We start from the raw sequence: 56111 nt of genomic DNA, 5'->3' as shown, positions 1-56111 counted from the left end.
TTTTGGATGTCGTCCTGGTATTTCAGGATGGCACCCAACGTATCGCCGATTACTTCGGGACTGAGGTTGATAACGTCCAGCGCCAGCAGGCACTTGGCCCAATCGATAGTCTCGGCCACCCCCGGTTTCTTGAACAAATCTTCAGTGCGCAAGCGCTGAACAAAGGCGACCACCTCACGGCTCAGCGCTTCTGCCGCTTCCGGCGCTCGGGCGTGCAGGATTTCGATTTCGCGCGCAAAGTCAGGGTAATCAACCCAATGATATAGGCAGCGGCGTTTCAGCGCGTCATGTACTTCGCGCGTGCGGTTCGAGGTAACGATCACAATGGGCGGTTCTGGAGCTTTGACAGTACCAAGCTCGGGGATCGTGACCTGAAAGTCACTGAGCGCCTCCAGCAAGAAAGCCTCAAAGGGTTCGTCGGTCCGGTCCAATTCGTCAATTAGCAGAACAGGTGCCCCAGTAGCATCCGGGCGCATGGCCTGCAGCAAGGGGCGCTCGATCAGATAATCATCCGAGAACAGCTCGGTCTGCAACGCGCCTCGGTCCGCCCCTCCCGACGCTTCTGCGGTTCGGATCGCCACCATCTGGGCGGGGAAATTCCACTCATACACAGCGGAAGAGGCATCAAGGCCCTCGTAGCACTGCAACCTGATCAGGCGCCGCCCCAATCCTGCGGCCAGCGCCTTGGCGATCTCAGTCTTGCCGACGCCCGCCTCGCCTTCCAGAAATAGAGGTCGACCAAGTTTCAGCGAAAGAAACACAACCGTCGCCAAAGCCCGGCCACAGACATAACCCTCAGAGCCCAAAAGCTCTTGCACGGCATCGATGGAGTTTGGCTGTGTCATGAGTTCCCCTTTTTCCTGCGCCCCAACAGGTCATGACCACAACCAGAGGTCAAGACCACCATCCGTCAGTGACTTACGGCGATCTGTCTCATCGGCAAGGGCAAGAGGGTCTTTCACCACCCAAGCGGCTATGTTAGCCGGGGGCCATGACCCAATCCCTGACGATCCGCCGCCCCGATGACTGGCATTTGCATCTGCGCGATGGCGCGATGCTGCAAGCCGTCTTGCCTGAAACCGCGCGCCATTTTGCCCGTGCCATCATCATGCCGAATCTGGTTCCGCCCGTTGTCAAAGGTGACGACGCAGCAGCTTATCGGGACCGCATCCTTGCTGCTCTGCCTGAGGATATGACGTTTGAGCCGCTGATGACGCTCTACCTGACCGAAGACACGGACCCGGCGGATGTGGCCGCCGCACATGCAAGCGGATTGGTCAAGGCGGTCAAGCTTTACCCGGCTGGGGCAACAACCAACTCGTCTTCTGGCGTTCGCGATTTCGACAAGGTACGACCGGTGCTGGAGAAGATGGCCGAGATCGGTCTGCCGCTATGTGTGCACGGCGAAGTCACGGATGCCGAGATCGATATATTCGACCGCGAGGCGGTGTTCATCGACCGCGTTCTCGATCCGATTCGCAAAGCAACACCCGGACTGCGCGTGGTGATGGAGCACATCACGACGTCAAACGGCGTGGATTACGTCAAGGCGAATGAGAAAGATCTGGGTGCGACGATTACAACGCATCACCTGATCATCAACCGCAACCACATACTGGTGGGCGGTATCAAGCCGCATTATTACTGCTTGCCGGTCGCCAAACGCGAAGAGCATCGGCTGGCACTGCTGACCGCCGCGACATCGGGTGATGCGCGTTTCTTCTTGGGCACAGACAGCGCGCCGCACACGGATGCAAACAAGGAAATGGCCTGTGGCTGCGCCGGCTGTTTCACTGCAACCAATACGATGTCACTGTTGGCCGAAATGTTCGAGCGCGCAGATGCGTTGGACAAGCTGGAGGCGTTCGCCTCACTCAGCGGCCCGGCTTTCTATCGCCTGCCAGTAAACGAAGAGACCATCACGCTGACCAAAGGCGATGAGGTCGTCTATCCGGCCAAAATCGAAAGCGGCGACGGCCCCGTGACCGTATTCGATCCGGGCTTTCCACTGCATTGGCGCGTCGCTTAATCAGTTAGCCTTTCAGCCAAATCCGCTGCGCGCCCACCGGTGCGTAGCATTGACCAGATGGCGTCTGCCTCATCCCCTCCGATCAGCTTCGCCGCTTTCTCCCTGACGCGATCTTCGCGATCCGATAGAGACATCGGAGCCAGCAGATCATGGCTGGCCTCGCGGCGCGCGCCGTCCCGGCGTAACAGGGACAGATGGGCTTGTGTCTCGGATAGACTCTCATCCGCCTCGACCGCGATCCGGTCCCTTAAGGATTGCAGTCTTGGATCAGCACAAATCTTGTCGGAATAGCTCCCTGGCAGAGCTGTATCGTAGCCCATCGCCTGCATCGCGATCACCGTACGATAGGAAAACTTCGCACCCAAACCACTGGTCGGCTGCAGTTGATTGCACACGCTCATCCAGCGGGGGTGGGTTTTGATCTTGATCTCGGCCACTTCAGGTTCTGCAATATCGAGATCTCGCGCGGCCTCAAGCGCCGCGTGCAGGCCGTGGCAGCAGGCGTGGAACTTGTGGCTGACGCTTTCGAACAGCCACTCGTCCCCCAAACCATCAAGCGAGGCAGCTATGTCGCCTGCCCCCAAATGGGTCGCCCCAAATCCAAACGGGCCTTCCAAAGCGTCGGCTCCAGGTTGAAACCCGTTGCGGATCAACTGCGCGGCCTCGACCCCATTCGAAGCCGCAAGCCCAGCGTTATAGGGTTTGCCCATGGTTCCGAACTGCGATTTTTGCCCTGAAGCGCGGGTTGCGGTCAGACCCAGCAGATCCCGCATCTGTTTGACATCAAACGCCAGAATCCGACCTGCGGCAACTGCTGCCCCAAACGCACCCGCCGTGGCGGTTTGGTGGAAACCAGCCTGATAGTGACCACGGCCCAGCCAGAGGCCGACGCGAATCGAAAGCTCCATCCCGACAAGTGCCGCTTCGAGCAGATCGACCAACGGACGATCCTCCCATGCCGTAAGCGCCAGAGCGGCTGGGAACACGGCAACCGAAGGATGACCGATATGAGCGAAATGCGTGTCGTCATAATCAAGCGCATGAGAAATGGTACCATTCACCAGCGCCGCTGCGCGTAGCGGCGCATCACCGCCTCCGAACAAACGCGACTGTGCGGCACCGCTCTCGGAAAGAACCATCTGACGTATGATGCGGGAAACCGGCTCATCTGCGCCTGCCCGCCCCACAGCAAGCCAGTCCAACGCGGATAGAGATATCACGATACGAGCCTGCGCCGTGGTCGACACAGAACCAGCAGCAAACTCGGCAAGGGCAGTTGTCAAATCGGTCATGTGGCGCAGTCTAGCGCGCGCCGCTCGGGCGTAAAGCCTCAGCCGTACAGGACGGCAGCACGTTGTTCGAATGCTCGGACGATACGGTGCATGGCTTCGTTGAAAACCACGCCAATGATTCCTTGCAGAACCGCGTTCTTGAATTCGAAATCAACGTGGAACGAGACGTTGCAGCCATCAACTGTATCCTCGAACTCCCAATCCGAGCGCATGTATTTGAACGGTCCGTCCAGATACTCGGTATCGATCCGTTTCAGCTCATCAAACAGCGTGACGCGGCTGCCGAAGCGTTCGCGGAACACCTTGAATGAAATAACCAAATCCGCTTCCATCACCTTGCCATCGCCCGCGGCATAGGTCCGACGGATGCGGGCCGCAGCGCACCAAGGCAAAAATTCAGGGTATTTCGCCACATCCGCGACCAGATCATACATCTGCTGAGCGGTGTAAGGCAGCGGGCGGGTCTCGGAATGGGTTGGCATGATATCCGGGATTAACTGGTGACAATGGCGCGTGATTTCGTATGTTGCGCGCCAAAGATCAAGGGGGCAGCGATGAGCCAGCGCGCATATGTGATAGATGAGATGATCTCGGCCAAGGCAATTGCTGCCCGGATCGAAGAGCTTTGCCGCGAAATAACGGCTGAATTCGGCGGCACCGACAAGCTGGTCGTTGTCGGCCTGCTGCGCGGCAGCTTCGTCTTTATCGCTGATCTGGTGCGCGAGCTGGACCTGCCCATCGAGGTCGATTTTCTGGAGGCATCGTCCTACGGTGACTCGATGGAAAGCAGTCGAGAAGTTCGTATTCTTAAGGACTTACGCGGCGCTATTGAAGGGCGTGATGTTTTGGTGGTCGAGGATATCGTGGATACCGGCCATACCCTGAACCACGTCTCCAAGCTGCTCCGTACCCGCAAGCCACACCGGTTGAAATCCATCGCCCTTCTGGACAAACCCAGCCGGCGCGAGGTTGATTTCCGCTCGGACTGGATCGGGTTTGAAATCCCTGATGAATTTGTCGTGGGTTATGGCATCGACTATGCGCAGCGCAATCGCAACCTGCCGTTTATCGGCAAGGTTCGATTTGTCGAAGATCAGGACTGATGAGTCTGCGCCATTTTGTTCGCATGTCGAAATGGGGGCGAAACCCGCCCTCGGAACGGCGCGTGAAACTGGTGTTTGGCGCGATCCTTATCTGCCTGATGATTGCCGGAATTGAATATATGGGTTGGTGGCCCGAATGGGCAGAAAGCCAGCCCAGAAAACTCAGGCCTTGAGCGTTTGTTCGATAGCAGCCAGAAAAATATCTGTCCCGATCGGGATCAAAGCATCCGGGAAATCATAGTCGGGGTTGTGTAGCTGCGGATGATCCCGCCCCGCGCCTAGCCAGAACATGGCGCTTTTGGCGCCTTTTCCGAACTGCCCAAAATCTTCCGAAAACCTTTGTGGGGTCGCAACCAGCTTGCAAGGAATGTCGCGGCTTTGGCAGGCCTCTGACAGGATCTGCACGGCTTCACCCGTATTTGTGCAAGCCTCAAACACATCGTCATAGGTGATTTCAACACCTAATCCCTGTGCCTGAGCACGTGTAGCCACCAGCTGTTCTGCGTCGCGGATCAGGCTTGCCATCCGGCTGTCCGAGACCGTGCGCAGGGTCACCCACAGTTCGGCCTGACCGGGTGCGATACCAAAAGTGGCCTCACCCAGCCTAGCATGGGTTACCGTTGTCTGCGCATATTCTGCATCCAGCGCCCCACCCTGCCCCAGAATGGCCAAAGCAGGCATAAGCTCTGCCAACGCACCGGCTGGCGACACTCCATACTGAGGAGCCGCCGCGTGAGAGGTTTTGCCCGTCAAAACAATTCGCATCCCACGCGAGGCGCAATTCGCCGGACCCGAGCAAAGCTCAACCCCGCCCAATTCCAAACCCGGCAAATTGTGCAAAGAAAACACATAGTCCGGAGCGATATCCGCAAACTTGGGATCAGCACGATAGGCAATCGCACCTTGACCGGTTTCTTCGGCGGGTTGAAAAATCAGAACCACCCGTCCCTTGGTCGGACGCTTGTCCCCCAATACAAAGGCAACACCAAGCACCATCGCCATATGGCCATCATGCCCGCAAAGATGCCCCTTTCCGGGATGTTGCGACGCGTATCGTGCACTTGAGATTTCCTGAATCGGCAAACCGTCCAACTCACATCGGATTCCGATGGTTGGTCCGGGCTGTCCGCTATCATAAACCGCCGCGACACCGTGGCCACCGATACCTGTCAGAACCGCATCGGGATCACACGCCTGAAGCAAGTTCGAGATACTCGTCGCGGTTCCACGTTCCTCGCCCGATATCTCAGGCACTTGATGCAGTTCATGGCGCTTTTCGGTAAGCCAGGATTGAAGTTCGGGTTTCACCTCTGGTTCAACTTCTTTTGTCGAGCTTCGCGCAAACGGGCGAAATCATCGCCCGCATGGTAAGACGACCGGGTCAAAGGAGTTGCCGAGACCATAAGGAAACCTTTGCCGAATGCAGCTTTTTCATAGGCCGCAAACTCTTCGGGTGTAACAAAGCGGTCAATGCCATGATGCTTGGGTGTTGGCTGCAGATACTGGCCGATAGTCAGAAAATCGATATCCGCCGCGCGCATGTCATCCATGACCTGACGAACTTGCTGCTCGTCCTCGCCCAGTCCGACCATTATGCCGGATTTGGTGAAAATGGACGGGTCCATCTCTTTGACCCGCTGCAGCAAGCGCAATGAGTGGAAATATCGCGCACCGGGACGCACCTGAGGATAAAGGCCCGGCACCGTTTCAAGATTGTGATTGAACACATCTGGCTTGGCCTCGACAACAATCTCAAGCACCGAGGGATCGCATTTCAGGAAATCCGGCGTCAGAATCTCGATCGTAGTCTTGGGCGAGCGGTGTCGCACCGCACGGATGGTCTGTGCAAAGTGATCGGCGCCTCCATCGAGCAGGTCATCCCGGTCCACGGATGTGATGACCACATGGTTCAAGCCCAGCTTCTGCACCGCATGCGCCACGCGACCCGGTTCAAATGCATCCAGAGTATCCGGCTTACCGGTCGCGATGTTGCAGAATGTACAACCGCGCGTGCAAATCTCGCCCATGATCATCATGGTCGCGTGACCCTGGCTCCAGCACTCACCTACATTCGGGCATCCGGCTTCTTCGCAGACGGTGACCAGATTATTGTCACGCATGATCTTGTGCGTCTCGGCATAGCCCTTGCCACCCGGCGCTTTGACACGAATCCAATTCGGTTTGCGCGGAGCCGCATTGTCAGGTCGATGTGCCTTTTCGGGGTGTCTTTGCTCGGGTATTTTCAGATCACGCACGGCTGGCTTTCCTGACTTTGGGTCAATTTTCTTTGTTCATAACATAGACCGACTCATTTGGTTACACCAGCGGCGCATAGCCGCTATGCGGCACGTCTACGCGCGTGCAGCGAAAGTGACCATGCACATCATTTTACTACTTACTTATAATGCTTTATCGCCATCAAAGATATTATGCTATTGCAGCATATATATCATTGAAGCCGAGTTAGAATCATTTTAACTCTCGCGGCAAACATATGTGAATCACAGGAGTTTGATGATGAAAACCGGTGCAAAACTACCTGACGTAACCTTCCACACCCGTGTCCGCGATGAGGCCGTCGAAGGCCCCAACCCGTTCCGTTGGGAAGACAAGACAACTGCGGATTATTTTGCAGGCAAGCGCGTTATCCTGTTCTCGCTGCCCGGCGCATTCACCCCGACATGCTCGACCTATCAATTGCCTGGTTTCGAAAAAGGCCACGGCGATTTTGCGGCCAAGGGCATCGATGCAATCTACTGCATGTCCGTCAACGACAGCTTTGTCATGAACAAATGGGCCGCCGATCAGGGTCTGGAAAACGTCAAGGTCATTCCTGATGGGTCCGGTGAGTTCACGCGTAAAATGGGTATGCTGGTCGACAAGGACAATCTGGGCTTTGGCATGCGCTCGTGGCGTTACGCAGCCATCGTCAACGATGGCGTTGTGGAGGCATGGTTCGAAGAGCCCGGCCTGATGGATAACTGCCCCGAAGACCCTTACGGAGTGTCGTCCCCGGAAAACCTAATGAAGCATCTGGACGAAGCCCGCGAACCGGCGCTGGCATAATCCTGTCATGCACTACTTTGAATGGCCCGCCATTTCGGCGGGCCTTTTTCGTTAGGTTCGAGTTTTAGCTACCACGTCTTCACCGACCTGCCGAATTACTTGCGCCAATCGATCGAACCACTCCTCCGCTCCGGTCGAGCTGCGACGCACCAGGCCAATGGTCCTCGCCGGTTGCGGCGCACCAAATCGCAACAATCGCAGACCAGGGACTGCATCCGTCTCGGCCTGCGCCGCAAGTTCAGGCATCAACGTCAGGCCAAACCCTTCGGCGACCAAACGCGACAACGTGGCAAGTGAGGACGCACCCATATTAATTTGGCCGCTGGTACGATCCTGACCGCAAACTTCTAGCGCCTGATCTGTCAGGCAGTGCCCGTCTTCCAACAGCATCAACTGCGCTGTCTTCAAGTCCACAGGCCGCAACTCTTCCGGGCTGATGGTCAATCGATTCAAGCGAGTCTGACTTCCTGCCAGCAAGAACCGATCTTCGAATAGTGGCTCTTCGTGGAAAGTTCCATTTCCCAAGGGCAGCGCCAGTACGGCGGCATCTATTTCACCCAAGCCCAACATGGATAGCAATCGCTCGGTCCGGGCCTCACGAATCTGAACCCGCAACGAGACATCCGCAGCCCGCAACCCGGCTAACACCCCCGGCAACAAATAAGGTGCAACCGTAGGAATGATCCCGATCGACAGGGACCTATGGCCACCCGAATGGTCGCGTGCAAACCGGTCCAACCGTTCGGCCGCGTTCAGGACATGTTGGACATAGTCCAAAACGTCTCGACCAAGTGGTGTCAACAGGATGTCGCGGGCCTGCCGTTCGAACAACGGCCCACCGATCGAGTCTTCCAGTGCCTTGATTTGAACCGAAAGCGCAGGCTGCGACACATGGCAGACCTGCGCGGCACGGCCAAAGTTACGCTGTTCGGCGACGGCCTGGAAATATTGCAGCTGGCGGAAGGTGAAATTCATAACCCCTGACTATCATTTGGGGTCATTTCCGCAAGGCCGGTATATGGCTGCATGAATCGTTCAGCCGATCATCCGATCCCGCTCGGTCTGGTCCTCGTAGTGGCGCTTCAGCCTTTGCAACGCGATCCGCAGCACGATCTTGCCTGATCGCGCAGACCAGCCCATCCGCTTTTCAGCCAGCTCAAGCCCTTCTAGATAACAACAACAGCGCAGCGCGACGTCGCTCAAACCCGGCCCAAGGTCAGACAGCGCGCGGGCCACACGATCCCTGGCACCAGAAGGTCCTCGCCCCACCTGGCTGTCCGAGGCAAAGTCACCGCGTCCACCGCCTGTCAGAAAGCGATCCCAATTTTGTGTGACCTGAGGTCCGATCTGGGCCAGTTCGAAATCCTCACGCAAGCGCTCGCCCGCGCTCACCAGAGTTTCATCCAGAAACGGCTTGCCATCCCGGTCGCGGCGGCGCGCCAAAGCGATCAGCGGGCTTTCCACAGTGCTGTAACGGACGCGAGGCTGTGATGGCGCCCTTGCACCCGCAGTTGCGGGTTTGAATGCGGCCTGCGCTTCCGCCATGCCAAATTCATTCTGCGTACGCGCCCGGTTTTCGGCCTCGGCAATCAAATGACTTAGTGCAGCCCTGCCCGAGGTTGAAATCCGGTAGCGCGAGATCCGACCCGGACTATCGCATGAAATCCAATCATTCAGCGCCAGAGCCTGCGCGATCCGGCAATCTACAACCGCTGTTTTAGTAGTTCCGCCTTCGCCGTTGTCCCGAACCACAACAGCTTTGTCCATATCCTCGGCCACGGCAAGCACTGCACCGGATTCACACATGCGCCTCAGTACACGCAGCGACTCGCGCTCGAATTCGTCGTCTTGGGCTTCGGGCCGTTCTGCCTCAGACGTCACGATTGCAAATGAGGAACCTGTGCGCTCCATTGGCGCAAAGTGTGACTGGGCCAGAGAATGCAGAGCTGCATCCACCAAAGGATCGTCCCTGCGCATCTCAACCCTGCGGATCTGACGCAGAATGGTCGAGGCATGGCACCCTGCGGACCGTGCGATATCCCGAATAGATCGCCCTGACTCCGTATGGTCCAGATATCGTTGCGCCCCTTCGGGAACCCATGCCGGAACAGTGAATGCCACGCTGTTTTCCATATTTCTTCGCCCTCGTCGACAAAACAAACTGACAGTTTTAGCCGTCGGATTCTTAGTTAACCAAATCTAACTAGAGTTGCTTTCGTTACTCGTTCGTTAATCACAGACGGCACAGAGCAGAATTGATTCAAAAAGATAAACAGTGGTGAAACCATAGTTCGGGGTGATCCCGCACAAGGCAACACCCGCTTAGGTTGTGTCACATTTCAGACAGCGAAATTGAAAAAGAAGGAAAGCTGCCGTGCAGGACCTGATGACCATGATCACCACACTCCGCCGCCCGCGACTACTGGCCCGTGCCGCCAAGATCGGGGCGCAGGACTATAATCGCGACCGCCACCTGCAACGGCTTCTTGGGTATGGATCAACGCCGGCCACTGGAGCAGCGTTGATCCGGTTGCTGGAATTGGAGCGTGAGATAAACGCGCAGCGCATCGAAGAAGATGCGGCCTATTCACTGGTTCGCCATCTTGATCTGCTGATTGCATTGAATGGCGAAGCGCAACTGTATCAGGCCAGTCGCGCAACGCAGTATCAGTAATCAGGTGAACGCGTCCGGCATCGATGCTTTCTTTTCGGCAACATATGCGTCGAGCGCCGCCTTTACATCAGGGTCAAGCTGCGGCTGCTGGTAGTTCGCCAACAGATGCTCAACCCGTGCCGAAGCCAGCGTACGTGTATCGCGGGCGCCTTCTTCTTCCCAGGTCTCAAACGGCTTGTAATCCAAGAGATCGGTTTTCCAGAACGCTTCCTTGAAGTTGGCTTGCGTATGGGCACAACCCAAATAGTGACCTCCGGGACCGACTTCGCGGATGGCGTCCATCGCCTGTGCATTCTCATCATAGGCCACACCTTTGGCCAATCCGTGCAAGACGCCCAACTGATCTGCATCCATGACGAATTTCTCGAAATCCGCCACCAAGCCGCCTTCGAGCCAACCGCAGGAATGCAGCATGAAATTCACACCCGACATAAGACCCATGTTCAACGAGTTCGCGGTCTCATACGCAGCTTGCGCATCCGGCAATTTTGAACCACAGAACGAACCCGCAGAGCGATATGGTAGACCCAGTCGGCGCGCCAACTGACCCGCGCCATAAGTGACGTGCGAAGCCTCTGGGGTGCCAAAGGTCGGCGCTCCTGAATTCATGTCGATCGACGATACGAACGCCCCAAAGATCGCAGGAGCACCCGGACGGATGATCTGGCTATATGCTACACCTGCCATGACCTCGGCCAGAACCTGCGTCAGCGTACCCGCGACCGAAACCGGTGCCATAGCACCACCCACGATGAACGGCGAAATAATGCAGGCCTGATTGTTTGCGGCATAAACTTCCAGAGAACCCATCATCACGTCGTCAAAGGTCATCGGCGAGTTGATGTTGGTCAAAGATGTCATCACGGTGTTGTTCTGCACGAACTCTTTGCCGAACAGGATCTCGCACATCTCGATCGAATCCTGCGCCCGGCTGGGATCAGTGACCGAACCCATGAACGGTTTGTCGGACAGAGTCATATGCGCCATCAGCATGTCCAAATGGCGCTTGTTTACCGGAATATCTGTCGGTTCGCAGACCGTACCGCCCGAATGGTGCAGCCACTTGGACATGTAGGCCAGCTTCACGAACTTGTTGAAATCGTCCATTGTCGCGTAACGACGTCCGCCTTGCGCATCGCGTACAAACGGAGGACCATAGACCGGAGCCAGAACCATATTGCGGCCGCCGATGACTACCGATTTCTCGGGATTGCGGGCGTGCTGGGTAAATTCGCTAGGGGCGGTCTTGATCAGCTCACGTGCCAGGCCGCGCGGCAGGCGGACGCGCTCACCATCCACATCTGCACCCGCGTCTTTCCAGCGCTCAAGCGCTGCCGGATTGTCTACGAAATTGACGCCAATCTCAGCCAATACGGTTTCCGCATTGGTTTCGATAATCTCCAGCGCCTCTTCGTTGAGGACCTCGAAATTGGGGATATTGCGTTCGATATATTTCGCGGTTTCGATCTTGACCGCCGTACGCTCGGCACGACGGGCGGCACCACCGCCACCCCGTGCCCTGCGCCGGGTGTTTGCCTCTGCCATTGAGTAAATCCCGTGATTGGTTGGTTTGGTAGATGTGTTACATGAACGGCAAACTTCGCCACAGGTAGTTTACGGCGCTCTAGAGGTAAAAGCGACATGAACCGCGGGCCGCTGCGACATATGTCTGTCGGTTACTACTTTGCCTTTTTCTGCATAACGACAGTGTTTCCTGACACCTCGACCTCAACCCACCCCAGATGAGTGTACATTTCGCGGGTTGCACGCATCAGCCGATGTGTCCGCAAGCGCAGGACTGAAAGCCCGGCCTCAACGGCCTTAGCTTCAGCAACTGCAAGCAGTTGCCGCGCAATACCCTTGCCCTGAGCCTCTGGCGAAACGGCGAGATTGAATATCATCATAGCCTCGGCCTGTTGATCAAATATGATGACACCAAAAAGTGTACCGTCCACTTCAGCAATGACGACCTGATGCTCTGCGATCTCTTCCTCGATACCAGACGTAACATCCGGCAGATCGGCAATGTCTCTCATCGCATCGGCATAAGCGCTTGCGATACAAACTTGTATCGACTTGGCGTCGCTTCGTTCGGCAGTTCTGAGTTTTATGGTGGTCATGTATCAGCCTCCTCGCTGAATTGACGTCATTACGCTTGCACAAGCAAGGCTTGCGACCTAATAGCCAATCATGACCCAAGACAGCCATGACCGCCTTTTGATCATCGACTTCGGCAGCCAGGTGACGCAGCTTATTGCCCGCCGCTTGCGCGAACTGAACGTCTATTGCGAAATCCACCCCTACCAGAACGTCACGATGGATTTCGTGCGAGAGATGGCGCCCAAGGCCGTCATTTTTTCGGGCGGCCCTGACAGTGTTACGCGCGAGGGTTCACCCCGCGCCCCGCAAGAGATTTTTGACTACGGCGTGCCGATCCTGGGCATCTGCTATGGTCAGCAGGTGATGATGCATCAACTGGGCGGCAAGGTTGAAAGCGGGCACGGCACCGCAGAATTTGGCCGCGCATTTGTTACTCAGAATAATCGGCTTGATATCCTCGATGGCTGGTTCGCCGAAGGTGACGAGCAGGTCTGGATGAGCCACGGCGATCATGTAAGCGAAATCGCTCCGGGTTTTGAGGTGTTCGGCATTTCACCCAACGCGCCGTATGCCATCACGGCCGACGCCTCGCGTCATTTCTATGCGGTGCAATTTCACCCCGAGGTTCATCACACACCCAAGGGTGCAAAGCTCTATGAGAATTTTGTCAAACTGGCAGGGTTCAAGGGCGATTGGACCATGGGGGCTTATCGGGACGAGATGATCCGCAAGATCCGCGAACAGGTCGGGGACAAAAAAGTCATTTGTGGCTTGTCTGGCGGTGTCGACAGCTCGGTTGCGGCGATCCTGATACATGAGGCGATTGGCGATCAGCTGACCTGCGTGTTTGTCGACCATGGGCTGCTACGCAAGAACGAAGCTGCCGAAGTCGTCGGCATGTTCCGCGACAATTACAACATCCAGTTGATCCACGCGGACGAAAGTGAACTGTTCCTGGGTGAACTTGATGGTCAATCCGATCCTGAGACCAAGCGCAAGATTATCGGCAAGCTGTTCATCGACGTGTTCCAGAAACACGCCGACACAATCGACGGCGCCGAGTTCTTGGCACAGGGCACCCTGTATCCAGATGTGATTGAATCCGTGTCGTTTTCGGGCGGTCCATCTGTGACCATCAAATCGCATCACAATGTGGGTGGCCTGCCTGAAAAGATGGGTTTGAAGCTGGTCGAGCCTCTGCGTGAACTCTTCAAGGACGAGGTCCGCGCGTTGGGCCGAGAGTTGGGCCTGCCCGACAGCTTCATCGGTCGCCACCCCTTCCCCGGCCCCGGCCTTGCCATTCGCTGCCCGGGTGAGATAACTCGCGAAAAGCTTGAGATCCTACGCGAAGCCGATGCCATATATATCGACCAGATTCGCAAACATGGTCTGTATGATGAGATTTGGCAGGCCTTTGTCGCCATTCTTCCGGTGCGCACGGTCGGTGTAATGGGGGATGGACGAACATACGATTATGCCTGCGCCCTCCGCGCGGTCACATCCGTCGATGGCATGACAGCGGACTACTATCCGTTCAGCCACGAATTCCTCGGTGAAACCGCCACGCGTATCATCAACGAAGTCAAGGGCATCAACCGATGCACTTACGACATCACCTCGAAACCTCCCGGAACGATTGAATGGGAATGATTATTCCCCCTCGGCAGTGCTGAAATGCACCGCATTTGACGGGAGAAGGACAATTCGATGAGCAACTACTCGGTACATGAAACGGCAATCGTCGATGAAGGCGCGCAGATCGGAGATGGCTGCCGAATCTGGCATTGGGTGCACATCTGCGGAGGCGCCAAGCTGGGCCGAAATGTTTCACTCGGGCAGAATGTCTTCGTTGGGAACAAGGTTATAATTGGCGACGATTGCAAAATTCAGAACAACGTTTCGATCTATGACAACATCACGCTGGAAGATGGCGTATTCTGTGGGCCGAGCATGGTGTTCACGAATGTGTACAACCCGCGTTCATTGATCGAACGAAAGGCCGAATACCGCAATACTCTGGTAAAGAAAGGGGCCACGCTGGGCGCCAATTGCACGATCGTTTGCGGTGCTACAATCGGGGAATACGCTTTTATCGGCGCAGGTGCCGTTGTTAATGCTGACGTGAAGCCATACGCACTGATGGTGGGCGTCGCTGCCAAACAGATTGGCTGGATGAGCGAGTATGGCGAGCAGTTGGATTTACCTCTCACTGGGCGTGGTGAGGTTACCTGCCCTCATACCGGTGCTCGATACGTGTTGAACGGCGATTCGGTCAGCAAAGCTCTGCCAACCACCTGAGTATCAGAGCCAGCACGCCGAACGGCTAAGAACCCCTTTTATTTGCGGGTTCGCGTCAGAATACTGGCATCATCTAAGCCCCTCACCCAAAGCGATCATAGACGGCCAGACTTACATTTAGCCTTGCTTCATCGGGTAAAACGCAATCTATTCAGCCCGTTGCACCACAGCACATGTAAGAGATCTCATGAACAGCAATAAAATGCAGATCGGTAAGGCGGCGCTGTGGATGACAGGGGCGATCGCCTCATTCACATCGATGGCCATTGCCGGCCGCGAGCTGAGCGTGACGCACGACACCTTTGAGATCATGTTCTATCGCAGCCTAGTTGGTATCTGCGTGGTGGCAATCGTCCTCTCGGCTTCACGCAAATGGCATCAGGTAACCACCAAACGTCTTGGTTTGCATGGTATTCGGAACGTGTTGCATTTCACCGGGCAGAACCTGTGGTTCTATGCAGTAACGGTGATCCCGTTGGCCCAGGTCTTTGCACTCGAATTCACTCAACCCATCTGGGTGATCCTGCTATCCCCACTGCTGCTGCACGAGAGGTTGACCGCTTTGCGTCTGACCGCAGCCCTGATCGGATTTGCCGGGATTCTCATTGTGGCCCGTCCAGGGGCCGCCACACTTAGTCCCGGCGTTATTGCTGCGGCCGCATCTGCGATTTTCTTCGCGTTAACAGCAATATCGACCAAGTCCTTAACGCGCACAGCCAGCATCGGATGCATTATGTTCTGGCTTACTTTGATGCAGGCCGGTTTGGGTCTGGTTGCATCAGGTCTGGATGGGCAAATAACACTTCCAACCTTAACGACTGCGCCGCTTCTTTTGCTTGTCGGCTTGGCAGGCCTATTGGCCCACTACTGTATTACCAATGCCCTGGCCATCGCGCCTGCGACCGTGGTCGTGCCGTTTGATTTTGCACGCCTTCCGACCATCGCGATCCTCGGGATGGTCATTTATCACGAGCCGCTGGATCACTGGACGCTTCTGGGGGCCGTGGTGATCTTTGCCGGGATTTTCCTGAACGTTTGGTCCGAGAACCGTAACAATTCAGCAACACCCGCATAGAGCTATTTTGCTGAATAACGCTCCGTCACCGGTTGACCCAATTTTAAAGTTTAAGACAGTAAAAAGCGGTAACGAGGCCGAATACGCCCAATGAGGATGCGTATAACAGGCAATTTGGACAGTGTAGGGAGGAATATATGAAACGAGTGTTGTTGCACACATGCGCGTTGTGCATTGGGGCAACCGCGGCGCAGGCCGGCGGCCTAGACCGAAGTGGGCAAGGTGTTAACATCCTGTTCGAAGAGGGATCTGTCGTGCAGTTTCGGCTTGGGTATACAAAGCCGGACGTAAGCGGATCGATGGAGGATCAAATCCCGACCAGCCCGACGTTTGGGGAAACGATTGACTCGGGCAATGTCTCGAACAGCTTTTTCACTCCGCATCTGGCATACAAGACTTCTTTGACCGAAAAGCTCGACTTCGCGCTGGTTTATGACGAGCCGTTTGGCGCGGATATCGACTATTCTTCGGATTATCCCTTGTCGCAGAATGTCTTGGCTCTGGCAGGTCTTCCCGGAGCAACAACTGACGTGCTTCGCGCAAAAGCAGATACCGATGCGATCACGGCTTTGCTTCGCTACAAATTGGATGGTGGCTTCAGTGTTATCGGTGGTCTCCGCGCCCAGCGTCTGAAAGCAAGTGTTTCAGTTCCGATCGCTGGTGCAAGCACAACACCATTCGCGTCCGGCGGATACCGCGTTGAAACCGATGCCGAGATCGATTTCGGTTACGTTGTCGGTGTTGCTTGGGAACGGCCAGATATCGCCGCACGGGTCGCTCTGACCTATAACTCGAAAATCACACATGATCTGTCGCAGACCGAAGCGAACGATGCCATCACTGGAATTGTTCCACCCGGAATACCCGTCGTGGGTCGCGTCAGCGCCGATTCATCGACCGAGGTTGTGACGCCTCAATCGGTCAATCTCGATTTCCAGACAGGTGTCGCGCCAAAAACCCTGTTGTTTGGTTCGATCCGTTGGGTTGACTGGCCGCAAACCGTGTACGCACCGCCGGTCTATACTGGTCTGACAGGTATTAACCTAGTCGACTACGAAGAGGCGACATGGACCTACTCACTGGGTCTCGGCTATCAGTTCAGCGAAGAATTCTCTGGCGCGGTAACGCTGGGTTACGAGAGCTCTCAGGGGAACTCGGTCTCGAACCTAGGCCCGACGGATGGGTTCTGGAGTATCGGCCTGGGCGGCACTTACTCTCTTGAAAAGGCCAAGATTTCCGGTGGTGTACGCTATACGGATATTGGGGATGCCACTGCCAACGGTACTGGCCCCGATAACCGTGCCACGTTCACTGGCAACAGCGCATGGAGCGTTGGTATTCAGGTGACTTACGCGCTGAACTAAAGCAGATGCAAATGTGCATATTAAGCCCCGCCAATTCGGTGGGGCTTTTTCGCATGTTCCGGGTCGATATGCTGATTGAGAGATGCCAGAACAAGCCATGACTTCTCAGAAAACACTCACAGCTCGCACTTGGTCCGAATTGATACTGCTTGGTGTCATTTGGGGAATGTCATTCCTTGCGATCCGAATTGCACTTGATACGATTCCCGTCATAACATCAGTTTTCCACAGGGTTTTTTGGGCAGCGCTGGCGTTGTGGATCGTCATCATCTTTCAACGCCAACCGGTCCCGAGCGATCCCAAGGTCTGGGGTATTTTTCTGATCATGGGGCTGTTGAACAATGTCCTGCCATTCTCGCTTATGGCCTGGGGGCAGCTCTATGTCGAAACTGGGCTGACATCGATTCTGAACGCTGCCACCGCGATCTTCGGCGTCCTTCTGGCGGCCTTGTTTTTTCGCGACGAGAGGCTGACCAAAACCCGCCTCCTTGGCGTAGGGCTTGGGTTTCTGGGCGTTTCAATCACAATTGGCCTCAGACAGTTTAGCAACCTAAACCCAAGCAACCTGGGTCAGGTTGCGATCCTGGCTGGGACGCTTTCTTATGCGTTTGCAGCCATCTGGGCTCGCATCCACATGAGCACACTTCCACCTCAGATCGCCGCGGCAGGTATGTTGACCGGATCTGCGATCCTGATGACGCCTGTTATGTTATTGGTCGATGGAGTTCCGACCTTCACCCTGCCCCTGCAAACCTGGCTGGCAATCGCCTATTACGCCCTGCTCGCTACGGCCGGGGCGTATCTGCTGTATTATCGCGTACTGCAACAAGCAGGCAGCGGCAATGTTCTGCTCGTAACGCTCATCATTCCGCCAATCGCAATACTAATGGGTGCTTTGGTACGCGATGAAGCTTTGCCACCACGTGCTTTTATCGGTTTTACGGTACTGGCGATCGGCTTGCTCATCCTCAGCCGATCTCGCCGACGCGATTGACGCCGCCAGCGGCCCGTTTTAGCTAGGGCAAAACAAGGGACGGCGGATTATGATCTACAACTCGGCAACGGACTGGCGTCAGGCTGCGCGAAAGAAGGTGTTGTTCTTCGGTATGTCCGGGTTGGGAAAATCCTATGTCTCAAACACGCTGCGAGATGCCGGAGACTGGTTCCACTATTCAATCGATTACCGCATCGGCACCCGCTATATGGGCGAACATATCGCGGACAATGCCAAGGCTGAGGCGATGAAAGTACCCTTTCTCCGCGAGCTTTTGCTGTCGGATTCAATATATATCGGATCGAACATCACGTTTCAAAACCTGACCCCGGTGTCGACTTATCTGGGCAAGCCGGGCAATCCCGATCTGGGCGGCCTTGAAATCTCGGAATATCAGCTGCGGCAAGACCAGTTTCGGCAGGCCGAAATCCATGCCCTGTTGGATACCAAGTATTTCATAGACCGGGCCAATCGTCTTTATAACTATCCACACTTTATCTGCGATACCGGCGGGTCAATCTGCGAATGGGTAGAGCCTGACAATCCAAATGACCACATTCTGACTGAATTGTCGCGCCAGACCCTGATGATCTGGATCAAGGGCGATGAAGCCCACACTGAAGAACTGATCAAACGCTTCGACAAGGCACCAAAGCCTATGTCCTATAAGGCCGAGTTCCTGCAGAGGGTTTGGGACGAATACCTCGCCCTCAACAAGTGTTCCGGCACCGAGGTTGATCCGGATGCATTCATCCGCTGGACCTATGCGCAAGCGCTGGCGCACCGGCAGCCACGCTATGAAGCGATGGCCCGAAATTGGGGCGTTACAATAGCAGCCGATGACATCGCCAAAGTGCGGAATAGTGGCGATTTCGATGAGTTGATCGAACACACCCTTGAGACCCGCCCCAACCCCGCCTAAGTTCCAAACTTCCTTCGCAGTTTCAACAGCGTGACCAAATGCCGATCAAAATCCCCTCTGACCTGCCCGCCTTTGAAGTCCTGACAAATGAGGGCGTCATGGTCATGGCTGATGATCAGGCCGCACGGCAGGATATTCGCCCCCTTCGGATTGGGCTTTTGAACCTGATGCCAAAGAAGATACAGACCGAAAACCAGTTCGCACGCCTGATCGGAGCGACCCCACTGCAGATCGAGCTATCGCTGATCCGCATGACGGAACATCAGACCAGGAATACCGCCGCCGAGCATATGGCCGAGTTCTACCATCCTTTTCAGGAGGTGAAGAACCAGAAGTTCGACGGCCTGATCATAACCGGTGCACCAATCGAACATCTGGATTTCGCTGACGTCACCTATTGGGATGAAATCCGCGAAGTGTTCGAGTGGACCCAGACCAATGTGCATTCCACATTCGGCGTATGCTGGGGTGGTATGGCGATGATCAACCATTTCCACGACGTTGAAAAACACATGCTGGACGCGAAGGCCTTTGGCTGCTTCCGGCACCGGAACCTAGCACCAGCGTCTCCATTTTTGCGTGGTTTTTCTGATGATTGCGTGATACCCGTCAGCCGCTGGACCGAGATGCGGCAATACGAGATCGATGCGGTTCCTGATCTGATCACTTTGCTTGGCAGTGATGATGTCGGCCCCTGCCTGATCGAAGATCCCGTGCATCGGGCGCTCTATATCTTCAATCACTTTGAGTATGACAGCGATACGCTCAAACAGGAATATGACCGGGACATCGCAAATAACACGCCGATTAATGTGCCTATCAACTACTATCCCGACGATGATCCAAGCCAGAACCCTCAGAACAGGTGGCGCAGTCACGCGCATCTGCTTTATGGTAACTGGATCAATGAAATTTACCAGACAACCCCGTTTGATATGAGTAAAATTGGCCAGTAAGCTTTTGATATCACTCAGCGTTGCGCTTGTGGGTCTCGCTCTTGTGACCGCATGGCGCAGCGCGCAGCGTGAAAGCAGCGCCGAGGCTTCGTTTCCGCCAGAAGGCCAGATCGTCGAAGTCGATGGTGTTGCAGTTCATGCCGTCGTGATGGGAGAAGGGCCAGATGTGGTGTTGATCCACGGATCCAGTGGAAATACTCGCGACATGACTTTTGCGCTGGCCCCAATTCTGGCCGAGACCTATCGCGTCATCGTCTTTGACCGCCCGGGTCTTGGATACTCAGATAGCTTTAACTCCGACGGCGAAACCATTGTCGAACAAGCGGTAATCCTACAACGGGCCGCATCGAAACTAGGCGCAGAAAAACCGATCGTCGCCGGGCAAAGCTATGGCGGTTCGGTTTCGCTTGCCTGGGCTGTCACCCGGCCCGACAACATCGCAGCTTTGGTCCTGATCGCTCCGGCGGCGATCCCGTGGGAAACACCTCTGGACGCGTTCAACACTATTGGTGCGACGACAGCGGGCAACGCCCTTGCCTTGCCTTTGGTCAGCGCATTTGTTCCTGACTGGTTTGTTACGAAGGCATTGGACCAGGTGTTTGCACCGCAAAAAGCCCCCGAAGGATATGCCGAGCATTTCGGGCCGGGCTTGACCATGCGCCAGTCTTCGATGCACGCAAATGCCAAACAGCGTGCAAATCTGTTGGATGAAATCACCGAGCTTCAACCCCGCTATGGCGAGATCTCCGTGCCAACCGAAATTGTCCACGGTACGGCGGATACGACTGTCGGGCTGGGCTGGCACTCCGAGCGCCTGATCGAACAGATTCCCGACGCTGAGCTGATCGAGTTGGACGGTATCGGACACATGCCGCAGGTCGTGGCAGCCCCAGAGGTTGCCGCCGCAATCGACCGCGCAGCCGAGCGCGCGGGTTTGCGTTAAGTCCATCCGTAATTCATAGTAAGATATGGATTTTATGGCGAGGCCGTGCATGACCCAATCAGACCCGGACACTATCGAGAACTATTTTCACAACCACGCCCCAAAACCCATACGCTCGGCTATTGAAGAGGCCAAGAAGGGTGAAATTCTGAACCCGACCTACCCCTACTCCAAAAAGCTTAAAGGCAAGGAATACGATCAGCAGATGGAAGGTCTGCAGATTGAGCTGGTCAAGATGCAGCGATGGGTCAAGGAGAATGACCAGCGCATCGCTATCCTGTTCGAGGGCCGTGACGCCGCTGGCAAAGGCGGAACCATCAAACGGTTCCGCGAGAATTTGAACCCGAGGGGCGCGCGGAACGTGGCGCTCAGCAAACCCTCGGACGCAGAACGCAGCCAATGGTATTTCCAACGCTATATCTCTCATCTCCCATCGGCCGGTGAAATCGTGTTTTTTGATCGCAGTTGGTATAATCGGGGCGTTGTCGAAAATGTCTTTGGCTTCTGCACGACGGAAGAGCGTGAACGTTTTTTCAGGCAGGTCCTGCCCTTGGAAACCGGGTTTAGCAACGATGGCATACATATCTTCAAGTTCTGGCTGAATGTCGGGCGCACCGAGCAGCTTAACCGCTTTCTTGCCCGCGAAACCGACCCGTTGAAGCAATGGAAACTCAGCCCGATCGACATCGCAGGCCTGCACAAATGGGATGAATACAGTCAGTCGATTACCGAAACCCTTACACGAAGCCATTCCGAAAACTGCCCTTGGACGATCATTCGATCAGATGACAAGAAACGCGCCCGGCTGGCAGCCATTCGCACCGTGCTAAGCCAACTCGACTACGAAGGCAAAAACCTGGAAGTGGTGGGCATGCCGGATGAAAAGATCAGTGGTGGTCCGGAAATCTGGGATGCATAAGTTAATTGCAACACTCTGCTCAGCCTACGCTGGATTAGGCCCTGGCCGCTGCATATATACAATAAAACGCGCCTGAGGCCGGGATGACGAAACGCGGATATCACCACGGAAACCTAAAGCAAGCCTTGATGGAGGCCGCCTTGTCCCTGATCGAACAGAAGGGACCGACCGGTTTTACATTGTCAGAGGCCGCAAAGACCGCTGGGGTCACTCCCGCAGCCGTCTATCGGCATTTCGAAGGGCGTGAGGACCTGATCGCTGAGGCTGCGCGTCAGGGGTTTGAGATGTTCGCCGACCTGATGCAATTTGCCTATGACAAAGGGCAACCCTCGGCACTTGCGGCGTTTGAGGCCACGGGCCGCGCCTATCTGGCCTTTGCCCGCAAGCACCCCGGCTATTATATTGCGATGTTCGAAAGCGGAATTTCAATCAATCGTACACCGGAACTGGCGCTGGCCGCGAACCGGGCCAAAAACGTGCTTGAAAAGGCCGCCAGCGATCTGTCGCAGCATATTCCGCCGGAGAAGCGTCCGCCCGCTTCGATGTTCAGCGCCCATATCTGGGCCATGAGCCATGGTGTTGTCGAACTTTTCGCACGCAATACCGGCGCAAGTTCCCCCTTCCCGCCTGAAGACCTTCTGGAGAGCGGAATTGGAATCTATCTGCGCGGTCTAGGTCTGGTCGCACAGGACGAATAAGACCCTGCCAGTCAATCACTTTCGCGGGCGGTCCCGCCGTCGATCAACGGGACTCCCGCTGCCCTCACGCCTGCAATAAGCGCATCAACCGGTTGCGACTCTTTGAATACGCGGCGTTTCAGGGCCTCCAGCGGAAAACCAGGCCAAGTTTTCTGGTAAACATTGGCGAGACGCCGTGCCTCGACTTGTTCGCCATTGTTCCAATGCGCGGCCATCAGATAGGCCGCTGATATCGGCCCAAATGGTCCTCCGCGCTCGATCGTGTCCTCGTAAGTTCGGATCGCCGCTGCATAGTCTCCGGTATGAAAATGCGCAGACCCTAGTACATTGCCAAAGACAAGCCCGCCGCTGCGTTCCGCGAGCTCTTCATACCATTCAGATTGCGCCAGGATACGCTCGAAATTCAGAGTATAGAGTGAAATAAGTGCATCGAACTCAGCGACATGCGGATCGGTGGGGGCCAGATCAACGGCTCTGCGAGACAGGGCCGATGCCCGATCGTAATTGCCCAGTGCAAATTCCAGCCAGGCCCGCGCCGAAAGCGCCCAGGCCTCATCAGGTGCGATATCCATCGCATGGGCGCTTTTTTCATTGGCAGACTTCAAATACTTTTCTGCATCCGGTTCAAAGAACAACAAAATCGCCAGCATGGTCTCGACCTGTGCCGCTCCGGCATAGCCGCAGAAAAAGAGTGGATCTCGTTCAATCGCCGTCTCAAAAATCAGCAAAGCCGGTTGCAGGCGCGATAGGTCAACGACGGGGAACATCACATCGCGGCCAGCACTGCAAAGGTTTATCGCCTCTACGCGCGCGGGAGATACGTCGTAAATCGCGCTTTGCCCTCGGCCCACAGCGCTGCGTGGCTCATTCTTTGAGTAATAGCCTGATACCCAGATGCCTAAGCCAATCAAAGCCAGAAAGAACGCGATGACCAACGCGCTTCGCCGAATGCCCTGTGGGTTCTGGGCTTGCGAACTCCCCAGCGTAAATTCGGGTGCATAGCTACCGACAGGCAGTGAAATCACCACGGGATCAGTTGCGCCATCACCTCCGTAGTAAGCTTTTAGCTTTCGCCTGACACGACCCGCATCAACGCGCACAACCCCTTCCCGTTTGGTCAAGTCGTCGGCGCTGTAACCATAAACATCCATGGCGATGGTCTTGGCGCGGATCTCATCCGTGCGGCCCGCAAGCGCTTCGGTCACGACATAGCTAAGAAAGGCCCGCATTCGGGCAGATCCTTTGAAGCCACCTGAGTTCAATACCCGCTCAAGAGCACTTCGCACTTCCTCATCCGAGAAAGAAAGCGCTGTGTCACGTTGTTTGTTATCCGCCTGGGCAGTCAAGAACTATCCTTTCATGACAATGGCTTGACCCCATGGTGCTACGGTAGCATGCGGCTTAATACGTTCAAGTCATATTCTAGGGAATGCATGCTTTATGAGCAATTTTCACGAAGGCAACGCGGATGGACGAAGAAGACTTCTTTGACGCACAATTCCCGGGAACCTCCGTTCTGCTGCGAAACATGCGCGCCCAAGACAGTGAGTTCGACCGGATTTGCCTCGATTATCAGGAGATGATGACCGAACTGGCTCAGTCTCCTCTTTCCGACACGGGCGTTCGCCCTCGGTACCTCGCGGATCTGGCGGAAACCGTTACTGATTTGCGAAGCTCTATCGAAGCAAAGCTATCAGACCTTCCAGATACTCCCGGGCATTTGGATAAAACGAAAGGCTTGAAATGACCCTGAAACACATTTTGCCCGCGCTAATCCTGACTGCAGCTTCGGCATATGCCCAACAGAACCCTATTATTCACGATGGTGAGTTCGAATTTCTGCGTGCCCAGTTCGGCGCGGTCTGGGATGCCCAGGACATTGAGATTGACGCGAAACTGGCCGAAATCCGCGACGCAAACGGGGGCAAACCACCCAATATCCTGTACATCCTGATCGACGACATCAGCTTTGGTCAGATGGGTGATCGCAAGATGAACTACGTCATGGGCATCGAAACGCCCAGCATCAACCAGTTCGCCACCGAAGGTTTGTCGCTGATGCGAATGTACACGGAACCCTCGTGCACGCCGACCCGCACGGCAATGCTGACGGGGCGACATCCGGTGCGTGCCGGTGTGACAGAAGTCAAAGTGGCTCTGGTAGGCGAAGGCCTTCCAGCCAGCGAGGTGACCCTGCCCGAGATCCTAAAAGAGGTTGGCTACAACACCGTGCATGTCGGCAAGTGGCACCAAGGTGATATCGAACAGGCCTACCCCCACAACCAAGGTTTCGATTGGGCCGCCTTCCCCCTGCATCAACAAGTTCAACTGAGCCTCATGACCCCCGAGGCGATGCGCGCGAATAACATGCTTGGATACGTGCCCGAGGGGCAGAACAATCAGTTTCTGCTGGATGAGCGTTTCAAACCCTACGGGCTGGTGACCGGTGTCGAGGCAGAAGCAGGCGGCACCGCTCGAGAGGTGGATATGTCACCGGGCGAGGTCTGGACCCAAGCCAAGTATGAAGCCATGAACGAGAGGTATCAGCGTCAGGCTCTTGAGCAATTGGAGCGTGCCGCAGCCGAGGAAGAACCGTTTTTCCTGCAATATTGGCCGCTCTACCCGCTGAATTTCGTTTATGCCGAGAACGCAATCTCTCGCAACGGCGGGTTTCATGCTGACAAACTGCAACTACTGGATGGCTGGATCGGTGACCTGCTGGTCAAGCTCGAAGAAACCGGAGAAGCCGACAACACGATTGTGGTTTTGATGGCCGACAATGGACTGATGTACCACTACGAAGGAACTTCGGGGCTCAATCAGCTGATCTATCGTGGCGGTAAGACCCAACATCTGGAAGGTGGCGTACGCACGGATGCATTCATTCGCTGGCCCGGAGTAATCGAGGCTGACAGCGCCGCCGGAGATATCTTTCATGTGTCTGATATCTATACCACAATGGCTCGGATCGCAGGCGCGACTGATCATATCCCGCGCGACCGCATCATCGATGGTGTCGATCAGACCGCCCTGCTGCTGAACGGTGAAGGCAACGGTCGCCGCGATTATGTATACGTCTATGAAGGCCCGGTTTTGCGCTCGGTGGTCAAGCAGGAATTCAAGATGCACCTGCCCGCGCCCGGCCAACCCGGAGCGGCGGCCCCGACCTTCAACATCTATCGTGATCCACGCGAACTGCACCCTTTGGTCGGTTACTCACTTTGGGCCGGAGCGTCGTTTCAGGACATGATCAAACGCCATCAGAAGATGATCGCGAAACATCCACATTCCGAAATCGGGCGCGGCATCCCCTACGAGGGCATCGACAACCTGCGTCCGGAATCTGAACTGGCTCGCGATGTGTTCACGAGCTGGCAGCAGTGAAGGCTACAGAAATTCCTGTTTAAATATGATAATGTTTTAATGTGAAATCAGCGGCAGGAGTGTTTGCGTTCCGCCCAGTACATGATCGGGGGATATCGAATGAAGATTTCAGGGGTATTGGTTTTATTCGCCAGCCTTGCCGCGCGCAGCACGTTCGCGCAAGAAAACCCAATCCAACACGATGCCGAATTCTATATCTTGCAAGCACAGCGCGCAGAGCAATGGGCCCAGGATGATATGGCTGTGGATGAAGCCCTGGCTGCATTTCGCGAAGGCAACAACGGTAAGCCACCGAACATCATCAGCGTTCTGATCGATGATCTGGGATTCGGCGACATGGGGATACCCGAGTTGAACGCCGTTCGGGGTTACTCGACGCCGAATATCAACGATTTCTCCGACGACGCGATGCGCATGGTTCGGATGTATACCGAACCCTCTTGCACCCCTACTCGCGTCGCCCAAATGACGGGGCGGCTGCCTGTACGCATGGGAATGGGTGATACCACCGTTGATATTGCCGGCTTTGGCCTGCCGGGGGGGGAAGTGACGTTGGCCGAAGTGCTGAAACAGGTTGGTTACGCAACCAGCCATGTTGGCAAGTGGCACATGGGGGATATCGCGGAAAGTTGGGCGATGAACCAAGGCTTTGACTATGCGCAGCACGCCATTCACCAGCAGGGTCAGCTGACGATCTTTAATGATGATGCAATCAAAGAGCAGGTCTCGGTCGCGATCAGAGATTATGATGACAAATACACGCTGGACGGTTGGTTCAGGCCGGACGCCTCAGCGATGATGACCGTCATCGAAGGCGAAACGGGCGGTCCAATTCGCGAAATTCGGATGGAGTCAGGTGAGCGCTGGAATGCGGCCAAATACGATGAGATGAACCAGGCCTTTCAGGACAAAACCTTGTCAGAGCTTGAACGTCTTGCCAGCGACGATACTCCCTTTTTCCTGCAATATTGGCCGATGATCCCTCTGGATAATACCCGCGCCGGACGTTCTGGTCCCGAAAGCGCGAATGGCGGTCTCTATGTCGACAAGATGCAACTTTTGGATCAATGGCTGGGTGATTTGTTCGCCAGCATGGCAGAGTTGGGGGTCAGCGAGAATACCATCGTCATCGTTATGGGGGACAACGGCCACTTTACCAAATACGCCCCGCAATCGGGCTATACTCCGATGATATATGCTGGTGGCAAAGGGGATACGACCGAGGGCGGTGTTCGGGTCGATGCCTTTATTCGCTGGCCGGGGATGATTCAGGCAGATGGTTTGCTGAACAGCATCATTCACGTTTCGGACCTTTATACAACGCTTTCACGTTTTGCGGGGGCCGAGCAATACATCCCGCGAGATCGTCTGGTGGATGGCGTCGATCAATCCGCAGCGCTATTGTTTGCGGACGAAGCCAAAGCGCGCAGAGATCACGTGATCATCTATTCGGTGAACAAACCCGAGGCGATCGTGAAGGACCAGCTTAAGCTCAAACTGCCGGGAGCCGGGGAAAGCGCCATTCTGGCAAAGTTCTTTGATCTCTACCGGGACACGCGCGAGGAATATTCAGTCTCGACCGAGGTTGGCGCCTGGGGCGGGCAGGAATTCGCACGCATCCTTGGCCGACACATGGCCCGCAAAGAGAAATTCCCCGACACGCCACCCGCGTATGGCGTGCCCTATGAAGGGATCGAGAACCTGCGCCCCGAAACCCAACAAGCGGTCGAGGCTTTCCTGATCAAAAGCCAATCCCCGAAGCAATAGCACGGTGTCGCCGTCGTCATTCACTCAAGTTTCTAGGATCATCACATGCTTGGATTACTCCTATTCGCACTGGGTTTAATCGGATCACTTGGGATCGGGTTCGTCTACTTCCGTGATTTGGGCGACGTGTCCCAGATGCTGTTGAAGGTAAAGCGCGAGAATATGGTGCGTTTCATCCGCAATGAATACCGCTTGATTGCCATCGGGTTGGGCGCATTTGCTCTCGCAACGCTCGCGCATTTCGCCCTGGGAGCCGGGCCGTTCTGGCTTTGGCTCATTGCCGCTTTACTTGTTCTACTTCTCTATGGCTTTCCCTATGTCTGGGTTCATCTAGGTCTGAGAAATCAGCTAAATGACGCGCAGTATTTTCCCATCGACGAGGCCTGCAAATATGTCGGGCCGACTGCCCCCGTGATGGTGATTGAAAATGAAGGCCATGCCCGCGCCCATCCTGATGCACAAATCATGCGCCCACATTTGGCGGGCGATGAAAAGGGGCTGGGCGGAGAAGACGTCGTGATGACCTATTGCGCCATGGCCAATCTCGGTCAGGGCTATGCGCCAAGCATCGAAGGCAAACGGCTAAACCTTGAGGTTCTCGCCCAGCACGGCAACAACCTGATCTTGCGTGATAATGACACCGGTGAGCCCATCCAGCACATATACGGCTTTCGCGAAGCGGATCGTGACACAAATGCAAACGGCCTCGCGTGCCCTTTGCGGCCCGAAGCGCAGATGACACCCTGGCCAACCTATCGGATGACTTTCCGTGGATTTCAAAAGGCTTTCCCGGAAGGCGAGGTTTTTTTGAACAAACCCTCCCCAAACCCCTTGCTGCGGCTGCTGGACATGATGACCGAGATCACGTTCGGCTGGGGCATTGGCCGCCAGCATCAGGAAGAGGCTCCGGTGATGGACAACATGGACCGTTCGGACAATCGGCTGCCGAATAAAACCTATGTCTGGGGGATCACAATCGGACAGGATGCCACCTGCTGGACCGACGATTTCGTTGTCGACAACGATTGGATCGTCAACGCGCGTGTCGGCGGGCGGGATATCGTCGTCAGCCTCGATCCGAAATTTGAAAGCTTGGGCGTTTGGTACAATGACAGCGGTCAACCCGTGACCCAATGTGACTTTTGGGGAATGTCTGATCAGGGCCAACTGCAACGGGTCGAAACCCTGCGCGCAGGCGTGTTCTGGCATGTCTGGTCCGAGTTTTTTCCCAGCACCGATATCAATCGTGTCGGTGACGGCGCAGGCAAATCCGAAGACGTGGCAGCATGAAAGAATGAACATTGCGCTTGGCTAGATTGGCATGAGGCGACAACGGAATTTCAATTCAAGATTCTTGGCGGGAGACGGAAAAATGGATGTGACAGTAAAGTGGACAGGATTGGCGCTTGGCCTCACAATGGCAGGTTCGATGGCACCAATGGCCTTGGCCCAACAGTCGGACTGGTCATATGAGGCCTCAATCTATCTTTTCATGCCGGAAACTGAGACCTCACTCAGCACACCGATGGGTACACTGGATGGCACCCTGAGTTTTTCCGATGCGTTGGACAATCTCGATTTTGCCTTCATGGCCGCGTTTGCCGCCACAAATGGCCGGTGGTCCCTGTTGGCCGACTATAACTATACCAATCTGTCTTTCAGCAGCGACACTCCCGGCCCTGCCAGCTCAGGCTTGGACACATCCTTCACCACGCAATTTCTCAGCGGCTATGTCGGCTATAGGATCTACGAGGATCAAACCGCAAATGTGGATATTGTCGGTGGATTCAGGTGGTTCAGCACGGAAACCGACTTTGAATTGCAACCAGGCGCGGCCCCCGGCCGTCGAACAACGGTTGATTCAAGCTGGACCGATCCCGTGATCGGGGCCCGCGCACGCGTCAAGTTCTCGGACAAATGGTCAGGAACTGGGTTTGTAGACTATGGCGGCTTCCGCAGTGGCAGCGAGACATGGCAGGTTCTGCTGACAGCCGACTATGCGATTAATGATCGTTGGCTGATCCGCGGTGGATACCGCTATATCTCATTCGACCACGACATCGACGGAAACGATTTCAAGTTCGACCAATCCGGTCCACTGATTGGCGCGACTTACCGCTTTTGAGCGGCTTTTAGTGACCGCCAAAGTAGGCCTCAAGCAATCGCTTATCATTCCGCAACTCATCTGCGGTGCCTGATGTCTGCATGCGTCCTGACTCGAGCACGTAAATCCGGCTCGCAAGCGAAAGCGCGAAATTGGCGTTTTGCTCGGTGATTACAACTGTCAGCCCGTATTCCTTGTTGAGCTTGCGCACCACCTCGGCGATTTCGTGACAGATTTTTGGGGCCAGACCAATCGTCGGTTCGTCGACGAGCAACAGCTCGGGGCTGGTCATCAGCGCGCGTCCGAACGAGACCATCTGACGTTCCCCGCCCGACTGGGTCGAGGTCTCCTGCCCTTCCCTCTCTTCGAGACGCGGGAACAGGCTGTGTACCATTGCCAGATTGCTCTGGATGTCTTCGCGGGCCGTGAAGGCACCGACCATTAGGTTGTCACGCACCGACATATAGGGAAACAGGTTGAAGCGTTCGGGCGCATAACCCACGCCATGTCGTACAATTTCGGAAGGCGTCCGACCGGCAAGGCTGTGCCCCCTGAGCCGGATATCGCCCTCGATTTTGACTAGCCCCATGATGCTGTCCAGCAAGGTCGATTTTCCAGCCCCATTTGGACCCACCACAGCGACAATCTCACCAGGTTGGACGGTGATCGAGATGTCGGTCAGCGCTTGCGCCTTGCCATAGAATGCCGACAGGTTTTCGATTTCCAGATACGACATTACGCGCCCCCCAGATACGAGGCCTGAACAGCCTTGTCGTTCATGACTTCGCTGAACGAGCCCTCGGCAATCATGGTGCCCCGTTCAATGGCGATCGCACGGTCGACCAATGGCTCAAGCGCAGGCAAATCATGGCTGACGATCAGAAAAGTCATCCCATCTTTGCGCATCGACTGAATGAGATCAGAGATTTGGGCGATCTCTCCTGTGGTGAGACCCGCAAACACTTCATCCAGCAGCATCACCTTGGGCGCGGTTGCCATTGTGCGCGCCATCTCAAGTTTACGCAGATCACCCATGGCCAGTTCTGTCGGCGCGCGATTCAAGTCCGCTTCTGTAAACCCGACGCTGAGCGCAAGCTCTCGCTCACGTTCTTTCTCTGGGGGTGAGACGATCATCTGCCAGATATTGTCGGGCATTAGGCCAACCCGGATGTTTTCGGCAACGCTCATATCACCAAACGGGCGTGGGATCTGATAGGTTCGGCTGACCCCGGCCCGAATGCGTTGCGGGGTCGACAGCGTCGAAATCTCCTGCCCGAACAGTTCGATCGTTCCGCCGTTTTGCCGCAACTCACCCATGATCTGGCTGAACACGGTCGTCTTGCCTGCCCCGTTGGGACCGATCAATCCAAGCGACTCGCCCTCTTTGAGAGAAAACGACAGATCATTCGTCGCGACTAATCCGCCGAAACGTTTTACCAGACCTGAAACCTGTAACGCCACGCTCATGTCGTCCGCCCCTTGCCCAGGCCTTTGAAACCACGCCGAACCAGCTCAACAATGCCTTTCGGCTGATACATATAGAGGAGCAGCGCTATGGCTCCGTAGACGAAATACCGTTCGGCGCCAGGAAGGACCGGTCGCAGATACTCCAACAGGAATGTCATGAAGAACGCGCCGATCATGGGGCCAATGATGGTCGATGTTCCCCCCAGAAGTGCCGCAACGATGATTGTGAACAGGAAGTTAATATCAAACAACGCACGCGGCGCAAGCGATCCCAGATAGTGAACGTAGAAGGCACCACCCAAGCCCGCGATCATCGCACTTGTCAGAAAGGCAAAAGCTTTGAGGCGCGTGGTGCTGAGGCCCGAACCGCGCACACTTTCCTCGTTCATTCCGATGGCAGACAAGGCCGTACCTAGTCGCGTCTTCATCAAAAGCCACATGCTGACGGCGATTGCCAACATCAGCGTCGTGGACAGGTAATAGCCGTTCGCCGCGCCGCGCGTCAGAGTTTGAATACCCGACATGCCGCGTGTTCCGCCGGTCAGATCCGGGCGAATGACCTGGACCAGTTGGTAGAGCAACTCCATGAACGCCAGCGTGACGAGCGCAAAATAACTTCCACGGATACGCAGCGCTGGTAGCAGCACCAATAGGCCCGCGATCATGGTGACAAGCACGGCGATCGGGATCGAGATTTCGACAGCGACGTCAAAGCGCTTGGTCAGGATTGCCGTGGTATAGGCCCCGATACCGATCAGGAACGGATGACCAAAGCTCACATACCCTGTTCGGCCAGACAGCACGTCCCAACTGATGGCAAAGATGGCCAAATAATTGGCAAATATCATCGTGCGCATCGTCCCGTTCGAGACGAATTGCGGAAGCAGGAACATTCCGACGATCAAGCCACCCCAGAGTGCAAAGTGAAACCAGCGTAGCCCCATCGTCACAGCTCCTCTCGGCCGAACAGGCCCTGCGGTCGCGTGACCAGCACCCCGATGATCAACAGCATCGTGAAAACACCGCGCAACTCAGGTGCAAGCGTCGCCACAACGATGACTTCGAGGAAGCCCACAATATGCGCCACCACCAAAGTGCCCAGGATCGATCCGATCCCGCCAACGATAACCACAGCCACCGAAATGATTAGCGGAGCCACCCACATGGAGGGCGATAGCTGAGTGTAGCTGGCAAAGAAGACGCCTCCGATTGCGCCCAATGCGCCAGAGATACCCCAGGTGATCAGATTGATGCGATCCGGATCGATCCCGGAAATTGCAGCGCCTTTAGCATCCATCGACACCGCCTGCATCGCCCGTCCGGTATGTGTCAGCCGCACAAAGGCATAGAGCCCAAGCAGAATTGCCCAGCTAATAAGGGTTGCGATCAGGATGTTATACGTGACCGAGGCCCCGGCCACATTGATCACCCCGGGAACAATCGGCAAAAGGATTTTGCTGCTGTCGCCAAAGACCAAAACGATCCCGGCCTGAATGACGACCGCAAGGATCAGCGTCGAAATCTCGACAGCCACGTGATCCCCTTTGAGCGTTTTGACAATCAAACGGTACTTCAGAACTCCCATCAGCACACCCAGCGCGGCGGCCACGGCAACCCCCATAAGCTTAGGCATTCCAAGTGACTGCGATATCCAGAAGTAAATGTAGCCGCCGACCATCAGATAGGCGCCATAGGCGAGATTCAGAACGCGGCCTATGCTGAAGATCAGCGTAAACCCCATTGCTATAAGCGCGTAGAGACCGCTGAGCAAAAGCCCCTGAATCAGTATCTGCAACATAAATGGATCCTTGGCTGCGGGTGCGCGCTGCCGCGCACCCGTTTCAAGCTAACGACGCGACCGGGTTACGGCTTGACCCAGCTGGGAAGCGTGAATTCGCCCGTCGCGTATTTCTCGGGGTACACAACTGCGGCAGTGCCGTCTTCATACCACTGAACAACGACCATCGACGGGGCCGCATCATCAAACGGCTCGGAAAGATCAAAGCGAATGTTGTGGGGATAGGTGCGGCCTGTCACAGGCTCGACCTCATCATCGCCCCAGAAGGCATAGCGCAGCCAAAGCTGACCATCCATCTCAAGAACCAGATCCTGCTTCTTCATTGCGTCGGCCCAGCCTTCGACATTGTCGAAGCCACCCGCCTCTTCCGCGGCAGCCATAGCCTGTTTCAGACCGTGGTAGGCGTTGAAACCATTGAAATGCGGCAGCAGTGGGCGGCTGTCATACTTGGCCTGATAGGTATCAACAAAGGCCTGACTGGCCGGATCCAGCTTGAATCCCACGGAAGGGATCGGTGACAGGGTCGAGATGCCGCCACCGGCTCCGCCGGTGTCTTCCCAATATTCCATACCTAATGCGGCTACGTTCACCCCTGTCATCGCCATGGGCACCTGCAGTTTGACATATTGCGACGAAACCACCTGCGAATTTACGGATGAGACCTGATAGATAAAGTCAGCCCCGGTATCCTGCGCCCGGCTGAAAATCGGCGCGAAATCAACGGTGGCTACGTCATAGGTGATGATGTCCTTGACCTCGATCCCCGCAACCGGCGCAAGCGCCTCGGTCACCAATCCGGTGATCGCTTCGCCAAATGCCGTATCCTCAGCCAGAATGACAACGGAGTCCCAACCCATCTTTTCCTTCAGAACATCCGCGCCGAAATTGATATAAAGCGTGGCAAGAGCCTCGTCTGAAGCGATGTTCATGAAATATGGCGCCATGCTTTCGGGATCTTCGACCACCATGTCGATGATGCCGATATATGACGTCCACGTGTCCAGCGTCGGAATTCGGTATTCCTGCATTCGCGGCAGCCAGCCCAGCGAAACATCATCGATAGAGCCTGAGATGATGAAATCCACTTCTTCGGTTTCCGCCAAGTATTCATAGGCCCGCACCCCTTCGGTCGGGTCCTGCCCAGTGTCGGCGGACACCAGCGTGATCTGTTCCCCCATAACGCCGCCATTCGCATTAAGCTCTTCAATCGCGATCTCTGCACCACGCAGCGTCGACAGACCGGTGTCTGAGGAAAGAGATCCAATAAAGCCCACCTTGATTTCAGCTGCGGCCGCCGAGGCCACAAGCGCGATACATGTTCCGCTGAGTAGCGCTGTCTTGATCATCACATTAGCTCCCTGTGTCTTATTGTGCCCTTCTTGTATTCTGTATACAGTACACAAGACGATAGTTCGATCAAATCCTTTCTTGGTGACTCATGTTCAGATTCCGCTGATTTCGCCGTTTTCGTCGTGAATTACCGCATCCACATCGATTTCCACCGTCAAACCGGGTTGCGTCAGCCCGGCTTGAACGGCTGTCAGAACAGGATCGATATGTTTGAATACCTCTCCGTGAACGCTCGCGAATTCACCCGCGCGCGACAGATCGGTCAGATAGGCGCGGACCCGGCCTACATGGCGCATCTCGGCACCGACGGCCTTAAGCGCCTCTTCTATACGGGACAGAATGTATTTTGTTTGGGCTCCCACATCTCCTGGCGCATGAATACGCCCGCTGGGTTCGATCGCTGTGGTCCCTGCGACCCAAACGAAGGGACCGATGCGCTTTGCGCGGGAATAAGACGCAACTTCTTCGAACCGCCCGCCTGACTTCCAGATGCGGAGGGTCACAGGCCTAACCTCGATCGGATGGCATCCGCCGCTTTCTGCAAGGCTGCTTGTTCTTGATCGGTCAGCCGCAACTCCTCGACTTCGACCAACCCGGAAGACCCCAGATGGGCAGGAACACCAAGCACAACCCCATCGATGCCATATTCCCCCTGCAACATGACCGAGACCGGAACCGGGCCGGTGCGTGCGCCCCGGATATGGTCGATCAACTCGATCGACGCGTGCGCCGGTGCTATGGTTGCGGAACCGGATTTCTTCAGGGCAACTACCTGCCCACCGCCGGTCACGGCGTCCTGAACGCAAGCCTCAATCTGATCAGGCGATAAAAACACATCCAATGCCCTGCCCTTAATTTTTGCCCGGCTTGGGATTGGCGCCATCTCGTCCCCGTGGCTTCCGAGCGTGAAGGCTTCGACATCAGCGGGCGCTACTCCCGCAGCCATAGCAAGGGCGTTGCGAAACCGGCTGCTGTCCAGAGTACCGGCCATGCCCAGCACTCTTTCACGAGGGAACCCGGTTGCGCTCAGCATTTCTACGGTCATTTCGTCAAGCGGATTTGTCACCACGATGACGATGGCATCAGGCGCAGCGGAGCGTATGGCCTCAGCGGCCTGGCGGATCACGCGCGCATTCACGTCGATCAGATCCGCGCGGCTCATACCCGGACGCCGGGCACGGCCTGCGGTCACCACGACCACCTCAGCCCCTGCCACAAGGTCCAGCGACTCGCCGCCAATACACCGGGCGCGCGCTCCGGTGATGCCTGAAGTGTGATTCAAATCCAACGCGGTTGCAGCCGCCATCCCCGGAGCAATGTCGATCAGAGCAATCTCATCCGCGATATCCTGCATCGCCGCCAGATGCGCCACATTGCCCCCGACGCCCCCTGCCCCGATCATGGCAAGTTTGCCAAGCCTTCGGACCTTGCGTTTCGAACGCACCGGAGCAACCCATTTGGGCGAGCGGCGATACAACACACGCTGCATTGAAATAGCAGCGTCTGTACGCGTTGGTTGTGGCTTTTCCAGCGGTCCGTCGACAAGCTTTATGCCAACACGCTCGGCAGTTTCGCGTGCCAAGGCCGTCACGATATCGTCGGGCAGGACTTCAAACACGATCCGACCGCGACGGCGGGCATCTTCGACCGCCTCTGAACCTATGACGCGCGGCACTGCCATCAGTTGGCTTGCCCGTCCACCGCCTCTATCGCGCGGGTTGCGGCCTCGACGGCGGTCTTGACCGAGTTTTCAGACCCCGAGATGAACAGGCGGCCAAACCGCCCCACGGCGCGCACTTCGACTATATCGATCTCTGCCGCCTTCTCCGCTTCATTCGCGGCAATCGAGATATAAGCAGCCGGGGCACATTCGACGATGCCCAACGTCTGCCCTGGAACGATCAGAGCCCCCTTGCGCCATTTGTTCAGCAGTTGCGCCTGATAGGGTTCGACGCTGGTAATAATCTGCGTGGAACTGATCGCCGGTTTCAACCGGTCAGACATTGTTGCGCCGAGCTCGGCCAGCATCGCATCGCGCGCGGCGGACACCTCCGCATTCGACGGAGACCGCAGGATAAAGAACCCGAACTCGCGCTCGACCATCTGTGTTGTCGCCTCAACCGAAGATGCCTTGAGCGCCCGGTCGATCAGCGAGAATACTCCGTTACCCGGCGCAAACTCTCCGATCAAAACCGTATCCCCGGACAAAGGCACCGACCCTTGCACCGTCGCACCGTTATAGGCGGCGAATTTTGGTTGCAGGTTGTCGATCTGCATCAGCGCCCGGATGGTAATCTCGCTCATGCGCCATACTCCTCGTAAATGTCGCGCCAGGGTCTGCTTTCATAGGCTACCCGTTTGATGTTGATGAGATGCAGGGCCGTCACATTGTCCGAAGTGATCGAACCTGACCACGTGCCAGTGCCCAGCATGAAGGATGGTTCCAGATCAGTCGAATATCCCATACCGCCCATGATGCCCGGTGTATTCACCAGTACCCGACCCGTCGGCACGGTGGCAAAACGGGCCACGATCTCAGGGTCGTCCGAATGGATGACCGAGGAATGACCCCAGCCTTCGAACTTGGCGATGGATTGCGCCAGATCGATCCCATGGTCTGTGGATTTCGCCGCGTAGAACGCCAGAACGGGGTTCAGCTTTTCTGCAGACAGCGGGCGTTTCCAGCCTACTTCAGTCTCTTCCGAAACAAGGCACCGGGTGCGTGGGGGGATGGAAAAACCAGCAGCGTCAGCCAGCGCCTGCGGGCTTTGCCCCACCTTCTCAGGGTCCATGGCCTGCACGCCTTTGAAGATCACCCCGGCAAGTCGATCCGCTTCGGCCGGAGTGCAGAAATAGGCACCTTTCAATTTAAGCTCGTGGCGCAAATCACGTGCGATCTCGGGATCAGCGACGACGGCCTGCTCACTGACGCAGGCGGTCCCGTAGTCAAAGCTCTTCGACGTCACGATCATCTCGGCGACTTCCGCCAGATCGCGTGCTTTCGACTTGTGTACGTAACACGGCACGTTGCCCGCACCGACCGCGAGCGTGGGTTTGCCGCTGGAATACGCCGCTTTGACCATGGCCGGACCACCGGTTGCCATCACAACCGAGGTACGGCGGTGTTTCATCAACTCGGCTGTGCCCTGAATTGTCACGGAATCCAGACATTGGATTAGACCCTTGGGCGCACCCATTTGTTCAGCCACGCGCGCCATAATTCGCACCGTTTCGATGCCACAACTCACGCCACGCGGATGCGGCGCGCACACGATCGCATTGCCTGCCTTCACCGCAGAAAGCACTTTGTAGATGATCGTTGAAGTGGGGTTCGTCACCGGGATCAGAGCTGCCACAACGCCCATCGGTTCACCGAAGGCTGCGATCTTTGTCGCATTATCGCGCCAAAGCAATCCCAGCGTTGTCACATCTCTTAGATAATCCGCGACTGAAAGCGCGTTGAACAGGTTCTTGACGCGCTTGTCCGGCACATTCCCATATCCGGTTTCCTCGACGGCCATTTGCCCCAGCCGTTCGGCCTCGGGCTCGATGGCGCGCGCCATGGCGTCGACTATTGCGTCTACCTGCGCCGGGTCAGTGCCCAAAAAGGCGCGATAAGCCTCGAAAGCGCTATCTGCGGCACGCCGTGCGGCGGCGATTGATTTCAGATCTGCATCCATCAAGAAGCTCCGGTGACGATGGTGTCAAAGATACGGCGCGCTTGATCAACGTCGCCCGCTGAAACCCCTATGGCTTCGAGGCGCCGTCCGGCGGCAGCCACATCCGCCCCCAAAATTCGGTCGGACATCGCGATCAGGCTGTGCGTCAACGGGCTCGGGATACCCGCAAGCTCACCCGCTGAGACCAAAGGTACAAGCGAGCCCAACACGCCATCCCGCATCATACTGCGCGACGTTTGCTGATCCGGGATCGGACGCGCGCCCGAGCCACGTTCGGCGCCGACAAAAGTGGATATCCACTGCCCTGTCTCCGGCAGGTTGCGAACTCCAAACGCAGCAGCAATGCGTCGCCGTTCGTCTGCAAGCCCCTGAATGACCTCTGTCTGGTCCGGACCAATCAGAGACGCAAACGTCTGGTTATCCTCAAGCGGAACACCACCCATTGGAATGTCAGGACCACCTGTCCCCATTGCGGCACCGCCGAGGATCAGCGCAGGTATCTCGACTGCGGCCGACAGATCGTTGAAGCCGCACGACAAAACCGAGTCGACCGCCTGGACGTTGGACAAATAGGCGGACACGGTGTCCAGAACCTCTTCCCGACCGCGCGGCAAGGTTGCCGCAGCCATCGGTGCCGCCTGCGAAAGCGTCAAAGCTGCGCCCTCGGAACGGAACCAGTATGGCAGACCCTGAACCTCGACCAGCGTGACGTCCGCCGCGCAGCCTCCGATACGCAACAACCAGGCTGTTTCCACAGCCCCGAGAGATCGCCCCGGCGCAAGGACCAAGATTTGCCCGTCGCTGAGGTGATCGGCCAGCACCATCGCATAAGTGCGCTGTTTGTGAAGCGGTCCGGTCAGGAATATCACCTGTGCATCGCGCACCGCTGCATCCAGCTCAGCGGTTGTGCGCACCGACGGCCCATCCCGATCGACTTGATAGGTCCCGACCGGACCTTCACCGCGAAGCGAGATGCCTGAGGACTGGGCCAACAGCGACAGTTCGGCCCCATAGGCCGAAAACAAGGTGACCTCAGCCCCTTCGGCAAGGCAAAGAGCGGCCAACAGGCGTGCATCAGCCCCGCCGCCCAACACCGATATCCGGTCGAGCTTGGGATGTTCAGGTGCACCCCGGGTTGAGCCACGTGTCGCTGCACGTGTGAATTCCTCGAAACCGGCTGACATAGCGTCTCCTCAAGACAGACGGATTAAGCCGCAGAGCCAGCACCAAGGCTGTCGATTATGGCCTCAAGTTCATCATGTGGGCGCGCGATCACGTGGACGGATACGACTTCACCCACTTTGTTTGCCGCTGTCGCACCGGCATCCGCGGCGGCTTTGACTGCGCCGACTTCACCACGCACAAGGGTGGTGACTAGGCCTCCGCCAGCCTTGGTTTGGCCGACAATCGAAACGCTGGCCGCCTTGACCATCGCATCTGCCGCTTCGATCGCGCCGACCAGTCCGCGCGTTTCGATCATGCCCAGGGCCATTTGCCCCGCCACTGGTTTCGCCATTTTTCGTTCCTCCAAAGAAATTTAGATGTTTGGTGTTCTTGGTTCAGGTCGTGGACACGCGATCCACAATCGCGATGATCGCCAGATCGACGGGCGCGGTGGACAGACCGGCGGCCATACGCGCCGCCGAGCCGTTGACCAGCAGAACCGTATCCCCCACCCCGGCACCGCAGGTGTCGACGGCGACCCGCGCCGGTTCGATCACCTTGCCTTTGCTATCGACCAAATCCGTCACCAGCAGTTTCGTACCGACCAGTTTTGCGTCTTTGGCCGTGGCTGTGACGGTCCCGGCGACCTTGCCCAAATGCATCAGAAGGTCCTCAGGTAACGGTCCAACTCAACCGGAGTGACCTGTTGATTGAAGAATTCAAGCTCGCGCTCGGCCTGTTGCAATACCAACTCCCACAGCATTTCGCCCATGAGATCGCGAAGCCATTCGGATCCTCGCGCCAGTTCGATCGCCGTTGGCAAGTCGGTCGGGATCGGATCGCCGATCCCTTCTTCGTAACCGTTGCCGGTTGTCGGCTCTGACGGAGCCAAGCCCTGCTCGATCCCGTCCAGCCCCGCTGCAATCTCGGCCGCCAGCAGAAGGTAGGGATTGGCATCTGCACCAGCGTCACGTTTTTCTACGCGCACCGCGCTGTCGGATCCTTCAATGACCCGAATACCAACGGTCCGGTTGTCATAACCCCAGCTCGTATTGATCGGGCAGAAAGTATAAGGCTGACGGCGTCGATAACCATTGACGGTGCCACTGCCACAGATTGCCGTTTCGCACATGCGTTGTTGCAGCCCGGCGATGAAGGATTTGCCAGTATCGTTTATCTTGCCGTTATCGGCAAAGACATTCTTGCCGTCTTTCCAAAGCGAGTAGTGTGTGTGGAAGCCGTTGCCGGACTGATCGAAGAACGGTTTTGGCATGAAGGTTGCCAGATAGCCGTGGGCGATGCCCAGCTGGCGGATCAGCGACTTGAACAAGACGACACGATCTGCCGCTGCCAGCGCTTCGCCGTAACGGATATTCACCTCAATCTGACCCGCAGCGTATTCGGGGTTCGATTGCTCGATTGGGATACCGCACTCGTTGATCTGCTGACGGATCGGTCCAACGATGTGCTCCATACGCGCGGCGCGGCCCAGACCGTAGACCTGAATCCCGCTATCGCGCGGCTGTCCGGTTTCCGGATCCAGTAGATAGAATTCAAGTTCAGTACCGACATTGACCTCGAACCCCATGTCGCGGGCCCGTTCAACTTGACGCACCAACGCCTGACGCGGATCGATCGGAACAGGCTTGTGGTCCATACCTTCCGCCCGACCAAAGCAAACAGCGACGCCTGGCTCCCACGGCACAGCGACGGGCTGGGTCATTGGGAAGACGTGCATATCGGGGTAGCCGTTGTCGAAATTGACATAGGGCGTATCCCAGACGTCGCACGTCATATCGATCGCCATCAATGCAATCGACAGCGCATTGCCGCTTTTGCAGACGTGGTCCCAGTGGCTGGCCGGAATGCGCTTGCCGCGCATGATGCCGTTGAGGTCACCCACACCAAGTATGACGGTGTGCGTTCCTTCGGGCAGATCAAATCCCGAACTCATTGATGCGCTCTCCCTGTTTTTTGGCTTTATAATTGTTGTATTCTGTATACAGTATTCACAAAGACAATCGATAAACAAGGAAAATCTGCATCATGTCCAAGAACTCGGTCATCGTTGTCGGAGGCGGCATCGTCGGCGTCATGACGGCGCTTACACTGCAACGACGTGGTGAGGCAGTGACTTTGATAGATCGCTGGGAACCGGGACATTCCCGTGCATCTTCAACGGATTACAACCGTGTCATCCGTGCGATTTCCGGGCGGGATGAGTTCTATACACGTTGGGCCCGCGAAAGCCGCCTGCGCTGGCTGGAACTGCAAGCCGAGAGCGGCCAGAACCTGATGTATGAATGCGGTGCGCTGATTCTTGCAACAGGCGGTCATTGCGACTGGGAGAACGCCACAGCCGAAACCTTCGACCGCGTTGGTGTGCCCTACTACAAGTACGGGCGGCAGGACATCGAATCGCGATTTCCGCAGTTTCGCGTTCCTGACATCGAATACGCCCTGTTCGAACCCGAAGCCGGAATGTTAATGGCGCATCGCTGCGTCCTGACCGGGCTTGAGCTGTTTCGTCGAGCGGGCGGGATCGTACAGCGCGGTCGCGTGACCACCGATGGATCAGAGCGCCCAATGCTGGATGGAAAGCCGCTTGAGGCTGATCTTATCATTGTCTCAACCGGCCCCTGGATGGCGGACATGTTCCCCAAGACGATCAAGCCGATATCGACGGTGGTTGGTGTGAATGTCCTCTATACCTCAACGCCAGATGGGTCCGAGGAGTTCGATATGAGCCGAATGCCCTGCTGGATCGATCATGGTCAGGGCTCATTCGGGCTGCCCTCCTCCGAGGGTTCAGGGGTAAAAGCGGCAGTCGTCATCCCGGACAAGATCGATCTGGACAATGACGAAAGGCTAATCCGACAGGAAACGCTGGGACGCACTCGCAGCTACATCCGTCATCGTCTTCCGGGCCTTGAGGGTGAGCGGGTCGTGGATTCCAAATTCAACCAGATCATCCTGACGCCAGACACGCACTTTATTGTCGACTGGCACCCCGAGCATGAAAACGTTCTGTTCGCGGGCGGCTGCTCGGGACATCTGTTCAAACACGCGCCGGTATTTGCCGAGTTTGCCACAGGTGTTGGAATGAAGGACTTCGGAACGGCTGATCGTTTCAAGATCACTGGTCGAAGAAAACTGAGCCCGAAGGAAAGTCCAAGCGGGCGTTAAAGGTCCGACAGAGTACGATAAAATCCTGAGTTCGGACACTTCTCCTGCGGCAGGCGACTACCTGATCGAATTGCATCGCGGCAGGTTTTCGCCTGACGGCAATGCCCACATTTTTCTGCAAGCTCAAGGCTAAGCTCAGGATGTGCATTGAGATCATCTTCGCTAAGACCAAACTGACTTGCCATAGAAAGGATACGCTCTCTCGCGTTGGGCGCGCCAGAGCGCAACATGGCCAGATCAGCACGGGAAAGACCGAGATCCGATAGCTCCAGATCGCTGATACTTCCCTCGCGTGGAGCATTCACAATGCGCGCAATCCTCTCAAAGAAATCCTTGTATCCCGTCATTGCCAAATCTCCCAACCGATTGCGTATACAGTATACATAGTGCGGCTTGGCTGGACTTGATTAGGATCAAGAGCCGTTCGCTCAAAGGCTTATTGCTCAGGGACGTATGTACCGCGAAAAAGCTCTACTGCTTGAAGCGCTGCAATATCGTCGGGCACATTTGCCGCGTTGACCGAGGACATCCCATCATCCGCTTCCGTAGCTGACAAAAGCACCTCTCGACCTCTGGTGAACAGATCGCGCAAGTGATGCGCCTTGTATTCGGGATGAAACTGAACAGAGCGGGCAGGAAAATCATAATCCAGTGCACCAACTGTACAGTGGCCCGCTGATCCGGTCACCCGAGCCGAGTCCGGAATGCTTGTTACCTGATCCTGATGCCAGACATATGCATCCACGCAATCTCCGCCATAGTTGAAGGGCCGTGCGCCAACGACATTGCCTACCTCGGCTTTCTCGGCCCGACCACCATAGACGTCAGCCATGATCTGATGTCCGAAACAGATACCAAAGACTGGATTTCGGATTTCTCGACAACGGTCCAGGAAGGCACGTAGCGGCTGCATCCAATCCGTGTCATCATAAACACCAAATTCAGATCCGCCGACTATAGCGCCGTCGAAATCGCTCTCGTCCGGGAGCGGTTCTCCATCAACAACCCCTACTACTACGAACTCGGCTTCCGGTAGGTGTGGGGCGATCCACTCCTGAATCTGCTGTGAAGTCCGCGGCATTCCCTCCAACAATGGCAGCGGGTGGCTAGTCAACTCAAGAACTGCGATTTTCACCAGTCAAAAACCCTGTCAATTCCAGCCATTTTCACCCCAGTGAAAGCTGACGCTTGAAAACTAAGCGCACGCAAGTCTTCGGTTTCCAGATTGTGTACCGAGGACTTTCCGCAGGCTTTCGCAAGCGCTGTAATCTCCATGGTCATGGCCGTCAAATAGCGCGCAATGCGCTCTGCCCCTGCATTCGGGTTCATACGAGCTTCGAGACTTTCATCCTGCGTCGCAATCCCGACCGGGCAGCGACCTGTGTGACAATGGTGGCAGGCACCTGGGGATGTTCCCAAGGCCGCGTAATCTTCGAGATAGCGCGGACTGTTGCACCCTAGCGCAACCATAGCCGCGTTGCCGATCATCACAGCGTCAGCACCGAGGGCCAGACACTTCGCGGCGTCCACACCGGACCGAATGCCACCGGCAGCCACGAGAGAGACTTTGCCGGTCATGCCACATTCATCTAATGCTTCACGCGCAGCGCGAATAGCGCTCATCGTTGGGATACCGGTATGGTTTAACAACAGCTCCGGAGACGCGCCGGTACCACCTTCGGCACCATCAACTACTACAACATCTGCACCCGCTTTGGCAGCAACTGCCACGTCAAACCGGGGACGTGTCGCACCCATCTTGATGAAGATTGGCACCTGATAGTTGGTGGCGATGCGCAATTCCTCAATCTTCACTGCCAAATCATCAGCGCCGAGAAAATCGGGATGGCGGATCGTAGATCGCTGATCCACGCCTTCGGGCAAAGTTCGCATCTGGCTGACGCGCGGGCTGACCTTCATACCCAGCAACAGACCCCCGGTTCCGGGTTTCGCACCCTGCCCCACGACAAGTTCCAAGGCATCCGCGCGGCGCAGATGATCCAGATCCACACCATACCGCGCGGGTGACATCTGATAGAGCAGGCGTTGGGAGGCTTCGCGCTCCTCTTCCAGCATGCCACCCTCACCCGTGCAAGTCATGGTTCCTACTTTCGAGGCCCCATAACCCAGCGACGCCTTGGCCGATGCCGACAAAGCACCAAAGGACATTGAAGCGATGTAGATCGGGATCTTCAATTCAAGCGGGCGCTCCACAAGGCCGCGCCCTCCACCCAGTACGGTCGTCGTATCGCAATTCTCGCGATAGCCTTCCAGCGGCAGGCGGGTCATCGTTGCAGGAACGAATGTCAGATCATCAAAAGTCGGCAATTGCTTGTTGAACGTGTTGTATCCACGCACCTGATAGCGCCCAAGCTGCGCCAGCGCGTGAACTTCCGAGATCGCCTCGGGTGTCCAGCGGGTCGATCCTCCTTCGTCATACGACGAAGGAACGCCAGCCGGGCGGCCGTCGATCGCTCCCGCATCGCGGAACCTGATTTCCTCTTCCGAGGCAACATCGAACGGATATTCGTAAGGTTTACTCAGATCATGAGCCATGCGCTTGCGTCCCTGCTTTCAAAATACCAAAGACGCTGGCCCGAAACCATTTTGCGCCAATTTCGCGAACTGTCGACAAGCCCGAGCGGGTCGAGGATCGCATCAACCTCGGCCACTTCTTCAGCAGTCGGTTCGATCACGTCGACATCCACACCCAGGCTGTCGACCTCGCCAGCTACCCAGACTTCGCCTTCCCAAAGCGCATCAGCACAGGATTCACCCGCACCGCCAAGCGCTATGATCCGACCGGAATGCGCCATGAAGCCGGACTGATAGCCAATCTTTCCTTCGACGACGATGTTTCCACCTTTCATCGCAACGCCCACCCTTGGCCCCGCATCGCCTTTGACATGGATCGTGCCGCCGATCATCGCAGCACCACAGGACATACCGGCATAGCCACCGACAGTGATGTGCCCTTTGGCCATACCTTCGCCAACGGCCCAGCCGCAGTTGCGTTCGATAGTGATTTTCGCCCCGGTATTGAGACCGCCGCAGTAATAACCAACCGACCCCTCGAAAGTGATATCCACATTGTCTGGCAGACCCACGCCCAAATTATGACGAGACAGCGTATCTACCACGCGGATCGGCCGACCCATTGTGCAGGCATCCATTATCTCACGATTGACCTCGCGGATATGTCGCTTGCCGACTTCGATGACGATCTCATCCATCTTTGCAGCCACCTCATTCATGCCGCCAAACTCCGGTTTCCGACGCCCCAGATACCGGTCAGCGACGGGCCGTCGTAGTTGATCACATCGCATTCCTCGGTCATCACCCGGCGGACCGCTTGTTCTTCGGTCGCAGCCGCCAGATCGCCATTGCGGTTGACGACGACCAGAGGCTTCATTGCAAATCGGTCTTTGGCAAACCCAATCCCGTTTGGCGTTGCGATCATGTAGGTAAACACACCATCGATAGAGGTAATGGACTTCTTTAGCGCCTGCTCCATGGTCAGGCCCGCCTTCATCTGGTCGCTGACCCAGACGGCAATCAACTCGCTGTCATTCTCAGTCAAGAACCGATAACCCATTCGGGTCAGCTTATCGCGCCAAGTGAAGTAATCGGTGATCTGCCCGTTATGTACGATCGCGACATCCGAAAATGGGCGCGCCCAGAACGGATGCGATGCGTTAGGCAATACCGAACTTTCCGTCGCAAGCCGCGCATGCCCCAGCCCATGTGTTCCTATCATATCGCGAACGCCGTGCTTTTCTGCCACGGCTTCGGCACCACCAATATCCTTGATGATCTCAAGACTGCGGCCGCAGGATTGAACTTCAATGCGGTCTGTCAGCTCATCCGCGTCCGCGACCCAGGCTTGAAGATTCCTTGGGTCTGAAATTTCCATCCGAAAGCAATAGTGACGACTTTGGTCCGTTACGATTTGGGGGTCAGACAGAAAGCTGCTTCCGTGTTCACGCAATATCGTTTCAAACGCGGAGAGATCCGCATCCTGTTGAGACTTGTCGAATCCCATTCCGCGTAAAACGTATCCGGTTTCTCGTGGCAACCCATAAACGGCGAAGCCAGTGCTGTCGGCGCCTCGATGTTCCTGCGCATCCATCAGGTCAACAAGATCCGCCCCAACCTTCCCGGGCGCGGCCAGTATTCTACCAGCAATTCCACACATGAAGAGCTCCCTGTTCATTCTTTCCTGTATACTGTATACAGTACACGGACAATAGCAACCCCAATCGCCTTGGCAGCAGTTGTTTTATTGAATACAGAATTCATGAAGGACAGAAAGAGAGGCTCCGAGTGGCTCTGAAACAAATCAAAACACAACGCAGACGCCTGGCGGACGAGGTCTATGATCAACTGGTCGAAGCCATCATGAGTCGCGAGATCACCGGTGAAGATCGGCTGGTGCAGGAAAAGCTGGCCGCCGAGTTGAACATCAGCAGGACGCCTGTACGTGAAGCGCTCATGCGGTTGGAGACTGAAGGCGTGTTGGAAGTGGCCGCCAGCGGCGGATTTCGACTGGCGCGCATGGACCAGACCGAGGTTCGGCAACTATACCAGGCACGTGCCGCGATCGAAGGACAAGCCGCGCGCATACTTGCGGTACACGCAGAACCAGAGGTGCTGGATCGATTGCGTGAACTCATTCGTCGCGAAGAAGATCTGAGCCAGCCGACGACCCGAGACTACTTTATCGCAAACCGGCGCATTCACCGTGCCTTCATGGTTGAGGCGGGCAACAAATTTCTGATCGACATGTTCGATATGATTTGGGGCAAAGCAATGGCGTTCCATCTGTTTTCGGCGATTGAAAACGTCGATATCTCCAAATCGCTCGGAAACCACCTGACGCTCGTTGACGCGATTGCGACGGGTGATGTCACCGAAGCGCTGGAAACTTTCACCAGCCACATTCAGGAAGGTTTCGACCTTCAGATCGAAGGTTTGAAAGAAGCGGATAACGGCTAAACCGCGTTTCTGATCGAGCGGCCAATCAGGGCCTGTGACCTGATTGGCCGCAACTAGTTCAAATCACAAAATGCAGCCTGTCGAACTCAGCGCGCCATCCAGATACCTCGGATAGAACGGATTCACCGCTCAAGCCACGTCGGATCAGTTCCGCCAGACGCTCTGCATCTCCTGCTGTCATACCCCACCGGACCAGCTCGGGCGTGCCGATCCGTAGGCCATTCATGTCGCCTTCCACCGGCTCAACTGGCAATCCGATGCCACATGCCAGAAACCCGGATTTACGAAGCAGTTTGGAGGCAGTCTGACCGCCACCATACGGCGCTGCCAGTACCGCGAATTGATGCGAATTGGTGAAACCCTCTCCACCCGCGAAGACCGGAACACCTTGCGCATCCAACGCGGCAGCAAGTGCTTTGGACATCGCAATCATCTCATCTGCATAGGCTGAGCCGAACTCTTTCCAATCCAGCATGGTGACGGCAAGTGCAGCCGTTTTTGCGGCATCAAAGTTGGCTGTCATACCGGGGAAAGCAATTGCATCCAGCGCCTTGGCGATTTCTGCATCGTTCGACACAATCAGACCCCCGGCCGGTCCGCCCAGGCTTTTGTAGGTACTCATGGTCATGAAATGCGCACCCTCCTTCAGCGGGTTGCACCACGCACGCCCGGCGATGATGCCGCACTGGTGGGCGGCGTCGAACATGACCTTTGCGCCGATTTCATCCGCTATGGCACGCACTTCGGCCACGGGATGCTCAAACAGGTTCAGACTGCCGCCTATCGTGATTAGCTTGGGGCATTCGGTCTTCGCCAATGCCCTCAACCGGTCCAGATCAACGGTATACCCATCCGCATTGACGGGGGCCTCAATAGTGCGCAGACCAAACAGCCCCGCACACCCCGCCAAATGATGAGTCACATGGCCACCAATCGATGCTGGCGGAGCAATTATTGCATCACCGGGTTTGCAGGTCGCCATAAAACCATAGAGGTTGGCAATTGCGCCCGAAGGCACGCGAACCTCGGCGAATTGCACATCGAAGACATCGGCACACAACTCTGCTGCGATGACTTCGATTTCTTCGATCGCCTCCAACCCCATTTCATATTTGTCACCGGGATATCCCAGCGATGGTCTGGACCCGATGCCTGAAGACAAAAGCGCCTCGGCCCTTGGGTTCATGACATTTGTCGCCGGGTTGAGGTTAAAGCACTCTTTTTCGTGAATGCGCCGGTTTTCCTCTGCCAGATTCTCGATTCGGGCCAGTAAATCGCCAGACGACGTCGAGGCGGCCTTGGTCGCGATATCCTGAATCAGGGTTTCGCTTGCGGCAGGCACCCAGTCTCTTTGTACAAGTGTCATCTGACATCCTCCTGTTTTTTTGCAGTTTGGCGGCTTTCGCGTGACACCGCAAAGCAGAATTGTTATTTCTTGGCGTAGAAAAACTTAGGCTAGATCAATGAGTGTCGCCCCCAAACGCCCCAAGGGACCTCCGCTAAATGCAATGAGGGCGTTCGAGGCCGCGGCGCGTCACGTCAGCTTTGTTGCGGCGGCGGAAGAGCTGAACGTTTCTCCGGGTGCGATCTCACAGCATGTAAAGGCGTTGGAGGGTTGGGCAGGTGCGCCGCTGTTTCGCCGCAACGCCCAAGGGGTGGAACTGACGCCCCAAGGTCAATCACTTGTCGCTGTCTTCACCACAGCCTTTGATCAGATGGGCGATGCCGCTCGGGCCTTGCGAAACCTTAAACCAAATGCCGATTTTCACATCGCCGCTTTGCCTGCTGTTGCCCAACTCTGGTTGCCCAAACGATTGCGCCGGATCAGAGAGTGTTTTCCGCATATCAATTTTTCGGTCACGGCGCTGGAAACACCACCCAGCCTGTCGCGTGAGATGTTCGATTTGGCGATCTTCTTCGCGACCTTGGACGAAGCACCTGACCAAATTGTGCTGTGCGAGGATGAAACCCAACCGGTTTGCGCCCCTGCTCTGCTGGATCAGTTAACCGGCAACAACGGGTTTCAAGGCACTCCCTTGTTGCACGATCAGACTTGGAGCAGCGATTGGTCCACATGGTCGCGAAGCACAGGTTGTGAGGTCCCAGATGTCAAAACTGGCCCGCAGTTTTCGCTTTACAGCCTTGCCGTGGAAGAGGCCAAGGCCGCAGCTGGCGTGCTAATGGGGCACCGATGCTTACTCGAAGAGCCATTGAAATCTGGTGCACTCGTAACGGCCCACGCGCAATCCTGCCCGACAGGGCGTGCTCTAGCGGTTCAAGTGCCGGTGGCATCGCGACGAAGACCCGAAACCGATCAAGTCATCGCCTTGTTGTCAGATTGAGTCAAATCTCATCAATCCGGTGCATTGTGCACGACACTTCACATTGAAAGCCGTGCACAAAACAGTCTCGCATAGACCGCAAGGCATCTCAGATTTCATGGGGTATCTGGCGGAGAGACAGGGATTCGAACCCTGGAGACGGTTTCCCGCCTACACACTTTCCAGGCGTGCGCCTTCGACCACTCGGCCACCTCTCCGGTAGAGGTGACTTATGCGAATTTCTGAACCGAGTGCAAGGCCCCATTCGCAAAAATGGACCGGTCAAAAAATACGAAAGCTGGCAACAAATGGCAGATGATCCGACACCTCATCCTTGAACGCCTCGCGCCCCATATTCATGGTCCAGTGCATTGGAAACAGTCGCAGGCTGCCGCGGACATAATCGGTGGAATAAGTGCGTGATACGGCAAAACCGTCCAGCAAATTGGCGCGCCCCTTATCCAGAATATGCGAGAACCGGTCTTGCAGGTCCCAGCACGAAACAAAGTCCATCATGTCGTCCCCACCAAGATGGTGGAAATTGCTGACGTCCTGACCGGGGATCATGTTGAAATCACCCATCAGAAGGATCGTGCGCTGTGTCAGACCGGGGGTCGAGCGGATCTCGGCGATCTTGTCTCCGATAATCCTGCATTGGCTGTCACGTATCTGCTGCTCGGGCCGGTCTCGTCCGGATTTAAGATGCACAGCGATCAGCTTGGCCTTGAATTTGCCGACCTCAACATCGGCGATCAGGGCCTGACGTCCGCCGGGATCATCACCTTCCGAGCCGTCGATCAGCTGCAAACCTGACACTGAGACCCCCGGTTTGTGCAAAAAACCGATATGGATATTACCGTTAGGCTGCGGCAGGATCTTGACTTGATAATCCAGCCCCTTATCCGCCAATCCCAAGGCCAGCCGATCGATATGTTCGATGGGGCTGACCTCGACCAGAGTGATCAGTTCGGCGTCCAGCAGGGCCAGCCCTTCGATTTGATGGGTAACCCTGTCACTGCTGTCTGGAATGCCCAGGCTTGTGTTCACCGGATTGAAGCCCGCCAGATTCCAGACGGCAATTCGCGCGAGGCTGTGTGAGAATGTGACCATCAAAATTCCTCCTGCAAATGACTTCAGACTACATCAAAATGTAACAGTCCGATAACCATTTGCGGGAACATGCTGAACGCACCACTCTCAGTGGTTGTCACCTTCTCCGTCCTGATCCCCTGCCCCGTCCAGATCGTCTGCGGTCATGTCCACTGGTTTTGACGATGGCGCATGGGGTGACAGGTCGTCATCATCAGAAGAAGGAGCGCTGGATGGATCGGACTGCCCCGTCAGCACCTCTGGATTGCGGAGCCACAGATCGCGCTGTGCGAATGGGATCTCGATGCCTTCCTCAACGAACCGGCGATTGATCTCGTGGTTCATGTCGGATTTGACAGACAGCACCCAATTCACGTCCCGCAGGATCGCGCGGATTTCGAAATCCAACGAGTCTGCGCCGAAGCCCTGGAACACCACGCTGGGCGCGGGATTGGCCAGTACCATCGGGTGTCCGTTTGCGATCTCGCCCAGAATGGTTTCGACTTTGCGAGTATCCGTGCCATAGGCCACGCCCACAGGCACGATCACCCGGCCAATCGTATTGCCCCGGGTATAGTTCGTGACCACCCCACTGATCAGGTCCGAGTTCGGTACGATCACATCCGTCCGGTCAAACGTCTCGATCCGCGTCGACCGGACCGAGATATCACGCACATATCCCATCATCCCGTTCACATCGATCCAGTCACCTTTGGAGATCGGGCGCTCGACCAGCAGGATGATCCCTGAGACGAAGTTCGAGACAATAGTTTGCAGACCGAAACCGATGCCGACCGACAAGGCCCCCGCCACGATCGCAAGCGAGGACAGGTCAAACCCGGCAACTATGATGGCAATCAGCGCCGCCAGGAAAATCCCGACATAACCGGTACCCGACACGATGGCGTTCTGGCCGCCGGGATCGATGCTTGTCTTCGGCAGCAGCGAGTTGCGCAGCCCGCTTTGCAGCAGACGGGTCAGCGTATATCCGATGGCGAAGATGGCGACGAATGTCAGGAAGTTACTGGGTGAAATCGTGACCCCGCCGATATCGAAGCCCAGCAGCAACCGCGACCAAGCTTCACGCAGGTCTGTCTCGCGTGCGCCCCAGTAAAGCGCCAGTATCGGCAACGCCAGAATGGCAAGCGCGAACCCGACCAGAACCGAAAACAGGGAATCGCGCGCGGCCTCGCCCTGCCCCGAAAGCCAGCCATAGACCGTGCTGATGAACCGCTGCACGATGACTAGCGCCGCAATCAGGACCAGCGTTTTGACGGCGGGAAACACGATGGCTTCGGCAGCGTTGATATACCCGAAAGCCCCAAGGATCGGAGTCGCGATCCCAAGCATGAACAAGGCGCGCCGCAGGAACTCGACCAGTTGGCTGAACCCTGCGCCGCGGCGGGTGGCCTCTTGGTCTGTTTGTTCTTGCTGCGGTTCTGATTGTCGGATCTGACGCACACGCAGCAGAAGAAGGGCCGTTACCACAACGATCGGGAAGCCAACTACGGCACGGGTCGCGTCCGAGATATTCTCGATCTGCTCGAACAGTTGCGCCAGCTCATGCAGGATAAGCATGACCGCCAATAGATCGACATAGACCCGCAATTCTCTGATTTTGCTTGCAGAAAGTCTCTTGAAGTTCTGCGCAGCACCCATCAGATAGACCTGTCGACCGATCCAATCAAAATAGAAGATAATCGCAGCCCAATAGGGGATTTTCTGGATCAATAACGTGCCGCGCAGGCCCAGCACACCCGTCAGCATGATCGCGGTGACCAACGCCAACACGCCCAACCAGGGCAACAAAATGCGCAATAGCGAGACAATAAAGGTCCAGACTCCGCTGCCGCTGCCTCCCAGCGCTCGCAGATACTCTCCGCCTTTCTCAGACCATTTGCGCCCAAAAAACAACAGCACGGCCGAAACAACCGACAGCACGAAAATGCCGAGACCGCGCTCGCGGATTTGTTCGCGCACTACATCAGAGCGCAAGTTTTCGATGGTTTCGTTTATGAGACTGCGCGTCGCCTCTTTGATATCGACCCAGGCTGGACCCCAATAGATGGGGTTGATCGGCGATGGCCCGCGTTTCAGCATCTCTTTCTTTTGTCGGTCGCGGACGATCCGATCGATTTCGCTGATCAGCCCATTGGCGCGGCTGAACGCCTCCTCCGAGATGATGCGGGGTACACGCAGGCTGTTCAGCTGTGTTTCGAGATGCGCGCGCAGATTAGCGATATCTTCAGGCTCGGTTTCCCCTTCGGCAGGCTTTGGGCCAAGCGCTTTGAGCTGGCTTTCCAGCGTCTGAATACGATCGGTGTTGGCCCCCCGTGCCTTGTTAAAGTCTTCGCGATACTCGTTTATTTCCGAACGCAAATTCTCTAATGCAGCGTTGGAGGCGCGGTTCGCGCGGATAACAGATTCCGCCCGGTCCGCCGTACTGACCCAGCCCTGATAATATTCGCTCTGCCGATCGGTAAGTTGGGCAGACGCGATCCCGCCCAACCCAATCAGGCAGAAGAGCGTAAGAACCAGAAACAGGCGGACCTGTTGCAGCATCACACGTCCTCAAACACGCCAGGAATGCTGCGCGGCGCTTCTGTCATCCAATCCGGCACGGGCAGTTCCTTTTCACGCAGGAATTCGGGATTGAACAGTTTGGATTGATAGCGGGTGCCGTAGTCACACAAAATCGTAACGATGGTGTGCCCCGGCCCCAGCTCTTTCGCCAAACGGACCGCACCGGCGATGTTGATCGCGGTTGAGCCACCCATCACCAGACCCTCTTCGCGCAGCAGATCGAAGATATAAGGCAGCGCTTCATTATCAGTAATCTGCCAGGAATGGTCGGGGGTGAACCCTTCAAGGTTCTTGGTAATCCGCACCTGCCCGATACCTTCCGCGATCGAGCCGCCCTCCATCGCGATCTCACCCGTGGTGTAGAAGGAATAAAGCCCCGCCCCCATCGGATCAGCCAAACCGATTTTGACCCCCTTGGGCTGCAACGCCTCGGCCACCCCGGCCAGAGTTCCACCCGATCCAACGGCACAGATGAAGCCATCGACTTTACCGCCGGTCTGCTCCCAGATTTCGGGACCAGTGGTTTCCACATGTGCCTGACGGTTGGCGACATTGTCGAACTGATTGGCCCAAATCGCGCCATTTGGTTCGGTTTGAGCCAATTGTTCGGCCAGACGGCGCGAATAGTGCACAAAGTTGTTGGGATTGCGGTACGGCGCCGCAGGCACCTGCACAAGCTGAGCCCCCGCCAGGCGGAGCATATCCTTTTTCTCTTCGGATTGGGTTTCAGGAATGACGATCACCGTCTTGAACCCCATCGAGGCACCAACCAGCGCCAGACCGATGCCGGTATTCCCGGCCGTGCCCTCAACAATCGTGCCGCCGGGTTTCAGATCACCGCGCGCTATCGCATCGCGGATGATAAACAACGCAGCACGGTCTTTGACGGACTGACCCGGGTTCATGAATTCGGCCTTGCCGAGAATCTCGCATCCCGTTTCTTCGCTGACGCGACGCAGCCGGATCAAAGGTGTTTTACCGACAGCGTCGGCAAGGTCTCGTGCAATGCGCATGGCATCCTCTTGTCATATGGTATTGCAGCAGATTTACAGGTGCCCTGACGCGATCACAAGCAGGGATCACTTAGCGCGCAGTCGATCGCGGTTCCGCGCCAACCAATAAGCAAGAGTTAGAAGCGGCAGATCCTTGAAAACATGAGCATCTACCATGTTGATGAATTCATCAAACGGCAGAATTCTGCTGCGGATATCCTCACCTTCCGAAGCGAGGCCACCGCTTTCAACCGTACTAGTCAGATCCCCAAGACCGACATAGAGATAAACATATTCTGTTGACGATCCGCTGGATGAATAGGCACCACCTGCATATTCCAGTTGGTATAGTGAAATCTGCGCTTCTTCCATGGCCTCGCGGGTGGCCGCCTGCTGAGGTGTTTCGCCCGGATCGATCATGCCAGCCACAGGCTCCCACATCCACGGCTCGGGGTCGTCGATCAGGAACACGGGCGCACGGAATTGCTCTACCAGCAACACCGTATCGCGCACCGGATCATAAGGCAGGACGATCACTGCAGACCCTTGCATCAACCCGCTGCGATGCAGCACCGGGCTCATGGCACCGTCATACTGACGATGCTGCAGTTCAATTTCATCCATCCCAAAATAATTTATATAGGCGTGCTTGCGGACATGAACGATCACGTCATCCGCAACGCTCCGCTCATCCCCCGTTTCACGTTGTCTTGCCGCTAATCTGGCCCAGGCGCGTGTTCTTATGGCTGGAAAGCTGCGCACGATATCCGAGGCATCGATTCCTCCATAATGGGCCATCACCTCGTCTGCCGCGAATACCGAAAGCGCACCCCAATCCCTGATCCAGGTTTCAAGATCCCACGGTGCGCCTTTTTTCCAAATGTCAGTATCCGGAAAGAACACCAAGGCCTGATGTTCTTTTCCATCCTCAGTCACGATTGTCTCCGGGCGCAGTTCATATTCGAACCCGCCTTCATAGAAGGCCAATCGACTACGCTCGACGTCACCTAGGCCCTGCACCAGAACGCCACTGGCCTTACTGCCCTTTTCGGTGACAATCATTGGAAAGGGTTGATCTTGAACCGCGTATACGGCGTGATCCGGCAAAACAGCCTGCATCGCCGATAAATCGCCTGCGCTGCGACCCATGACGAGTTCCAGCAAAGAGACATGGCGCAGAGTGCCATAGAAAAACAGATTGGACAAAGTTGAGGCCCCGAATTTGCAGATCAGATTTAACGCCAGCGGCGAAAGGCAATTTCGGTAAGTATCCCGCTGAGAACAGCACCAAAACCCAGCGTAAGCAGGATTTCCGGTGCCAGAAGCTGTTCACCATAGCCAATCCCGATCTGAAAGATGGCAAGCAGAGCCTCAAACGGACCACCAAACCGATGGCGCATCGCCTGACTGAACATCTCGTAGGTGCCCTGAACGAACAGCCCCCAGAACACCAGCGCCGCTACACCGGTTAAACCGTTGTTGACGGCCGCGGTCCAGCCACGGCCAGCACGTTTACCCATGACAACCCAGCCGCAGATCCAACCCAGGATTATGTTCACGTAAGTGAAATAACCATAGTCCTTACCCTCTTCCCCGTTGTCGATAATCATGCCCGACACAAGGAACGCGATCACCAGCAGACACAACGCGGCGACGAGACGTGAGGCTGTAGGCATTCGATTTTTCCGTTCTTCAACTGGGTTTGGCTATCGTGATCTGTGTCACATCACAATTACCGGTGTCAAAGGCTGCGCCACATGCGGTCAAATAATAATTCCACATGCGGCGAAAACGCTCA

The 56111-nt window shown here is 56.2% G+C and carries 58 protein-coding genes and 1 tRNA gene (2 of these 59 cut by a window edge); 23 read left to right on the top strand and 36 right to left on the bottom strand.

The genetic code is table 11. The features are described 5' to 3' along the window. On the bottom strand, nucleotides 1–845 hold the 5' portion of the coding sequence (locus ACR0AY_RS01675; RefSeq protein ID WP_170510219.1) for an AAA family ATPase. It extends 64 nt beyond the left edge of the window; the window shows 845 of its 909 coding nt (coding positions 1–845); the start codon lies at nucleotides 843–845; the stop codon falls past the left edge of the window. 146 nt (nucleotides 846–991) lie between these two features. Between ACR0AY_RS01675 and pyrC the strand changes: the two genes are divergently transcribed. Then, a complete protein-coding gene (gene pyrC, locus ACR0AY_RS01670; RefSeq protein ID WP_170510223.1) occupies nucleotides 992–2029 on the top strand; it encodes a dihydroorotase in 1038 nt (345 codons plus the stop codon). On the opposite strand, the gene ACR0AY_RS01665 is transcribed toward pyrC, so the two are convergent. Both ACR0AY_RS01665 and ACR0AY_RS01660 read right to left on the bottom strand, forming a co-directional pair. Then, nucleotides 2026–3321, bottom strand: a complete 1296-nt coding sequence (locus ACR0AY_RS01665) for an MmgE/PrpD family protein (RefSeq protein ID WP_170510227.1) — start codon at nucleotides 3319–3321, stop codon at nucleotides 2026–2028. The genes pyrC and ACR0AY_RS01665 overlap by 4 nt on opposite strands. A gap of 38 nt (nucleotides 3322–3359) precedes the next feature. Next, nucleotides 3360–3803 carry a type II toxin-antitoxin system RatA family toxin gene (locus ACR0AY_RS01660; protein ID WP_170510230.1) on the bottom strand — a complete coding sequence of 148 codons (444 nt, stop codon included), beginning with the start codon at nucleotides 3801–3803 and terminating at the stop codon, nucleotides 3360–3362. Between the two features lie 72 nt (nucleotides 3804–3875). Between ACR0AY_RS01660 and hpt the strand changes: the two genes are divergently transcribed. Together hpt and ACR0AY_RS01650 are read left to right on the top strand one after the other, a co-directional pair. Beyond that, nucleotides 3876–4424 (top strand): hypoxanthine phosphoribosyltransferase, encoded by a 549-nt coding sequence (gene hpt / locus ACR0AY_RS01655; protein WP_010439696.1) that lies wholly within the window; start codon nucleotides 3876–3878, stop codon nucleotides 4422–4424. Beyond that, the gene (locus tag ACR0AY_RS01650; protein ID WP_170421327.1) at nucleotides 4424–4597 is read left to right on the top strand and encodes a hypothetical protein; all 174 of its coding nucleotides are present in this window, start codon (nucleotides 4424–4426) and stop codon (nucleotides 4595–4597) included. Before hpt ends, ACR0AY_RS01650 begins: the two co-directional genes overlap by 1 nt. On the opposite strand, the gene ACR0AY_RS01645 is transcribed toward ACR0AY_RS01650, so the two are convergent. Further along, a complete protein-coding gene (locus tag ACR0AY_RS01645) occupies nucleotides 4587–5732 on the bottom strand; it encodes an amidohydrolase (RefSeq protein ID WP_170510233.1) in 1146 nt (381 codons plus the stop codon). The genes ACR0AY_RS01650 and ACR0AY_RS01645 overlap by 11 nt on opposite strands. Next, nucleotides 5729–6679, bottom strand: coding sequence for a lipoyl synthase (gene lipA, locus ACR0AY_RS01640; RefSeq protein WP_170405410.1), 951 nt, complete (start codon nucleotides 6677–6679; stop codon nucleotides 5729–5731). Before lipA ends, ACR0AY_RS01645 begins: the two co-directional genes overlap by 4 nt. Nucleotides 6680–6941: 262 nt before the next feature. Between lipA and ACR0AY_RS01635 the strand changes: the two genes are divergently transcribed. Beyond that, nucleotides 6942–7490: a peroxiredoxin gene (locus ACR0AY_RS01635; RefSeq protein WP_170393246.1), complete on the top strand. Its 549-nt coding sequence runs from the start codon at nucleotides 6942–6944 to the stop codon at nucleotides 7488–7490. A gap of 51 nt (nucleotides 7491–7541) precedes the next feature. On the opposite strand, the gene ACR0AY_RS01630 is transcribed toward ACR0AY_RS01635, so the two are convergent. Next, on the bottom strand, nucleotides 7542–8465 hold the full coding sequence (locus ACR0AY_RS01630; protein WP_170510237.1) for a hydrogen peroxide-inducible genes activator: 924 nt from the start codon (nucleotides 8463–8465) through the stop codon (nucleotides 7542–7544). Nucleotides 8466–8525: 60 nt separating this feature from the next. Continuing rightward, entirely contained in the window at nucleotides 8526–9623 is a 1098-nt protein-coding gene (locus ACR0AY_RS01625; protein ID WP_170510240.1) for a DUF6456 domain-containing protein, read from the bottom strand. Nucleotides 9624–9876: 253 nt separating this feature from the next. On the opposite strand from ACR0AY_RS01625, the gene ACR0AY_RS01620 reads away from it, so the two are divergent. Beyond that, the gene (locus ACR0AY_RS01620; RefSeq protein ID WP_480453654.1) at nucleotides 9877–10164 is read left to right on the top strand and encodes a DUF6477 family protein; all 288 of its coding nucleotides are present in this window, start codon (nucleotides 9877–9879) and stop codon (nucleotides 10162–10164) included. Here the strand turns inward: ACR0AY_RS01620 and ACR0AY_RS01615 are convergent, their stop codons facing one another. Beyond that, nucleotides 10165–11709 carry a trimethylamine methyltransferase family protein gene (locus ACR0AY_RS01615; RefSeq protein WP_170393250.1) on the bottom strand — a complete coding sequence of 515 codons (1545 nt, stop codon included), beginning with the start codon at nucleotides 11707–11709 and terminating at the stop codon, nucleotides 10165–10167. A gap of 134 nt (nucleotides 11710–11843) precedes the next feature. Then, on the bottom strand, nucleotides 11844–12284 hold the full coding sequence (locus tag ACR0AY_RS01610) for a GNAT family N-acetyltransferase (RefSeq protein WP_170510246.1): 441 nt from the start codon (nucleotides 12282–12284) through the stop codon (nucleotides 11844–11846). 70 nt (nucleotides 12285–12354) lie between these two features. Between ACR0AY_RS01610 and guaA the strand changes: the two genes are divergently transcribed. The 10 genes from guaA to ACR0AY_RS01560 all read left to right on the top strand — a co-directional run bounded on the left by guaA (nucleotide 12355) and on the right by ACR0AY_RS01560 (nucleotide 22433). Further along, nucleotides 12355–13914, top strand: coding sequence for a glutamine-hydrolyzing GMP synthase (guaA, locus tag ACR0AY_RS01605; RefSeq protein ID WP_170510248.1), 1560 nt, complete (start codon nucleotides 12355–12357; stop codon nucleotides 13912–13914). Between the two features lie 57 nt (nucleotides 13915–13971). Further along, nucleotides 13972–14562, top strand: a complete 591-nt coding sequence (locus ACR0AY_RS01600) for an acyltransferase (protein ID WP_170393253.1) — start codon at nucleotides 13972–13974, stop codon at nucleotides 14560–14562. Between the two features lie 187 nt (nucleotides 14563–14749). Next, nucleotides 14750–15637: a DMT family transporter gene (locus tag ACR0AY_RS01595; protein WP_170421307.1), complete on the top strand. Its 888-nt coding sequence runs from the start codon at nucleotides 14750–14752 to the stop codon at nucleotides 15635–15637. A gap of 137 nt (nucleotides 15638–15774) precedes the next feature. Next, complete coding sequence (locus ACR0AY_RS01590) at nucleotides 15775–17001, top strand: OmpP1/FadL family transporter (RefSeq protein WP_170393255.1); 1227 nt, start codon at nucleotides 15775–15777, stop codon at nucleotides 16999–17001. 82 nt (nucleotides 17002–17083) lie between these two features. Next, complete coding sequence (locus ACR0AY_RS01585) at nucleotides 17084–17995, top strand: DMT family transporter (RefSeq protein WP_480453651.1); 912 nt, start codon at nucleotides 17084–17086, stop codon at nucleotides 17993–17995. A 49-nt stretch (nucleotides 17996–18044) separates the two neighbouring features. Next, nucleotides 18045–18917, top strand: a complete 873-nt coding sequence (locus ACR0AY_RS01580; protein ID WP_170510251.1) for an ATPase — start codon at nucleotides 18045–18047, stop codon at nucleotides 18915–18917. A gap of 38 nt (nucleotides 18918–18955) precedes the next feature. Next, nucleotides 18956–19873 (top strand): homoserine O-acetyltransferase MetA, encoded by a 918-nt coding sequence (gene metA / locus ACR0AY_RS01575; RefSeq protein ID WP_170510254.1) that lies wholly within the window; start codon nucleotides 18956–18958, stop codon nucleotides 19871–19873. Beyond that, a complete protein-coding gene (locus tag ACR0AY_RS01570) occupies nucleotides 19863–20816 on the top strand; it encodes an alpha/beta fold hydrolase (protein ID WP_170510257.1) in 954 nt (317 codons plus the stop codon). The genes metA and ACR0AY_RS01570 overlap by 11 nt, the downstream gene beginning before the upstream one ends. A gap of 49 nt (nucleotides 20817–20865) precedes the next feature. Beyond that, nucleotides 20866–21735, top strand: coding sequence for a polyphosphate kinase 2 (ppk2, locus tag ACR0AY_RS01565; RefSeq protein ID WP_170510260.1), 870 nt, complete (start codon nucleotides 20866–20868; stop codon nucleotides 21733–21735). Between the two features lie 83 nt (nucleotides 21736–21818). Beyond that, complete coding sequence (locus ACR0AY_RS01560; protein WP_170393260.1) at nucleotides 21819–22433, top strand: TetR/AcrR family transcriptional regulator; 615 nt, start codon at nucleotides 21819–21821, stop codon at nucleotides 22431–22433. A gap of 11 nt (nucleotides 22434–22444) precedes the next feature. Here ACR0AY_RS01560 and ACR0AY_RS01555 read toward each other — a convergent pair whose 3' ends face one another. Next, nucleotides 22445–23662, bottom strand: a complete 1218-nt coding sequence (locus ACR0AY_RS01555) for a tetratricopeptide repeat protein (protein ID WP_170510263.1) — start codon at nucleotides 23660–23662, stop codon at nucleotides 22445–22447. 239 nt (nucleotides 23663–23901) lie between these two features. On the opposite strand from ACR0AY_RS01555, the gene ACR0AY_RS01550 reads away from it, so the two are divergent. The 5 genes from ACR0AY_RS01550 to ACR0AY_RS01530 all read left to right on the top strand — a co-directional run bounded on the left by ACR0AY_RS01550 (nucleotide 23902) and on the right by ACR0AY_RS01530 (nucleotide 29709). Continuing rightward, nucleotides 23902–24180 carry a hypothetical protein gene (locus tag ACR0AY_RS01550; protein WP_170510266.1) on the top strand — a complete coding sequence of 93 codons (279 nt, stop codon included), beginning with the start codon at nucleotides 23902–23904 and terminating at the stop codon, nucleotides 24178–24180. Then, a complete protein-coding gene (locus ACR0AY_RS01545; RefSeq protein WP_170393263.1) occupies nucleotides 24177–25817 on the top strand; it encodes a sulfatase-like hydrolase/transferase in 1641 nt (546 codons plus the stop codon). Before ACR0AY_RS01550 ends, ACR0AY_RS01545 begins: the two co-directional genes overlap by 4 nt. Nucleotides 25818–25916: 99 nt before the next feature. Beyond that, nucleotides 25917–27584: a sulfatase-like hydrolase/transferase gene (locus ACR0AY_RS01540; protein ID WP_170510269.1), complete on the top strand. Its 1668-nt coding sequence runs from the start codon at nucleotides 25917–25919 to the stop codon at nucleotides 27582–27584. A 45-nt stretch (nucleotides 27585–27629) separates the two neighbouring features. Next, entirely contained in the window at nucleotides 27630–28874 is a 1245-nt protein-coding gene (locus ACR0AY_RS01535; RefSeq protein WP_170510271.1) for a DUF3179 domain-containing (seleno)protein, read from the top strand. Nucleotides 28875–28956: 82 nt separating this feature from the next. Then, nucleotides 28957–29709, top strand: a complete 753-nt coding sequence (locus tag ACR0AY_RS01530) for an outer membrane protein (protein WP_480453648.1) — start codon at nucleotides 28957–28959, stop codon at nucleotides 29707–29709. Nucleotides 29710–29716: 7 nt separating this feature from the next. Here the strand turns inward: ACR0AY_RS01530 and ACR0AY_RS01525 are convergent, their stop codons facing one another. From ACR0AY_RS01525 to ACR0AY_RS01465, 13 genes are all read right to left on the bottom strand, one after another. After that, nucleotides 29717–30424, bottom strand: a complete 708-nt coding sequence (locus ACR0AY_RS01525; RefSeq protein WP_170393266.1) for an ABC transporter ATP-binding protein — start codon at nucleotides 30422–30424, stop codon at nucleotides 29717–29719. Continuing rightward, nucleotides 30424–31155 (bottom strand): ATP-binding cassette domain-containing protein, encoded by a 732-nt coding sequence (locus tag ACR0AY_RS01520; RefSeq protein WP_170510274.1) that lies wholly within the window; start codon nucleotides 31153–31155, stop codon nucleotides 30424–30426. Before ACR0AY_RS01520 ends, ACR0AY_RS01525 begins: the two co-directional genes overlap by 1 nt. Then, nucleotides 31152–32099 carry a branched-chain amino acid ABC transporter permease gene (locus tag ACR0AY_RS01515; RefSeq protein WP_170393268.1) on the bottom strand — a complete coding sequence of 316 codons (948 nt, stop codon included), beginning with the start codon at nucleotides 32097–32099 and terminating at the stop codon, nucleotides 31152–31154. The genes ACR0AY_RS01520 and ACR0AY_RS01515 overlap by 4 nt, the downstream gene beginning before the upstream one ends. A gap of 2 nt (nucleotides 32100–32101) precedes the next feature. Then, a complete protein-coding gene (locus ACR0AY_RS01510; RefSeq protein ID WP_170510277.1) occupies nucleotides 32102–32953 on the bottom strand; it encodes a branched-chain amino acid ABC transporter permease in 852 nt (283 codons plus the stop codon). A gap of 65 nt (nucleotides 32954–33018) precedes the next feature. Beyond that, nucleotides 33019–34299, bottom strand: coding sequence for an ABC transporter substrate-binding protein (locus ACR0AY_RS01505; RefSeq protein WP_170510280.1), 1281 nt, complete (start codon nucleotides 34297–34299; stop codon nucleotides 33019–33021). A 96-nt stretch (nucleotides 34300–34395) separates the two neighbouring features. Beyond that, the gene (locus ACR0AY_RS01500) at nucleotides 34396–34806 is read right to left on the bottom strand and encodes a Rid family hydrolase (RefSeq protein ID WP_480438485.1); all 411 of its coding nucleotides are present in this window, start codon (nucleotides 34804–34806) and stop codon (nucleotides 34396–34398) included. Beyond that, nucleotides 34803–35984 carry a malate dehydrogenase gene (locus tag ACR0AY_RS01495; protein WP_480453646.1) on the bottom strand — a complete coding sequence of 394 codons (1182 nt, stop codon included), beginning with the start codon at nucleotides 35982–35984 and terminating at the stop codon, nucleotides 34803–34805. The genes ACR0AY_RS01500 and ACR0AY_RS01495 overlap by 4 nt, the downstream gene beginning before the upstream one ends. Next, nucleotides 35984–36607, bottom strand: coding sequence for a BMC domain-containing protein (locus ACR0AY_RS01490; protein ID WP_170393272.1), 624 nt, complete (start codon nucleotides 36605–36607; stop codon nucleotides 35984–35986). The genes ACR0AY_RS01495 and ACR0AY_RS01490 overlap by 1 nt, the downstream gene beginning before the upstream one ends. Then, complete coding sequence (locus tag ACR0AY_RS01485; protein ID WP_480453645.1) at nucleotides 36604–37983, bottom strand: aldehyde dehydrogenase family protein; 1380 nt, start codon at nucleotides 37981–37983, stop codon at nucleotides 36604–36606. The genes ACR0AY_RS01490 and ACR0AY_RS01485 overlap by 4 nt, the downstream gene beginning before the upstream one ends. Beyond that, nucleotides 37983–39167 (bottom strand): hypothetical protein, encoded by a 1185-nt coding sequence (locus ACR0AY_RS01480; RefSeq protein ID WP_170510288.1) that lies wholly within the window; start codon nucleotides 39165–39167, stop codon nucleotides 37983–37985. Before ACR0AY_RS01480 ends, ACR0AY_RS01485 begins: the two co-directional genes overlap by 1 nt. Before the next feature lie 23 nt (nucleotides 39168–39190). Then, nucleotides 39191–39499, bottom strand: coding sequence for a BMC domain-containing protein (locus ACR0AY_RS01475; RefSeq protein WP_170393275.1), 309 nt, complete (start codon nucleotides 39497–39499; stop codon nucleotides 39191–39193). A 43-nt stretch (nucleotides 39500–39542) separates the two neighbouring features. After that, nucleotides 39543–39809, bottom strand: a complete 267-nt coding sequence (locus tag ACR0AY_RS01470; protein ID WP_170393276.1) for a EutN/CcmL family microcompartment protein — start codon at nucleotides 39807–39809, stop codon at nucleotides 39543–39545. Continuing rightward, a complete protein-coding gene (locus ACR0AY_RS01465) occupies nucleotides 39809–41101 on the bottom strand; it encodes a glutamine synthetase family protein (protein ID WP_170610359.1) in 1293 nt (430 codons plus the stop codon). The genes ACR0AY_RS01470 and ACR0AY_RS01465 overlap by 1 nt, the downstream gene beginning before the upstream one ends. A gap of 92 nt (nucleotides 41102–41193) precedes the next feature. Between ACR0AY_RS01465 and ACR0AY_RS01460 the strand changes: the two genes are divergently transcribed. Next, nucleotides 41194–42333 (top strand): FAD-dependent oxidoreductase, encoded by a 1140-nt coding sequence (locus ACR0AY_RS01460; RefSeq protein WP_170735188.1) that lies wholly within the window; start codon nucleotides 41194–41196, stop codon nucleotides 42331–42333. On the opposite strand, the gene ACR0AY_RS01455 is transcribed toward ACR0AY_RS01460, so the two are convergent. The 5 genes from ACR0AY_RS01455 to ACR0AY_RS01435 form a co-directional block, all read right to left on the bottom strand. Further along, on the bottom strand, nucleotides 42330–42680 hold the full coding sequence (locus ACR0AY_RS01455; protein WP_170735191.1) for a hypothetical protein: 351 nt from the start codon (nucleotides 42678–42680) through the stop codon (nucleotides 42330–42332). The genes ACR0AY_RS01460 and ACR0AY_RS01455 overlap by 4 nt on opposite strands. A gap of 89 nt (nucleotides 42681–42769) precedes the next feature. Continuing rightward, nucleotides 42770–43414: a type 1 glutamine amidotransferase gene (locus ACR0AY_RS01450; protein ID WP_170735193.1), complete on the bottom strand. Its 645-nt coding sequence runs from the start codon at nucleotides 43412–43414 to the stop codon at nucleotides 42770–42772. A 50-nt stretch (nucleotides 43415–43464) separates the two neighbouring features. Next, nucleotides 43465–44889 carry an FMN-binding glutamate synthase family protein gene (locus ACR0AY_RS01445; protein ID WP_480453643.1) on the bottom strand — a complete coding sequence of 475 codons (1425 nt, stop codon included), beginning with the start codon at nucleotides 44887–44889 and terminating at the stop codon, nucleotides 43465–43467. Continuing rightward, nucleotides 44874–45587, bottom strand: coding sequence for a GltB/FmdC/FwdC-like GXGXG domain-containing protein (locus ACR0AY_RS01440; RefSeq protein ID WP_170510297.1), 714 nt, complete (start codon nucleotides 45585–45587; stop codon nucleotides 44874–44876). Before ACR0AY_RS01440 ends, ACR0AY_RS01445 begins: the two co-directional genes overlap by 16 nt. Beyond that, entirely contained in the window at nucleotides 45584–46528 is a 945-nt protein-coding gene (locus tag ACR0AY_RS01435) for a class II glutamine amidotransferase domain-containing protein (protein ID WP_170421277.1), read from the bottom strand. The genes ACR0AY_RS01440 and ACR0AY_RS01435 overlap by 4 nt, the downstream gene beginning before the upstream one ends. A gap of 128 nt (nucleotides 46529–46656) precedes the next feature. Here ACR0AY_RS01435 and ACR0AY_RS01430 point away from each other — a divergent pair, with 128 nt between their 5' ends. Further along, the gene (locus ACR0AY_RS01430; RefSeq protein ID WP_170405336.1) at nucleotides 46657–47328 is read left to right on the top strand and encodes a GntR family transcriptional regulator; all 672 of its coding nucleotides are present in this window, start codon (nucleotides 46657–46659) and stop codon (nucleotides 47326–47328) included. Nucleotides 47329–47386: 58 nt separating this feature from the next. Here the strand turns inward: ACR0AY_RS01430 and ACR0AY_RS01425 are convergent, their stop codons facing one another. Then, nucleotides 47387–48694 (bottom strand): aminotransferase class I/II-fold pyridoxal phosphate-dependent enzyme, encoded by a 1308-nt coding sequence (locus tag ACR0AY_RS01425; RefSeq protein ID WP_170510300.1) that lies wholly within the window; start codon nucleotides 48692–48694, stop codon nucleotides 47387–47389. A gap of 97 nt (nucleotides 48695–48791) precedes the next feature. Between ACR0AY_RS01425 and ACR0AY_RS01420 the strand changes: the two genes are divergently transcribed. Further along, nucleotides 48792–49670, top strand: a complete 879-nt coding sequence (locus ACR0AY_RS01420) for a LysR family transcriptional regulator (protein WP_170510303.1) — start codon at nucleotides 48792–48794, stop codon at nucleotides 49668–49670. Between the two features lie 107 nt (nucleotides 49671–49777). Here the strand turns inward: ACR0AY_RS01420 and ACR0AY_RS01415 are convergent. The 7 genes from ACR0AY_RS01415 to ACR0AY_RS01385 form a co-directional block, all read right to left on the bottom strand. Continuing rightward, nucleotides 49778–49867 (bottom strand) — tRNA-Ser (locus ACR0AY_RS01415). 64 nt (nucleotides 49868–49931) lie between these two features. Next, nucleotides 49932–50759, bottom strand: a complete 828-nt coding sequence (locus ACR0AY_RS01410) for an exonuclease/endonuclease/phosphatase family protein (RefSeq protein WP_170510306.1) — start codon at nucleotides 50757–50759, stop codon at nucleotides 49932–49934. 87 nt (nucleotides 50760–50846) lie between these two features. Next, nucleotides 50847–53300 (bottom strand): DUF3772 domain-containing protein, encoded by a 2454-nt coding sequence (locus ACR0AY_RS01405; protein WP_170510309.1) that lies wholly within the window; start codon nucleotides 53298–53300, stop codon nucleotides 50847–50849. Then, a complete protein-coding gene (locus ACR0AY_RS01400; RefSeq protein ID WP_170510312.1) occupies nucleotides 53300–54334 on the bottom strand; it encodes a cysteine synthase A in 1035 nt (344 codons plus the stop codon). The genes ACR0AY_RS01405 and ACR0AY_RS01400 overlap by 1 nt, the downstream gene beginning before the upstream one ends. Nucleotides 54335–54400: 66 nt before the next feature. Continuing rightward, nucleotides 54401–55519: an NUDIX domain-containing protein gene (locus ACR0AY_RS01395; protein ID WP_170510314.1), complete on the bottom strand. Its 1119-nt coding sequence runs from the start codon at nucleotides 55517–55519 to the stop codon at nucleotides 54401–54403. Nucleotides 55520–55548: 29 nt separating this feature from the next. Then, entirely contained in the window at nucleotides 55549–55989 is a 441-nt protein-coding gene (locus ACR0AY_RS01390; RefSeq protein WP_170405320.1) for a TrgA family protein, read from the bottom strand. Between the two features lie 16 nt (nucleotides 55990–56005). Further along, nucleotides 56006–56111, bottom strand: partial view of an SAM-dependent methyltransferase gene (locus ACR0AY_RS01385; RefSeq protein WP_170393292.1) — the end only. 1103 nt of this gene lie beyond the right edge of the window; only the last 106 of its 1209 coding nucleotides appear in the window; the start codon falls outside the window, past its right edge; it ends in the stop codon at nucleotides 56006–56008.

The sequence above is a fragment of the Ruegeria sp. A5 genome, from assembly GCF_056543005.1.
The sequence above is the reverse complement of the archived record's forward strand: the minus strand, read 5'-3'. Positions and strand labels throughout refer to the sequence as shown.

Bases quoted from the DNA above. Each gene is read 5' to 3' on its own strand.
- pyrC (WP_170510223.1), top strand. From the start codon at position 992: ATGACCCAATCCCTGACGATCCGCCGCCCCGATGACTGGCATTTGCAT.
- ACR0AY_RS01665 (WP_170510227.1), bottom strand. From the start codon at position 3,321: ATGACCGATTTGACAACTGCCCTTGCCGAGTTTGCTGCTGGTTCTGTG.
- ACR0AY_RS01660 (WP_170510230.1), bottom strand. From the start codon at position 3,803: ATGCCAACCCATTCCGAGACCCGCCCGCTGCCTTACACCGCTCAGCAG.
- hpt (WP_010439696.1), top strand. From the start codon at position 3,876: ATGAGCCAGCGCGCATATGTGATAGATGAGATGATCTCGGCCAAGGCA.
- ACR0AY_RS01650 (WP_170421327.1), top strand. From the start codon at position 4,424: ATGAGTCTGCGCCATTTTGTTCGCATGTCGAAATGGGGGCGAAACCCG.
- ACR0AY_RS01635 (WP_170393246.1), top strand. From the start codon at position 6,942: ATGAAAACCGGTGCAAAACTACCTGACGTAACCTTCCACACCCGTGTC.
- ACR0AY_RS01630 (WP_170510237.1), bottom strand. From the start codon at position 8,465: ATGAATTTCACCTTCCGCCAGCTGCAATATTTCCAGGCCGTCGCCGAA.
- ACR0AY_RS01625 (WP_170510240.1), bottom strand. From the start codon at position 9,623: ATGGAAAACAGCGTGGCATTCACTGTTCCGGCATGGGTTCCCGAAGGG.
- ACR0AY_RS01620 (WP_480453654.1), top strand. From the start codon at position 9,877: ATGACCATGATCACCACACTCCGCCGCCCGCGACTACTGGCCCGTGCC.
- ACR0AY_RS01615 (WP_170393250.1), bottom strand. From the start codon at position 11,709: ATGGCAGAGGCAAACACCCGGCGCAGGGCACGGGGTGGCGGTGGTGCC.
- ACR0AY_RS01610 (WP_170510246.1), bottom strand. From the start codon at position 12,284: ATGACCACCATAAAACTCAGAACTGCCGAACGAAGCGACGCCAAGTCG.
- guaA (WP_170510248.1), top strand. From the start codon at position 12,355: ATGACCCAAGACAGCCATGACCGCCTTTTGATCATCGACTTCGGCAGC.
- ACR0AY_RS01600 (WP_170393253.1), top strand. From the start codon at position 13,972: ATGAGCAACTACTCGGTACATGAAACGGCAATCGTCGATGAAGGCGCG.
- ACR0AY_RS01595 (WP_170421307.1), top strand. From the start codon at position 14,750: ATGAACAGCAATAAAATGCAGATCGGTAAGGCGGCGCTGTGGATGACA.
- ACR0AY_RS01590 (WP_170393255.1), top strand. From the start codon at position 15,775: ATGAAACGAGTGTTGTTGCACACATGCGCGTTGTGCATTGGGGCAACC.
- ACR0AY_RS01585 (WP_480453651.1), top strand. From the start codon at position 17,084: ATGCCAGAACAAGCCATGACTTCTCAGAAAACACTCACAGCTCGCACT.
- ACR0AY_RS01580 (WP_170510251.1), top strand. From the start codon at position 18,045: ATGATCTACAACTCGGCAACGGACTGGCGTCAGGCTGCGCGAAAGAAG.
- metA (WP_170510254.1), top strand. From the start codon at position 18,956: ATGCCGATCAAAATCCCCTCTGACCTGCCCGCCTTTGAAGTCCTGACA.
- ppk2 (WP_170510260.1), top strand. From the start codon at position 20,866: ATGACCCAATCAGACCCGGACACTATCGAGAACTATTTTCACAACCAC.
- ACR0AY_RS01560 (WP_170393260.1), top strand. From the start codon at position 21,819: ATGACGAAACGCGGATATCACCACGGAAACCTAAAGCAAGCCTTGATG.
- ACR0AY_RS01555 (WP_170510263.1), bottom strand. From the start codon at position 23,662: ATGCGGGCCTTTCTTAGCTATGTCGTGACCGAAGCGCTTGCGGGCCGC.
- ACR0AY_RS01550 (WP_170510266.1), top strand. From the start codon at position 23,902: ATGGACGAAGAAGACTTCTTTGACGCACAATTCCCGGGAACCTCCGTT.
- ACR0AY_RS01545 (WP_170393263.1), top strand. From the start codon at position 24,177: ATGACCCTGAAACACATTTTGCCCGCGCTAATCCTGACTGCAGCTTCG.
- ACR0AY_RS01540 (WP_170510269.1), top strand. From the start codon at position 25,917: ATGAAGATTTCAGGGGTATTGGTTTTATTCGCCAGCCTTGCCGCGCGC.
- ACR0AY_RS01535 (WP_170510271.1), top strand. From the start codon at position 27,630: ATGCTTGGATTACTCCTATTCGCACTGGGTTTAATCGGATCACTTGGG.
- ACR0AY_RS01530 (WP_480453648.1), top strand. From the start codon at position 28,957: ATGGATGTGACAGTAAAGTGGACAGGATTGGCGCTTGGCCTCACAATG.
- ACR0AY_RS01525 (WP_170393266.1), bottom strand. From the start codon at position 30,424: ATGTCGTATCTGGAAATCGAAAACCTGTCGGCATTCTATGGCAAGGCG.
- ACR0AY_RS01520 (WP_170510274.1), bottom strand. From the start codon at position 31,155: ATGAGCGTGGCGTTACAGGTTTCAGGTCTGGTAAAACGTTTCGGCGGA.
- ACR0AY_RS01515 (WP_170393268.1), bottom strand. From the start codon at position 32,099: ATGGGGCTACGCTGGTTTCACTTTGCACTCTGGGGTGGCTTGATCGTC.
- ACR0AY_RS01510 (WP_170510277.1), bottom strand. From the start codon at position 32,953: ATGTTGCAGATACTGATTCAGGGGCTTTTGCTCAGCGGTCTCTACGCG.
- ACR0AY_RS01505 (WP_170510280.1), bottom strand. From the start codon at position 34,299: ATGATCAAGACAGCGCTACTCAGCGGAACATGTATCGCGCTTGTGGCC.
- ACR0AY_RS01495 (WP_480453646.1), bottom strand. From the start codon at position 35,984: ATGGCAGTGCCGCGCGTCATAGGTTCAGAGGCGGTCGAAGATGCCCGC.
- ACR0AY_RS01490 (WP_170393272.1), bottom strand. From the start codon at position 36,607: ATGAGCGAGATTACCATCCGGGCGCTGATGCAGATCGACAACCTGCAA.
- ACR0AY_RS01485 (WP_480453645.1), bottom strand. From the start codon at position 37,983: ATGGATGCAGATCTGAAATCAATCGCCGCCGCACGGCGTGCCGCAGAT.
- ACR0AY_RS01480 (WP_170510288.1), bottom strand. From the start codon at position 39,167: ATGTCAGCCGGTTTCGAGGAATTCACACGTGCAGCGACACGTGGCTCA.
- ACR0AY_RS01475 (WP_170393275.1), bottom strand. From the start codon at position 39,499: ATGGCGAAACCAGTGGCGGGGCAAATGGCCCTGGGCATGATCGAAACG.
- ACR0AY_RS01470 (WP_170393276.1), bottom strand. From the start codon at position 39,809: ATGCATTTGGGCAAGGTCGCCGGGACCGTCACAGCCACGGCCAAAGAC.
- ACR0AY_RS01465 (WP_170610359.1), bottom strand. From the start codon at position 41,101: ATGAGTTCGGGATTTGATCTGCCCGAAGGAACGCACACCGTCATACTT.
- ACR0AY_RS01460 (WP_170735188.1), top strand. From the start codon at position 41,194: ATGTCCAAGAACTCGGTCATCGTTGTCGGAGGCGGCATCGTCGGCGTC.
- ACR0AY_RS01455 (WP_170735191.1), bottom strand. From the start codon at position 42,680: ATGACGGGATACAAGGATTTCTTTGAGAGGATTGCGCGCATTGTGAAT.
- ACR0AY_RS01450 (WP_170735193.1), bottom strand. From the start codon at position 43,414: ATGCCGCGGACTTCACAGCAGATTCAGGAGTGGATCGCCCCACACCTA.
- ACR0AY_RS01445 (WP_480453643.1), bottom strand. From the start codon at position 44,889: ATGGCTCATGATCTGAGTAAACCTTACGAATATCCGTTCGATGTTGCC.
- ACR0AY_RS01440 (WP_170510297.1), bottom strand. From the start codon at position 45,587: ATGAATGAGGTGGCTGCAAAGATGGATGAGATCGTCATCGAAGTCGGC.
- ACR0AY_RS01435 (WP_170421277.1), bottom strand. From the start codon at position 46,528: ATGTGTGGAATTGCTGGTAGAATACTGGCCGCGCCCGGGAAGGTTGGG.
- ACR0AY_RS01425 (WP_170510300.1), bottom strand. From the start codon at position 48,694: ATGACACTTGTACAAAGAGACTGGGTGCCTGCCGCAAGCGAAACCCTG.
- ACR0AY_RS01420 (WP_170510303.1), top strand. From the start codon at position 48,792: ATGAGTGTCGCCCCCAAACGCCCCAAGGGACCTCCGCTAAATGCAATG.
- ACR0AY_RS01410 (WP_170510306.1), bottom strand. From the start codon at position 50,759: ATGGTCACATTCTCACACAGCCTCGCGCGAATTGCCGTCTGGAATCTG.
- ACR0AY_RS01405 (WP_170510309.1), bottom strand. From the start codon at position 53,300: ATGCTGCAACAGGTCCGCCTGTTTCTGGTTCTTACGCTCTTCTGCCTG.
- ACR0AY_RS01400 (WP_170510312.1), bottom strand. From the start codon at position 54,334: ATGCGCATTGCACGAGACCTTGCCGACGCTGTCGGTAAAACACCTTTG.
- ACR0AY_RS01390 (WP_170405320.1), bottom strand. From the start codon at position 55,989: ATGCCTACAGCCTCACGTCTCGTCGCCGCGTTGTGTCTGCTGGTGATC.